Source organism: Gordonia sp. IEGM753 (assembly GCF_050321825.1).
Taxonomy (GTDB): domain Bacteria; phylum Pseudomonadota; class Gammaproteobacteria; order Pseudomonadales; family Pseudomonadaceae; genus Aquipseudomonas.
The window spans coordinates 237,984-293,174 of the sequence record NZ_JBNQGB010000005.1 but is presented as its reverse complement, the minus strand read 5'-3'; the positions used below and the strand labels follow the sequence as shown (position 1 = coordinate 293,174).

Sequence of the window (55,191 nt, the reverse complement as noted above, 5' to 3'; positions counted from 1 at the left end):
ATCCCAGCGGGTTTTCATTTCAGGCATTCCAGGCTCCCGTTGGCAAAGGCGCCGATTGTCCGCATAAATTACCGCGTACAGAAGAGCCGACGCCGATTAATCTTCATGCGACAATCGCCGATCGCCCGCGACCACCGCCAGGAGGCAGCCATGCCCTACCGTCCCAATCCACGCCGACCGTTGCCGGTTCGACTGAACGCGCTGCAACTGACCGGCAGTATTGCCTTGGGCATATGGCTTGGTTTTTTGGCGATTGCACTAACCCTCTGGCTGGCGTCGCGCCTGCTGTTCAGCGAGCAACTGGCACCTGTGGCCGCAGCCGTGGAGCAAATGGCCAAGCCACCGGTCATCGTGCAACCGGCGCCGGATATCCCGCCGCAGAGCCCGTTGTTCCAGCAGTACGAAGAGAACCTGCGCAAGAGCGAGCAGCAACAGCGACTTGATCAGGCTCGCAGCACCCGCCGTAACCTGGCTAATCCGAAATGCCAATTCTGGCTGCAACAGGACCAGACCGCGCCGAGCGAAAAAAGCCGCGCCAACGTTCTGCAATTCTGCGATTGATCATGAACAAGCAAACCGTCCACCAATTGATTATCGACAAGCTGCGGATCGATCTCGACATCGCCGAACGTGCTGCGCAAACCGCTTACGAAACCGCGACCCACGAAGAAAACATCGCCGAAAACAAGTACGACACGTTGGGGCTCGAAGCGTCATACCTGGCCGCAGGGCAAGCGAAACGCGTAGAGGAAATCAGACAGTCGTTAACGCTTTGCCAGAACCTGACGCTGCGTCCCTACGATGATCAACGCGGCATTGAAGTCGGCGCACTGTTGGGGCTCGAAGACCAGAACGGTCGCGAACAGTGGCTATTCCTGGCACCCGATGCGGCCGGATTGAAAATTGACGTGGTCGGGCAGCCGATCACCGTCATCACCCCGCGCTCGCCACTGGGCAAAAGCCTGTTGGGCAAGTTCGAAGGCGATGAGGTAGAGATTTCCGTGGCGGGCGCTCGGCAACAGTTTGCTGTTACCGAGGTGATCTGAAAACAATCAGTGGACCGGCAGTTCGACGCCGTCGAACAGGTCTTCGAGCTCCTGCTTGTTGTGGCACGCAATGGCTTTTGCCATTACTTCACGCGTCAGGTGTGGGGCGAACTTCTCGATGAAGTCGCACATGAAACCGCGCAGGAAGGTGCCGCGACGAAAGCCAATCTTGGTAACACTGGACTCGAACAAATCGCTGGCATCGAGCATTACCAGGTCACTGTCGAGTTTGGCGTCGACCGCCATTTTCGCCACGATGCCCACGCCCAGACCCAGGCGTACATACGTTTTGATCACGTCGGCATCGGCTGCGGTGAACACCACTTTTGGCGTCAGGCCGCGATGACTGAAGGCTTCATCGAGTTTGGAGCGACCGGTGAAACCGAACACGTAAGTCACGATCGGGTATTCGGCCAGCGCTTCGAGGGTCAGCTTCGATACCTTGGTCAGCGGGTGGCCCTGAGGCACGACTACGCAGCGGTTCCAGCGGTAGCACGGCATCATCACCAGATCACCGAACAGCTCCAGCGCTTCGGTGGCAATGGCGAAATCGACGGTGCCATCAGCGGCCATTTCGGCGATCTGCATCGGCGACCCTTGGTGCATGTGCAGGGCTACGTCGGGGTATTGCTTGATGAAATTGCTGATCACCGGCGGCAATGCATAACGCGCTTGCGTGTGGGTGGTGGCAATCGACAGGGTGCCTTTTTTCTCGTTGGAGAACTCCTGGGCAATCTGCTTGATGCTTTCAACTTTGCGCAGGATCTCGCCGGCGGTGGTGATGATGCGCTCGCCAGCCGGGGTGACGCGTGTCAGGTGCTTGCCGCTGCGAGCGAAAACCTCGACCCCCAATTCGTCTTCCAGCAGACGGATCTGCTTGCTGATGCCAGGTTGCGATGTGTAAAGACTTTGGGCTGTAGCGGAAACGTTGAGGTCGTGGTGCGCCACTTCCCAGATGTAGCGCAATTGTTGAAGCTTCATATGTATCCCTCAAAGCAGGTAGACGCCACGGGCATCAGCGACGGTATATAACTATATTAATGGTTTGAGCAATAAATCTAGAACTTTTTATCAAGATGCCAATATTCGTGTCCTAGCGGTCTCCCTGCCGGCGACGTTCAACCAAAGGCACCAGGTAAACCGGCACTGGTGACAACTGCAACACCCGTGAAGCAGTGCGACCCAAAGGCGTGTCAGCACCTACGCTGTGGCTGTGACTTCCTACGATCAGCAAATCCACCGAGAGTTTCTGCGCCTGGTCGAGAATCACTTGCGAAGGATCACCCTGAACCACCCGCACGGTTTTGATTCGCTCCAGGTCCTGCTGGCCCTCGTCCCCCAGTTCTTCACGAAAGCTATCGAGCACACGCTGCTCGATACTGGCAATCACCGTGTTCAGCCCTTGGCTGTGGAAATCGCTGAGTGCCTGTTCATCGAGGTAACTTTGAAGCACCGATTCAGCAAATAAGCCCATGGGCTCAACCGCGTGCACCACATACAGATCGGCATTGAACGTACGGGCCATCGCCAAGGCATGCTGCATCACCAAGGGTGCATACAGGCCGAGGTCAGTGGCATACAGCATCGAGCGAATCATGTGACCTCCTCGAATGCCAACATGGCGGAGATGGATTCAGCTTAGCAGTGCCTTGGCGAGTACGACGTTTGGTGTAACGCGTTGAACCGTGGGCTTAAACTTTTTGCTCGTTGCTTATGCCGTGCGGCACGTGACCGGTGGCGACCACCTCGCGCGCCAGTTCGCAATGTCCCGCCTGATCGTCGAAAAATACATCGGCGGCGAAGGCTTCGAGAAACGCCGATTTGGTCAATCCACCGAGGAACAACGATTCGTCCAGACGAATATCCCATTCGCGCAATGTGCGAATCACTCGCTCATGCGCCGGCGCCGAGCGTGCCGTCACCAGCGCGGTGCGGATCGGACACGCATCGTCGGGAAACTCGCGCTGCAACAGATTAAGCGCCGCAAGAAACCCCTTGAACGGACCGCCGCGCAGCGGTTCACGGGCCGACTCTCGTTCGCTTGCTTGAAACGCTTCCAGTCCACCGGACTGGTAAACGCGTTCTGATTCATCGGAAAACAACACCGCGTCACCATCGAAAGCGATGCGCAGTTCATCGCTGGCGGCACGGCTGGCACCGCCCGAGAGGATGGTCGCCGCCGCGAATCCGGCATCCAGCGCACTGCGCACATCTTCGGCATGGGTCGATAGAAACAGGTCACACCCGAAGGCTTTAAGGTAAGGATAAGGACTGCGCCCGCCGACAAACGCCGCGCGGGAAATCGCCAGGCCATAGTGATGGATCGAGTTGAACACCCGCAGCCCGGTGTCGGCACTGTTGCGTGACACCAGGATCACTTCGACCCGGGCTCGGCCGAGACTGGTATTAAGATTGAGGAGTTTTTGCACCAGCGGAAATGCATCGCCGGGCTCGAGAATTTCGTCCTCGTGCTCGATCTGATACTGCCGGTAAGCCTCGACCCCACTCGACAGGTAAACCTTGTGGCTTTCACTCAAATCGAACAGCGCACGCGATGAGATCGCCAGCACCAGTTTGTCGTCTATGTCCTTTGCCATGCGCTTTACCCCAACGGTTGATCGACTCAGGCATTGCGTCGATCAATAAAACTCAGACTGCGATACAAGGCTTCGATTCGCGGCAATTCGCATCCGGCTGCTTTGGCCGCCGCCAATGGCCGGGCATAAATCGCCGCCAGTTCCAGCGGTCGCTTGTGCAGAAAATCGTGGTACATGCTCGGCCAATAGTCAGGCGTCTTTTCGGTCATCAGGAACAACTGCTCGGCGTATCCGGCCGGGATTACCTGACCGCAGGCCGTAGCGCCCTGAACCACTTCGGCCATCAATGCCTTGATCAGTTCCCGGCTGTCGGCATCGGCCATCAATGGCGTGGTACTCGCGCCGAGTAATACCGAAAGGCCATTATAGGGAACATTCCAGACCAGTTTTTGCCAACGCGCCTGATGCAGGTTCGGCATGGATTGCGAGTCGATACCCGAGGCTCGAAACAGCGCGGCGCCCTGCTCTACAATCGCCGCGCGTTCGCTCGCCTCGGTTGCCGGACCGCTGTGGTAGCCCACATTTACCGCGCCAAGCGCTTGGTGGGTAATGACCCCAGGACTGGCGCGATGAACGCAGATGTAGCACAGGCCACCGAGCACGTGCAGCGAATCAGGAAGCAGTTCGCGCAGGCTGTCTTCGACGTCCAGGCCATTTTGCAGCAGCAACACTTTGGCACCTGGCGCCGCGGCTTGAATGATCGCTGGCGCGAGCGCCGCGTTACTGGTGGTCTTGGCGCCCACCAGCAGCCAGTCGCAGGGCGGCATGTCTTCAGCAGACGCGTAAGCCTGAACCGAATTCAGCGTGAGCACGCCGTGTGGTGCGCTCTCGACCCGCAGGCCATTGTCGACCACTGCTGAATATTCGCTTCGCAACAGAAAATGCACATCGAAGCCTGCTCGCGCCAGCATCACGCCGTAGAAACCACCGATGGCGCCGGTTCCGATAATGCCGATTGTTGGCTTGGCAACTGCTTGTGTCATGGCAACTCCTCTGCTGTCGTGGTCAACGCCTGACCGATGGCTGCATTGAGCTCGGTACGGGTCAGGCGCGATGCAAGTGCACCGAAGAACTCGCCGTCGCGCACTACAAACAGCGCCGGCAGATGAAAGACCTGATAACGCTCCACCAAACCGCCATTGTTACCGGCGTCGATCCAGCACAGACGATCAACCGCCAAGCCCAGCGCTGGCAATTGCGCACGGGCGTAACGGCAACTCGCACAGCCAACGCTTACGAAGATAACCAGCGACACGCCGTTCATCGCCAGCAGCCGTTGATCGGCGTCGAAATCGGTCAGCTCGGATTCGACCACTATACTGGGGGAAACACTGTCAGATGGCCGACACATGGAGTCCGTGTTCATGAGACGTTTTCTTCCTCATCCTGACGATGTGCCTGTTGAATTGACGTTGCTCAAGCACGAATGTATTTCACGGCAACGGCTGCACACTATCAGCCTCGGCGGCATGGCTTGCAATTACCACCGCGCCTGGCGCCACGGCACTGCGCTGGAGGTGCGCATCCCCACGCTCAACCCCGATTTGCGCTATCTGGGTTACGTGGCGTGGTGCCTGCGACGCAAGCGCGGGTATCTGGTGGGCATCGCGTTTGTTGACGAACAGATGCTGTTCAGCGCCCGGATGGGCGAGCAGGTATGCCAGATCGAACGTTACTGTCGCCTGCATGATGGGCAAAATGATTTGCAGGAAACCCAGGCACTGGCACTCGAATGGGTCCAGGAGCATGCCAGCGAGTTTTCTCACGACACGGTCCGCAAGGCATTTGCGCAGCCTGTGCTGGATTAAACCGCTGTCTGCCCATTGTCGAGCCACGGTGTAACGCGCTAAGGTTCCGCACCCCGACGCGCTTAAATTTGCTGTGCTCCGCCGCGCGGGTTCGCTGGCGGCCGGCACCCGTGACCTGACGAGTAAACGATGGCTGATTTACCGATCAACGACCTAAACGTCGCCTCCAACGAAACGCTGATCACTCCCGATCAGCTCAAGCGTGATATCCCTCTGAGCGACGCCGCCCTGCGCACCGTCACCAAGGGTCGCGAAGTTATCCGCAACATTCTTGATGGCACCGACCACCGTTTGTTTGTGGTAATCGGGCCTTGCTCGATCCATGACATCAAGGCTGCCCACGAATACGCCGAACGCCTGAAAACGCTCGCCGCTGAAGTGTCCGATACGCTGTATCTGGTCATGCGCGTGTATTTCGAGAAGCCACGCACCACCGTCGGCTGGAAAGGCTTGATCAACGATCCTTACCTGGACGACTCGTTCAAGATCCAGGATGGCCTGCACATCGGCCGTCAATTGCTGCTGGACCTGGCCGAAATGGGCCTGCCGACCGCAACTGAAGCCCTCGATCCGATTTCTCCGCAGTATTTGCAAGACCTGATCAGTTGGTCCGCCATTGGCGCGCGCACTACCGAATCGCAGACTCACCGTGAAATGGCTTCCGGCCTGTCTTCGGCGGTCGGTTTCAAGAACGGCACCGATGGCGGCCTGACCGTGGCGATCAACGCCCTGCAGTCGGTTTCCAGCCCGCACCGTTTCCTGGGCATCAACCAGGAAGGTGGCGTGTCGATCGTCACCACCAAGGGCAACGCCTACGGTCACGTGGTACTGCGCGGCGGTAACGGCAAGCCGAACTACGATTCGGTCAGCGTTGCACTGTGCGAGCAGGCGCTGAACAAGGCGAAGATCAAGCCGAACGTCATGGTCGATTGCAGCCACGCCAACTCCAACAAGGACCCGGCCCTGCAGCCGCTGGTGATGGAGAACGTTGCCAACCAGATCCTCGAAGGCAACCAGTCGATTATCGGCCTGATGGTTGAAAGCCATTTGAACTGGGGTTGCCAGGCGATTCCAAAAGACCTCGCCGACCTGCAATACGGCGTGTCGATCACCGATGCCTGCATCGATTGGTCTGCCACCGAAAACACCTTGCGCAGCATGCACGCCAAGCTCAAGGACGTGCTGCCAAAACGCGATCGTCACTGATCGCCGTTGGCTGCACACAAAAACGCCGGGCTAAGCCCGGCGTTTTTTTTATGCCTCATTTTCGCTCACAACTTGGCAGCGTGCCGCTGGTGACGCTCCATGTAGCGCTCCACGTAGGAGCACGACGGAATGACTGTGTAGCCCATTTCCTCGGCGTATTGCAGCGCCTGCTCGGTCAATGCCGCAGCAATTCCGCGACCACGCAGCGCGTTCGGCACGAACGTGCGATAGATATCCAGGGTCTGTTTCCCCAGATCCATATAGGTCAGGTAGGCACGATGACCGTCCACATTGGTCTCGAACTGATGACCAGCCTGGTCATGGTGGATGGACAACGCCTCGCTCATCACTACTCCTCGCGGGTCTTGGATTCTGACCCCTACCTTACCGATGTTTTTCCGGCGAAGGAACATCTACGCCACCCTGTGCCTGAATGGACACTGAACAAGTCGCACCCAATTTGGGCAACCGGGCACGTATCAAATAGTAGGCACCAATGGCACAAATGCTCAAGGTACGCTCGTCATGACGCCGGTTGGCGGGTGCAGCTGCGGGTTACGCAAAAATGCCTCGACCACAGATTTCATCGGGTCGAAGCCTGAACATTGCCGGATGTTGAGACTTAAGACGAGCGCCCTTTCTTAAAGTCACCTCAACTAGGCGAAAGATATGAGAGCTGTTGCTCAAATCGCGAACAAAAGTGTAGACGAGTCTATCTAGTCATACTTTAGTACAGACACGAAAAACAGCTATCACAGCAGGGAACTTTTTCGCTGCGGCTCGCTCAGGCTCGGGCCTCGTAGCTGAATATTTTTTAATCAGCTCAGTTAAAAGTTGCTCGAAAAAGAATCAACGCCTACAATTTTTTAGCATCTTGCTATACGTCAGTTTACTTACTACAAGTAATGGGTAGTATGTACGCCGGCTATTTCCTCACTCCGAGGAGACAGCTACTTAATAGAAAGTCCTTGAAGGGGAACACGATGAACAACGTTCTGAAATTCTCTGCTCTGGCTCTGGCCGCAGTTCTGGCTACCGGTTGCAGCAGCGCATCGAAAGAAACCGAAGCACGTCTGACTGCTACTGAAGACGCAGCAGCTCGCTCCCAGGCTCGTGCAGACGAAGCGTACCGTAAAGCTGATGAAGCTCTGGCTGCTGCTCAAAAAGCACAACAGACTGCTGACGAAGCTAACGAGCGCGCTCTGCGCATGCTCGACAAAGCTAGCCGCAAGTAATAGTCCTTCGGGGTTGTTATCAAGCCGATCCATTTTGGATCGGCTTTTTATTGCCTGAAGTTTTCTACAGGCAATAAAAAACCCGTCGACGCACCTGGCGTTGACGGGTTCTTTTCGCGCGTTACTGCTGCAAATCGATCGGCGTACTGCTGACCATGGGCGCAGAAGTATTGGGCACTGCAATCTCTACCGGCAAACCATCTTCAGCGGCTACCACGTCGCGCACCACATCCCAGTTCATGCGCAGGTTGTTAGTGATGTCCTCACGCTTGAGCATCGCGTTGATGACGGCGGTGTGCTTGTCGACGACTGAAGGGTTGCCATTGTCATCCAGCGGTGTGTGCGCTTCGAGGTACACCTTGCCGCCACTCATGCCGAACTTGTAGGGGTCGTTGATAATACGAACCGAGGTTCCAACCGGCACCATGCCGGCCATTTCCAGCACGTTATTGTTGAACATGCGGAAGCAGCCGTGGCTGGTGCGCATGCCAATACCGAACTTCTTGTTCGAACCATGAATAAGGTAACCCGGTGTGCCCAGGTTGAATTTGAACGGCCCCAACGGGTTGTCCGGGCCGGCCGGCACAACGTTCGGCAACGGGTCGCCATCGGCGGCATGCTCAGCCTTGATCGACGCTGGAGGGGTCCAGGTCGGGTTGGGCGTCTTGGCGGTGATGGTGGTGTGAGCGATAGGTGAACCCCAACCCTCGCGACCGATGCCCAGCGGGAAGGTGTACACCACGTTCCGGCCTTTCGGGTAGTAGTACAGGCGGTATTCAGCCAGGTTGATGACGATGCCTTCACGCGGGCCCGGCGGCAGGATGAATCGTGTTGGCAAAATGATTTCGGTCCCCGCACCCGGCAGCCAGGCATCGACGCCGGGGTTGGCCGCGACCATTTCCAGGTAGCCCAGATCGTAGGTGGTACCAAGGTCGGCGAAGGTATCTTCGTATTTGGCCTTGATCACTTGCACCTGGCCGATGATGTCTTCACCGGGAGGTGGCAGGGGCAGCTCCAATGCTGCGACGGGACCTGCAACGCAGAGGGCGGCAAGTGTCAGGCAGCGGGTGACGACAGGAAAGCGCGGCAACATCCGGAAAATCCTTCGCATGAACAGAGGGTATGAAAGGCGATTGTACACCGACGCCCGTAAATTCGGGGAGTTGGCCGATAGCTAGCTATCTTTAAGCGTTTACAGCTCGAACCGCAACTCTGGCCAGATCGGCGAGGTGCCGCGTTTTTGTGATTCCAGAATAGCCCGGCACAGCGAACACAGGCGTTGGTCCTGAAACACACGGCGGTCAACCGTCGACCAGCGAGGTTGTGCCGGCAGCAGGCTGCCGCACAACGTCCGGTCTGCCGAGCCGCCCAGTTCCAGCTGACGGGTCACCAGATGCACCCGCACTTCCTGGCAGGCGAACAGGTCCAGCTGTTCGTCAGGCTCGATCAGTTGATAGGCAAAAAGTGACCAGGCGGGACGCGGCATCGGGGGCTCCAAATCGGGGGCGCCACCTTAGCCGAAACATCGTCACTAGAAAAGCGTCAAAGCAGCGGTTTCAGTGTCGGCCAGACATTTTCCAGTAACTTGTCCTGAGCCCCGACGGCCGGGTGCAGACCGTCCGCCTGCATCAGTTCCGGATGGCCGCCCACACCGTCGAGAAAAAACGGTACCAGCGCGATCTTTTTCTCATCGGCAACGTTGCCGTAAACCTCGGCGAATGCCTTGGTGTAGCGGGCGCCATAATTGGGCGGCAATTGCATGCCCAGCAACAAGACCTTGGCGCCACTGGCGCGGGAGCTGTCGATCATCGCTGCAAGGTTTTGTTGCAATTGCGTTGGCAGCATTCCTCGCAGGCCATCGTTGCCGCCCAACTCAAGAATCACCAATTGCGGCTTATGCTCTGCAAGCAGCGCCGGTAGCCGCGCCTGGCCGCCTGCACTGGTGTCGCCACTGATGGATGCATTGACGACCTTATCGTCAAAACCTTCACGCTTGAGCCGCTGCTCAAGCAAAGACACCCACCCCAAACGGGTATCCAGGCCGAAACCCGCGCTGATACTATCGCCAACGATCAGGACTGTACCCGCCGCTGCGTTCTGGGCCATGCACATCAAGGCCAGGCCAGCACTCAAAAACCACACTCGCATCGGATTCTCCATGGGCGCAAGCATTCTCACCGCGAAGAACCTCAGCAAAGTGGTCCCCAGCGCGGAAGGTGAACTGACTATCCTGCACGAACTCAGCCTGGAACTGAACAAGGGTGATAGCCTGGCTATCGTCGGCGCCTCCGGTTCCGGAAAATCCACCCTCCTCGGCCTGCTCGCCGGCCTGGACCTGCCCAGCAGCGGCGAAGTAACCCTCGCCGGCCAAGCCTTGAGCAACCTCGACGAAGACCAGCGCGCTCGAATCCGCGCCGAACACGTCGGTTTTGTTTTCCAGTCCTTTCAACTGCTCGACAGTCTAAATGCTTTGGAAAACGTCATGTTGCCGCTCGAACTGGATGGCCGCAAAGACGCACGCGAGCGCGCAACCGAGCTGCTGCAACGCGTCGGCTTGGGACAACGCCTGACTCACTCGCCGCGCCAGCTTTCTGGTGGCGAACAGCAGCGTGTGGCCATTGCCCGAGCATTTGCCGCCGAACCCGATGTGCTGTTTGCCGACGAACCTACCGGCAACCTCGACAGCCATACTGGCGAGCGTATCAGCGACCTGCTGTTCGAACTGAACAAGGAACGCGGCACAACCCTGGTGCTGGTCACTCACGACGAACGCCTGGCACACCGTTGCCGGCGCATGATCCGCCTTGAAGCCGGCCTGTTGGTCGCCCCTCTGGAGCCTTGATGGCACGCTTGCCGCTATTGCGTCTGTTCAGTCTTGCCGTGCGCCAACTGATGCGCGACGCCCGCGCCGGTGAGCTGCGAGTGTTGTTCTTTGCCTTGGTGGTAGCCGTGGCTGCCAGCACTGCCATTGGTTATTTCGGCGCCCGCCTCAACGGCGCCATGATGCTGCGCGCCACAGAATTCCTTGGCGCAGATATGGTGCTCGAGGGCAGCTCTGCAACACGTCCCGAACAGATCAAGGTCGGTAAAGAGCTGGGCCTCGAACACGCTCAAGTAGTGGAGTTCTCGAGCGTCATTGCCACTGATAACGGCATTCAACTGTCGAGCATCAAGGCTGCCGACGACGTTTATCCATTGCGCGGCGAGCTGAAAAGCGCTCCGGCCCCATTCGCCGCCGAAGAATCCGGTGGCGGGCCCAAACCCGGCGAAGCGTGGGTCGAAGCGCGCCTGCTGCCGGCGCTCGATCTGAAGATGGGCGACAGCATCGACGTCGGCATGAAAACCTTGAAACTGACGCGAATTCTGACCTATGAACCGGACCGCGCGGGCAATTTCTACAGCCTGACGCCCCGCGTCCTGATCAACCTCAGCGACCTCGCAGCAACCGGTGTGGTGCAACCTGGCAGTCGGGTCAGCTACCGCGAGCTCTGGCGCGGCAAGCCGGAGGCGCTGGAAACGTATCGGCAGTTGATCAAGCCTGGCCTGGCCGCCAACCAACGCATACAGGATGCGCGCGACGGCAATCGGCAAATAGGCGGCGCGCTGGGTAAAGCCGAGCGTTACTTGAACATGGCCAGCCTGGTGGCCGTGCTGCTGGCAGGCGTGGCGGTGGCATTGTCGGCAACGCGCTTTGCCACCCGACGATTCGACGCCAGCGCCTTGTTGCGCTGCCTGGGATTATCGCGCCGGGAAACGATGCTGCTGTTCAGCGTGCAGTTGACGGTATTGGGCTTGCTGGCAAGTTTAAGCGGCGCACTCATCGGTTGGCTGGCACAGCTCGGCTTGTTCGCGCTGCTGCATGATCTGTTACCCAGCGATGTACCACCGGGTGGCCTGTTTCCGGCGTTCGCCGGGATCGGCACTGGCCTGGTCGCGCTGGCCGGATTTGCCTTGCCGCCGCTGGCAGCGCTGGGCCGGGTGCCGCCGTTGCGGGTATTGCGCCGCGACATGTTGCCGATTCCGTCCAGCACCTGGATGGTTTACGGCGCGGCGCTGGGCGCCCTCGGGCTGATCATGTGGCGCTTGAGCCTGGACCTGGTATTGACCTTTGCCCTGCTCGGCGGCGGCGTCGTTGCAGCGCTGATCCTCGGCGGTTTGTTATTGCTGCTGCTGAAGAGCCTGCGCCGGATGCTGGCGCGTGCATCGTTGCCTTGGCGTCTCGGGCTGGGCCAGTTGCTGCGTCATCCGCTGGCAGCCGCAGGGCAATCCCTGGCCTTTGGCCTGATTCTGTTGTCGATGGCACTGATCGCGTTGCTGCGGGGCGAATTGCTCGACACCTGGCAAAACCAGTTGCCGAAAAACGCACCCAACTATTTCGCCTTGAACATCCTGCCAGCAGACAAACAGGCTTTTACTGATCGCCTGATGGAGCTCTCGGCTCAAGCCGCGCCGTTGTATCCGGTGGTGCCCGGCCGTTTGATCAGCATCAACGGCGAGCCAGTCCAGGAAATCGTCAGCAAGGATTCGGCCGGCGACCGCGCCATCCAGCGCGACCTGAGCCTGACCTGGGCCGCCGATTTGCCACCGGGCAACACACTGACTTCCGGTTCCTGGTGGTCCGAACAAACGCCTGACGACATACCCGGCGTGTCGGTGGAGGGCAAAGTCGCCGAAAGCTTGAAGCTCAAGTTGGGTGATCACATGGTGTTTACCGTCGGCGGTGTTAACCGCGAAGCGAAAGTCACCAGCCTCAGGGACATCAACTGGGATAACTTCCAGCCCAACTTCTTCATGATCTTCCAGCCCGGCACTCTCAAGGATTTGCCCGCAACCTACCTGACCAGTTTCTATCTCGCGGCCGGCCATGACCAACAGATCGTTGACCTGTCGCGGGCCTTCCCGGCAGTGACCATCCTGCAAGTCGAAGCCTTGCTGGAGCAACTGCGCAGCATCCTCGCCCAGGTCACCCTGGCAGTGGAATACGTACTGTTGTTTGTGTTGGCGGCAGGGATGGCGGTGTTGTTTTCCGGCCTGCAAGCGACGCTCGATGAGCGCATCCGTCAAGGCGCACTGCTACGGGCGCTGGGAGCCGAACGGCAATTGCTGGTGAAGGCACGGCGGATCGAGTTCGGGTTGCTTGGCGCCGTCAGCGGTTTGCTGGCGGCACTGGGCTCGGAAGTGGTGAGCCTGGTGCTGTACCGCTACGCGTTCGACCTGCCGTGGCATCCGCACCCCTGGTTATTGGTGCTGCCATTGATCGGCGCTGTGCTGATCGGCGCCGCCGGGGTGTTCGGCACGCGTCGCGCGTTGAACGCCAGTCCGCTGACAGTGTTGCGCGAGGGTTGAATACCGGGATAAGCACACAATCTGTAGGAGCCAGCCGGCTCCTACAGCCAAGACTCACAGGCCAACAGGCCGCTTGTACGAAATGTCGTTGATCCACCACAGCACTTCTCCGCCCGGTGTTTGCACAACCGCCTCGTCGCCCACCTCTTTCTTCAAAAGCGCGCGCGCCATCGGCGAATCGATCGAAATGTAATCGTTACGACCGTAAATTTCGTCGTACCCCACCACCCTGAATTTCTTGATTTCACCCGCTTCGTTTTCGATCTCGACCCAAGCCCCGAAAAACACCCTGCCTTCCTGTTCCGGTGAGTACTCGACAACGCGCACATCCTCAAGTCGTTTGCGAAGGTATCGGACGCGACGATCAATTTCCCGCAACAGCTTCTTGTTGTACTGATAGTCAGCGTTTTCACTACGATCGCCCAGGGATGCCGCCCACGTAACCTTGCGAGTGGTGTCGGGACGTTTTTCTCGCCAAAGGAAATCAAGCTCTTGCTTCAGAGCCTCATGACCTTCCTTCGTGATGATATTGGTACTCAAGTCGGGCCTCTTCTTCCAGTGTTCAAGGTGGCAACGGTTCAGCATTCTTTACAAGCATTTGAGCGGTAGTCACGCAGCATTTCTCGGCTTTTTTGGAACTGAACGCTTTATGGTCCAGCGCCCATTCCAGCCAGAATCCGTCAATGAGTGCGGTGATGATCAATGCGGCACTCTTGGCGTCGATCTGCGTACCGTTTTCCTTGCCTATGGCCTTGAATACCGACTCCAGCTCCTGGCGGTAATCGGCGTACAGCTTTTTGTTCAGCGCCCGCAACTGGTCCGACGAGACCGCCGCGCCCCAGAAACCCAACCATGTGGTGAGGATGAACTCGTTGAATATCTGCCCGCGAAACGACGAGCGAATAATCGCCAACAGCCGGTCTTCGGGCGAACGACCCTGGACTTCCAGGTATTTGCGGGTTTCTTCACGTAGCTGGTCGGTCAACTCCTGATACGTCGACAGCATCAACTCTTCCTTGCTGGAAAAGTGGTGGCCAATCAGCCCGATTGACACGCCGGCCTGCGCGCAGATGCGCTCCAGGGTGCTGCCACTGTGACCGTAGCGAGTGATGCATTGCATCGTCGCTTCGATGATGGCCTTGCGGCGCATCTCGGGATCGATTCGCGTCCGGCGTTTCTTGACTTCCTGTACTTCAGACTCACTGCTCATGCATCAAACCTGTGTGTTACGAGACATAAATAGGCTATCCAGGCAGCGGATAAATAATCAGACGGCCGCCAGCACCAGCACAATCTGTTCAGGCTTTGCGCAGTCTTGATCAATGTGCAGCCGCGCCTTCAGGCGTACCTGGACAGGCGAATCGGTTTTACGGCGCAATTCAACGACCTGCTGATACACCTTCGAGGGCTCGGCCAGTATCGATGCCAGCAACGGCGCATCGGGCGCTAACAACGTTGCCACATTCAACTCGCTCAACTCTTCGGCGTCATAACCACTTAACCGGGTAAATGCCTGATTGACCGTCAGCCAATGACCGTCGAGATCGACGAAGGCCATTGCGTCGTTAGCCAGTTCGAACACCGTGCGCAGCCGCTCTTCGCTCTTGCGCATCGCGTTCTCGGCCGTTTTGCGAGCGGTGGTATCCATGCTGATCCCGATCATTTTCAATGCCCGTCCCGCATCATCCAACAGTGGCATGGCACGAGATGCAATCCAGCGAACGTCACCTTCGGGGGTCAACATTCGAAAGTCGGTATCGCAGGGCGTGCCGCTGCTGATCGAGTGGTTGAATACTGCTTGCAGGGCCGGGACTTCCTCCGGCGGAATGTGGCTCCAGAAGTCCTCATTTCGTTTAACCGGCCAGCCGTAGACTTTCTCGACGTTGCTCGAATAGGTGACCTCGTCGGTCAGCAGGTTCCACTCCCAGGTTACGATTCGCGCATTTTCCTGGGCCAGCTTCATGCGTGCTTCACTTTCCATGATTTGCGCAGTGTGCCTGCGGCGCACATCAGTCATGGGCAGCGCTTGCGGCGTGCCATCTTGCGCGTCTTGTCGCGCTTGTTCGCCGTAGCGCAACCAGATCCAGTTGACCCCTAGCAAAGTCGATAGCCGACGCAGCTTGTCATAGTCAATCTCACCGCCGCGCGTCCATTTGTGGACTGCAGTACGCGACACGCCAAGCACCTCGCCGACGGCTTGCAACGTTAACTTCTTGTGTTCCAGAAGCTCCTTGAGGCGAAACGCAAAATTGTCTTCACTCATTGAGCCATCCTAAAAATCCTTTCCCAGGCCTATATCAATACGTATGGCAAGAGCCGGGCTCTGAACGAGGCGTCAATTTAGCAACTTTTTGCAGAAGGAGTGGCAGGAAATCAGCGGGCGGGAAGTATCAAAAACGATGCTGGAGCGAGCGCAGCGAACGAACGCTACGGACTGAGGGCAGAACCCACCGCCCATTGCGGGCGGTGAGTGGATTTAAAGGGAGATCAATTGACTGGCAATGCGCTTTCCAGGTCCTTGTCCAGATCATCGATACGCGACAGTTCTTCCTCAATGTTCTGCGAGCGGCACAGCCACCAGTAAACCACTGCAGACACCACCAGGCCGACTAGCATGCTGACGTCTGCGCCATCGAGCAATGTGGTCACATAACCTGTGTAGAGGCCCGTACTGGAGAACGGCAGCATGGCAACGAAGCCTGCCACGTAGGCACCGATACCTCGCCAGTTCCAGCGACCATAGATGCCGTTAGGCTTGAAGATTTCGGTAATCGAGAACTTGCCATGCCGCACCTTGTAGAAGTCCACGAGGTTGATCGCGGTCCATGGCGTGAACAAGTACAGCAGGATCGCCAGGAAATCGCCGAAATCCTTCACGAAGTTATCGGACGCCGTCATGGCGATCGCTATGGCCGTGCCCCCGACCAACAACATCGAGACGATGCGCTTGAGCAAGGTGGAGGTCTGGCTTTTCACCGTATCGGCAATACTCAACAGCGTGATCGAGGCACCGTAAAAATTCTGCGCGGCACTGGTTACCAGGCTGAGTACGGCCAGGATAAGCAAAAACTCGCCGAAGCCGCTGAACAGCATGTTGCCCAGCATTACCAGGCCTTTGGCGAGGTTCTGTCCAGGGCTCATTGCGGCGGCCAAGGCCCCGATCAGCATCATCCAGACCCCACCGATCATTGCACCCAGGTAAGTCCACCAGAACGACGAACGCACGCTGACGTTGGCGGGCAAATAACGTGAATAATCGGAAACGTAAATCGCCCAGCTCAATTGATAGGCAGCGGCCACAAAGAACTGCGCCAGGAACGGCGTGGCCTTGAAACCGGAAACAGTCAGTTGCTCAGCCGGCAGCTTGACGAAGAAGAACAGCCCCACAGTGAAGACCAGCATCACCGCAATCAACACGAACGCAAGCACCCGTTGCACCTTGTGGAAGGTGTTGTAACCGGCAATCGCCATGATGATCGCCAGTAATGAGAACGCGATCGCCGAACCGTTTTCCGGTGCATTGAACAACTCGTGCAGCGTTTGCCCGACCAACAACTGGTTGAACGCGTTGTACCCGACATAGGTAGCGATCGCCACCACATACACCAGCAGCGCGCCCAGGTAGCCGAACTGCGGGCGGGACTGGATCAGTTGCGGCAACCCCATTTGCGGGCCTTGCGTCGAGTGCCCGGCCATGAACAGCGTACCGAAGGCACAGCCGAGGAAAATCGCCACAGCTGACCAGAACAGGTTGGCACCCATGCCGACCCCGATGATGCCGACTGCCAGCGTGGTCAGGTGCGCCTCCCCGCAAAACCAGATGGGCCACAAGTGCCAGGCCTTGCCGTGACGCTCGGCCAGCGGGACGTAATCGATGGAGCGTGTTTCGAGATTCAGGCGTCCCTTGGACGCCGTTTGGCTGGAGACAGACATGGCAGTTGCACCTTTTTTTATTGGTTTGGTTGCACGGCAAAACGTTGGGTGGTGAATCAAGCCATCAGTCGCGGGCGTGATTGATGGCCTCAGTCAGCAATTCCTCGAGTTGCTCAAGGGTGCTGTCCCGAGGGTTGGTCAGGCGTGCGGGATCGCCCATGGACTTGCGGGCTACCACGCCGACATCGGACTGCATGACACCGATGGCTGACAGGGACTTGGGAATATTCAAGCGATCAAGCAAGTCGCACACGGCGTTGTAGAAGGTCTGAAAGCTTGCGTCCGGCAAGTCCAGCGCTTGCGCAACCGGCCTCAGCCGCGGGGTTATATCCGCCTCGTTGAACCGCAATACCACCGGCAAAATGATCGCATTGGTCAAACCGTGGTGGGTGTTGTAGGTCGCACCCACCATGTGGCTGAGCGCGTGTACCAACCCAAGGCCTTTGAGGAAAGCCACCCCAGCCAGGCACGAACCGATGAGCATCTTGCCTCGCGCCTCAAGGTCCTGGCCTTGATGCACAGCGGTGTCAATGGAGGTCCAGAGAAGCGTCATGGCCTGCAGGGCTGCTGCGTCGCTGAGCGGGTTGAAGCTCGGTACGAAATAGGCCTCCAGCGCATGAATAATTGCATCGCAGCCGGTCCAGGCAGTCAGGTTGGCCGGCAGGCTTTGCGTCAGCTCGGGATCAAGAATCACCGCTGACGGCCGGGCTTTGGGGTGCCAGACACAACCTTTGATACCGCGTTCGCTGTCGGTGAGCATCGCCGTGCTTTCGGTTTCGGCACCGGTCCCTGCGGTGGTCGGCACGGTGATGACCGGAGGAAAGTCCGCCGCATCGAAACCCGTCGGCACCGGTTTGTCGAAGTCGAATTCCCACAGGTCGCAACGCTGCTGCCGGGCAATCAAGGCCACGGCCTTGCCCCCGTCCAGACCACTGCCGCCGCCCAAGGCAATAATGCCGTCAGCCTCCCACGCCTGATACGCAGCGGCGCCAGCCTTCACCGAAACATCAGTCGGATTGGGCTCGATTTCGCCGTACAACCCACAGGCCAGGCCTGCTTCATTCAAGCTGCGCTGGATTTCGCCAACAAACGGCAGCCTCAGCGAGCCCTGATCCGTGATGATCATCGGCCGGAAAATGCTGAACTCCCGGCACAATCCGGCGAGTTGATTACGCACGCCAGGACCGTATTCGATCGGCAGCGGCACGGTCCACTTTTGAGGCTTTAATGCTGAAAGATTGTTTTCCACGGGACTCACCTTAACCGCAACGCATGATGGTTGATTTCAACTCGGTGTATTTGCTCAAGGCATGCACCGAGTTGTCCCGGCCGTTGCCGGATTCCTTGAACCCGCCAAATGGAAAGTTCATGTCCACCAGTTCGTCGTAACAATTGACCCAGACCGTTCCGGCCCTGAGCTGCTGGGTGGCGGTGCGGATAGTCTTGAGGTCGGATGACCACACCGCTGCTGCCAATCCGTATTCGGTTTGATTGGCGATGGTGATGGCTTCCTCAAGGGTGTCGAACCCAATGATCACCAGTACCGGACCGAAAATTTCTTCGTTGGCGATGCGTGCCGATGAGTCGCGGGCAAGAAAAATTGTCGGCTCCAGATAAGCCCCGGACCCCACCAGCGACAGTGGCTGGCCGCCCCTGAGCAATTGCGCCTCCTGTTTGCCGATGTCGATGTAGTGGCAGACACGCTCCAATTGCACACCATCAATAATCGCGCCGGTGACGCTGTCAGGATCCAGTGGGTGCCCCGGTTGAAACTCGTCGGTGGCGACGAGCAATTCACGAATCAACGGCTCGAGGATCGAACGCTGAACCAGAAGGCGCGATCCGGCACTGCAGACTTGGCCCATGTTGGCGAAAATCGCAGCAGCAGCCGAGCGCGCGGCTTGAGCGAGATCAGGGCAATCGGCCATGACGATGTTTGCCGACTTGCCACCCAACTCCAGCCAGACACGCTTGAGGTTGGAAACTGCGGCATTCTGCGCGATTTCCCGCCCGACTTTGCCGGAGCCGGTGAAGGCGATGCAGTCAACATCAGCGTGCAGGCTCAGGTCGCGGCCGGCCGCGCCCTCGCCGCTCACCACGTTGAAAACGCCCGCAGGAATGCCCGCCTCCAATGCCAGGCCGGCAATGCGCAAGGCACTGAGCGGGGTTTTTTCAGAAGGCTTGAGAACTACGCTATTGCCAGCTGCCAGAGCCGGGGCAAATTTCCAAGCGGCCATCAACAACGGATAGTTCCACGGCACCACCGCCGCCACCACACCCAACGGTTGATGAGTAACGGTGCCAAAAAACTGTGGGTCGATTGCAGGGACTTCGCCGTGGACCTTGTCGATCAATTCAGCAAACCAGCGTAGGCAATAGATCGTTCCTGGAAGGTCGCCGCCCGTGGTGTCAGCGATCGGTTTTCCACTGTCCAGGGACTCCAGCAACGCCAGTTCATCGGTGTGCTTTTCCAGTAATGCCGCCCACTTCAATAACACGCTCTTGCGCTCGCGGGCCGCCAAGCCTGACCAGACACCGGCATCGAAGCTACGACGGGCGGCGGCCACGGCCAGATCTACATCGATCCCGGCGCACAACGCCACAACCGCCAGCGGCGCGCCATCAATCGGACTGTATGAACAGAAGGTCGCGGCGTTCCGTGCATCGACATATTGCCCATCTATGAACGCCCGGCCCTCAATGTGGAGCTCCTGCGCTTTCTCAAGCCAATAGGCTTTGTCTTTCAACTCTGGCACTGCACACCTCGTATTGTTCTTTTCAGGCTGCGGCCAATCCTAGGCAATACTGAAAACATTTTCAATAAGAAGAAGCACCACTACTGAAATTTTATTCAATAAAAATGCCCGCATTGGCGGGCATTGATGCTGTTCCATGAGTGTCTGGTTTCAGAGATCGAGAACCAGTGACGCTCCTTTTGCACGTGACACGCAAATCATCATGGTTTTTTGCGCAGCCTTTTCATCATCGTTCAGGTATTGATCCAGATGCTCAGCTTCACCTTGGAGAATTGACGTTTCACACGTACCGCAGACACCCTCTCGACACAGGCATTCAACGACTGCAGCCTTGGCATTTTCGATGGCTTTGAGGATGCTCATGCCCTCCTCCACCCACAATTCTCGGCCGGAACGCGCCAGGGTCACACTGAACCCGCCCTGACCGCTGGCGGGAGTGGCGGCAAATTGCTCCCAATGCACACGATACTCATCAATGCCCAGCTGTCGCGCTGCGTCGATAACTGCATCGATCAACCGCCGTGGGCCGCACACATACACATGCGCGGTGTCATCCAGCCCGGCGACCAAACCCTTTACATCGAGCACCCGGCCTTCGCCGGTGATGTACAGCTGCGTGCGCGCGGCATGTGGGCCGTCCATCAACTGCGTGCAAAACGCACCATGCTCCGGGCTGCGAAAGGCGTAATGAAGCTCATACTCTGCAGTACCAACGCGCAACTCATTCAACTGCGCCAGAAACGGCGTAATACCAATTCCACCCGCAATCAACACATGACGCGACGCCGCGCGATCAAGCGCGAACAGGTTGTTGGGTGTGGAAACAGTCAGCACACTGCCCACTTGCACCTGGTGGTGCATAAACGCAGAGCCGCCCTTTGACTGATCCTCCAGGCGCACACCAATCTGATACTGCCCGGTGTCTGACGGATCCCCCATCAACGAATAGGCGTTGCTGAATCGGCTACCGTCGGCCTCTTGCATTTGCACAATGATGTGACTGCCCCCGGTAAACGCCGGCAAGGCCTGACCGTCCTCTCGTACCAAGGTAAAGCGCTTGATCAACGGCGTCTCTTGCTCTACGCCGACAACCTTCACCGCAAACATTTCGTACTTGCTCACCATCTCCGGCCTCCAGGTCAATCGCTGTTGTGAACACGAGCGATGATGTTGTGGAAATGCGCAATGCCATGTTCGCTGAGTCCGCTGCGAGACTTGTCGGTCATGATCCGCCCTTGTCCGCGGTACCCACGAGACTTCAAACCACGCTGCACACTCTCGACCAGGCGCAGGTCTTCCGGACGGAATACATCGCGATACCACTCGATCAGCGCTTGCTGCTCTGGAGTGATGTCCGTGTTCAGGAAATAGATGTCGTAATGCTGGAGCGTGGTGTTGGCATCCACCGGAAATTCGTAGATCACCGTCATGAAGTTACCGCCCGGTGGCATGTTGAACATGCTGCACGGCCAGGCCCAATAGCCAGCATATTGGGCGCCGTCGCCCGACTCATCGAACTTGAAGGAGTTCTCGGAGGACTTGGCCCGACCAAACTGCAACGACCAGTTTTCGAACAATGAGTGGCTGTATTGGCTGACATCTACGGAATCGGAAAACCCCGGATGCGCCGGCGCACAGTGGTAGCACTCCTGGTAGTTGTCGACGATGGACTTCCAGTTCGCACCGGTATCACTGACGAACCGCGCCGCCAGTTGCAGCTTGTCTATCACCGGACACGCTTCGCGCATACTGGCTTCCAGACCTGGTAATTGCTCTTCTACTGTTCCGGCGTCGTTGTCCATGTTGACGAAAATGAACCCGGCGTACTCTTCGACTCGCAGTTGCACCAGGCTCGAATTATCCTTGTCAAAATCGGCGACGTTCTCGCAGTTTCGCGCGTGGGCCAGTTCACCGTCGAGCTTGAACGCCCAGGCGTGATACGGGCAGGTGATGACATTTTTGGCCTTGCCACTGCCGGTGAGTAATTGATGGCCTCGGTGCGGGCACACGTTATAGAACGCCCGCAAAACAGCGTCACGACCACGCACGACGATGATGCTTTCACCAACGATGTCGCGAGTGATGTAGGCATTGCTGTCGGCCACTTCACTGCGGTGCGCGATACAAATCCAGCTCTTGGCGAAAATCGCCTCTTTCTCATACTCAAACACCTGCGCCTGCGTGTAGTACGACGCGGGAATGGTGTGAGCATGTTCGATGTTCGCGCAAAAATCGGCAGGCAATTTCAGGATGTTTGTCACGGCGGCGTCTCTGTTGGATTATTTTTGTTAACCTTTAGTTAACATATAACTTTTGGTTAACAAAATAATCGAACAAATCCACACGGAATGCAATCCTGTGATCGGCGCTTTACTGAAATTTATTTCATTAGTGAATTAGCAAGGCGCTGGACGCCGAAAATCGGGTCCAGACACAAGAGAGATGAAAGGAGGGCTCGCGTAGATCGACGCTCGTTGAGCGTCAGCGACGTGTAATCAAACCCTGCCGCGCAACGCGGATCAGTTGTTTGATCACGTCGGCGGCGTCTTCAGTGGTGGGCGATTGAATCACTGCCAGGTCGAAGCTATCGCTGGCAAAACGGGCGAGCGATTCGCCCTCTTCGACAAACTGGATCAGGAACGCTGCGGGTCCGCCGGTGCGACGTGGCCAGCCATCCAGGTAACGCAGGAGCGTCGGCTGATGTTTGCCGCCAAGCAGGATTTTTGGGTTGCGCTGGGTGAGATGTGCCGTGATCGGCGCGGGACGTACAACGGGGCTTAATGCATTCATCGTGTCGTGTCTCTGCCTCAAAAGTCTGCATGGCAGGTGAGAGGCAACACCGAACCAGCGCTTTAGCGGTATTTCGAAGCCTGTTTCAAGCTTCTATCGGCAACTGATCGAGTTGCCTGGCGCCCCGCAAGTAGCTGTTTAAATCGGCGCATGAGCAACATCCTAGAGAAGCTGACACGACAGTGTCAAGAATCGCGCACACAAAAAAGGCCCGCGCAATGCGGGCCTCCAGGGTGTGCCACGGCAGTCAGCCGGCGATGGCGCGGTCTGCCGACAGCTTGCCGGCACCTTCGATCATGACGGCGATGCTGCCACCCAACAATGCCAGGGCGAATTCGTAACCGTTATTGGCCATGAACAAACCGTTGTGGATGTGCACCGAGAAAATCGCCACCAGCGACAGGAAGGTCAAACCCAGCGCCGCTGGACGTACCAGCAAGCCGATGATCAAGGCCAGGCCGGCGAAAAATTCAGTCCCGCCCGCCAGCGTTGCCATCACATAACCCGGAGTAAGCCCGAGGCTTTCCATGTATTGCGCGGTAGCGGTGAGGCCATAGCCACCGAAAAGTCCGAACAATTTCTGCGATCCGTGGGCAGCGAAGATGATGCCGACGAAGATCCGCAATACCGTCAGGCCGTAACCTGCGCGTGTAAACAGAACCTTGTTGATCAGAGTGCTCATGCTGTGTCATCCATTTGAGTTTGTGTGTTGGTTGGCCGCTATATTAATCAGTAAATATAATGTTAAAAGTGCAAAAAACGCTTAATAATAATCAGTTTAGTTGATCATTTGCGTGAAGCAACTTTTTGTCCTTGAGGCTCCAACGACTCCCGCTCCCGATCAAACGCCAAGTAATACTTGTTGACGCTATTAACATAGCTGACGGGGCCCATACCGACCTGTTCCATGGCGATACGTTCGACCTGGAAGAACCATTGGTTGGGGTTCAAACCACGCCGACGTGCCTCGGCGCGCATGCCTTGGACCCGCTCCGGCCCAATGTTGTAAGCCGCCAACACGAACGCCATGCGCTCGCGTTCGTTGAGCTTGGGACTGGCAAAGAATTTACGACGAATCATCGCCAGGTACTTGGCCCCGGCCTGCACGTTGGCATCGAGTTCCTGAATATTGTTGACCCCGACCCGCTGAGCGGCAGACGGCGTGATCTGCATCAGGCCAGTGGGGCCACCGCCGCCACGAGCGCTGGGTTGCAGCGCTGATTCCTTGAAAGCCAACGCTGCCAGATTCAGCCAATCCATGCCCTGAGCATCGGCGTGTTTCTGCAACACCGGACGCAGTTTTTCCAGGCGCTGGCGATCAGCCTTGGCCAATGGGTAATGCACTTGGTACAAGCGTCGGTAAATGCGCAGGAATGCTACATCCTGATCCGAGGGCTTTTTGTAACTCATCAGAAAGCGATCAATGCTCGCCCGCAACATCGAAGCGTCACGCCGCACAAACCAGAACTCTTCGCCCGGATCGCTGATCAGCACCTGGCGATCAAACCGCAGTTTGGGCAAGATCTTGCCCCAGCGTTCGGCAATCGGTTGCTCGACAATGGTCAGGTGAAAGATCCCGCCTTGAACCATTTCCAGCACATCCTCGACCGCCAGGCTCGGGTCGACCCATTCGATTTTTACCGGCGACAGTTTATGCAGAGCGAGTTTCTGGTTGATTTGACTGATGGCATCCCCCGCAGCACTGCCGGTGGGCAGTGCCAGGGTTTTGCCGGAAAGTTGTTCGAGGCGGGTGTAACGCTTTTCACCTTTGATGCCGACCAACACCAACGGGATATTGCTGGCAATGGGCTCACTGGTACTGATGGAGTGGCCGGGTTGCAGATCCAGCAGCTCGCCAGGCGCAACCAGATCACCCTCCCCGCGCTGCAACGCGCCGAGCAGTTGATCCTTGGCTTTGGGAATGATCTTGAGGGTAATTTCCTGACCGTCGCGGGCATGACCGTTGAGGTATTGCTCGAACGCACGCAAGCGATGATATTCGACGCCGATGGCCTGGCCTTGGACTTCACCGGAGCTGTTGCGACTTTGATTGACCAGAACCCGCAATACGCGACTGCTGCGGATTTCCGTCAGGTCACGCACCTTTGATGCCGGCACGGCTTGCAGCGGGCCGGCCAAACGCGCTTGTGCCGGCACGGGCACAAGCAGCATCGAGCAACACAGCAGTAGCAAAACCTGGGGACGTGTCATCCACTCTCCGGAAAGAATACTGGTGCCGACTTCAAATACTTCATGAAATCGAACGACAGAAACAGAGCGCCTTGAGCGCTGGCAACGTGCGAAAGACCGGTGCAGTAATGGCTTCACAGCCACCCCGACCTATCTCGCGGCATCAAAAGACAGCTTTAACTCGTTGTAGTTCTTGGCTTTTCTTATAAATCTACAGCTCTGATATGCTTTCCGGCCCTTGGTCCGAGGTAGCACCATGCAACTCATCGATATCGGCGTCAACCTCACCAACTCAGCTTTTGCTGACAAACACCAGGCTGTACTTGATCGCGCCTATGCGGCTGGCGTCTGTCAATTGGTGCTCACCGGCACCAGCGTTGAAGGCAGCGAGCAGGCGCTGGAGCTGTGCCACCAGTTGGATGAAAGCGCATTGCGGCTGTTTTCGACCGCAGGCATTCACCCGCATTCGGCCAGCGACTGGAACGCGGACAGCGCCCAGCGCCTGCGGAGTTTGCTTAAAGAGCCGAACGTGGTGGCGGTAGGCGAATGCGGTCTGGATTTCAATCGCGATTTCTCGCCACGTCCGCAACAGGAGAAGGTCCTGGAAGAACATCTGGCGATGGCAGTCGAATTGCAGTTGCCAGTGTTCCTCCACGAACGCGATGCCAACCAGCGATTACTGGAAATACTGCGTGACTACCGCGACCAGTTGCCAGCGGCGGTGGTGCACTGCTTCACCGGGGAAAAGAAAGCGCTGTTCAGCTACCTTGATCTGGACCTGCACATCGGCATCACTGGCTGGATTTGTGATGAACGCCGAGGCACACATCTGCATCCGTTGGTGAAAGAGATAAAACGTGGACGGCTGATGCTGGAAAGCGACGCGCCCTATCTGTTACCGCGCACATTGCGGCCCAAACCGAAAAATGGCCGTAATGAACCCGCCTATCTGACAGAAGTACTGCGTGAGGTGGCGCTGCATCGCGGGGAAAGCGAGGAGGATCTTGCAGCCCATAGCAGCGCCTGCGCGCGGGCGTTTTTTGGGCTGCCAACGGTCGACTGACAGTGCAGGAGCGAGCACGCTCGCTCCTGCAACGGTTCACTGACGCATCATTTCCTTGGGCACATATTTACCGATCTCGAACTTGCCGATCGCCGCGCGATGCACTTCATCCGGGCCGTCGGCCAAGCGCAGCGTGCGCTGCATTGCGTACATGTAGGCCAGCGGGAAATCGTTGGAAACCCCGGCACCGCCATGAATCTGGATCGCCCGATCAATAACCCGCAGGGCCACGTTCGGCGCGACAACCTTGATTTGCGCAATTTCACTCTTGGCGACTTTATTGCCAACGGTGTCCATCATGTACGCCGCTTTCAAGGTCAGCAGGCGCGCCATGTCTATTTCCATCCGCGAATCCGCAATCTTGTCGATATTGCCGCCCAGGCGTGCCAGCGGCTTACCGAACGCAGTACGACTTACCGCACGCTTGCACATCAGTTCCAGTGCGCGCTCGGCCATGCCAATCGAACGCATGCAGTGGTGAATACGACCCGGGCCGAGACGACCTTGGGCAATTTCGAAGCCACGTCCTTCGCCCAACAGGACATTTTCGTACGGCACCCGGACGTTTTCGAACAGCACTTCGGCGTGACCATGCGGCGCGTCGTCGTAACCGAATACCGGCAGCGGACGAACGATCTTCACCCCAGGTGTATCCACCGGCACCAGAATCATTGAGTGCTGCGCGTGACGCGGCGCATCGGGATTGCTCAGGCCCATGAAGATCAGAATCTTGCAGCGCGGATCGCACGCACCCGAGGTCCACCATTTCTTGCCATTGATGACCCACTCATCACCGTCGCGCACAGCACGGGCAGACATATTGGTGGCGTCGGAGGAAGCCACGTCGGGTTCGGTCATCGCGAACGCCGAACGGATCTCCCCGCGCAGCAGTGGCTCAAGCCAGCGCTGCTTCTGCTCTTCGTTGGCGTAACGCACCAGTACTTCCATATTTCCGGTGTCAGGAGCGGAGCAGTTGAACGGCTCCGGTCCCAGCAAGGACCGGCCCATGATCTCGGCCAGCGGGGCATATTCCAGGTTGCTCAGACCGGCGCCGAGTTCGGACTCGGGCAGAAACAAATTCCACAGTCCCTCGGCCTTGGCCTTCAGTTTCAGTTCTTCCATGATCGCGGTCGGCTGCCAACGATCGCCCTCAGCGACTTGACGCTCGAACACGGCTTCAGCGGGATAAACGTAGGTGTCCATGAACGCGGTCACGCGCTCACGCAGTTCTTGCACCTTGGTCGAATAAGCGAAATCCATGGGCAGCTACCTTTCTTTAACGAGGTTGTTCAGGGCATGAAATCGATGCTAGAACAGCTACGAAAATTTACCTAGCCTATTCTCGGCGTGTATTAACATTCATCACCGATATATGATCGGCTGATTGCCAAGGCCCTCGGCCTCCCTCAAACGCCCCCACAATAAGAGTGCAGCGCAATGAATCTGAGCAAGGTCGACCTCAACCTTTTCATCGTCTTCGACGCGATCTACACCGAAGCCAACCTGACTCGCGCCGGGCAAATTGTCGGCATTACCCAGCCTGCAGTCTCGAACGCACTGGCGCGTTTGCGGGAAACCTTCAACGACCCTCTATTTGTACGCACCGCCCAAGGCATGGTGCCGACGCCCATGGCGCAAAACATCATCGGCCCGGTGCGCAACGCGCTTTCGTTGCTGCGCGTGTCGGTTCAGGAAAGTCGAATTTTCAATCCGCTGCAAGCGGTCAAAACCTACCGCATCAGCATGACCGACCTTACCGAAGCGGTAATCCTGCCGCCGCTGTTTCAGCGCCTGCGACGCCTGGCACCCGCGGTGATCATCGAGAGCTTCCTGTCAAAACGCCGCGAGACGACCAAAGAGCTGGCTGCCGGCAGGCTCGACTTCGCGGTCGATGCGCCACTGAACACCGACCCCCAGGTTCGGCACGTCAAGTTGATGGAGGACCGTTACGTGTGCGCCATGCGCAAAGGGCATCCGCTGGCGGCCAAAGAAAAATTCACTCTCGACGATTACCTGTCGCTGACCCATATCCATATCTCCAGTCGCCGCAGTGGTCTGGGCCATGTCGACCTCGCGCTGGGCAAAATGGGCATTCAGCGCAAGATTGCCCTGCGCTCGCAGCATTACTTGATGGCGTCACAAGTGCTGCAACAGACCGACATGGTGATGACCGTGCCGGAACGTTTTGCGAGACGTAACGATTTGCACGCCTTCAGCTTGCCGGTCAACGACGTGCCGCCGGTGGAAACCCACCTGTATTGGCACGAGAGCACTGACCAGGATCCGGCTAACCGCTGGATGCGCGAACAGATGATCGAGTTGTGCCAGCAGGTCACTGCGCATGAGAAGAAACTCGACAAGGTGTAGGACGTTGCAGCGCGTTTGCGTTATTCGTCGCAGCGCCGCCCGGAGCAAGCCCCGCCCACATTTGATCTGTGTCATGCACAATTTTGTATTCACGGCACACCCAAAGTGGAACGAGCTTGCTCGCGTAGAGGCCAGCAAAGCCACCGAAAATCCACAGGCCTTGACGTAAACGTCAACCTGACATTAGCTTAGCGCCATGACCTCATTCGAGCGCGCCCATGAGCAGCCTTACTTACAGCATTTCCGACCTCGCCCGCGAGCTGGACATCACCACGCGGGCGATCCGTTTTTATGAAGAGCAAGGTTTGCTCAGCCCGGAGCGCCGAGGCCAGGAACGCATCTACTCCCCGCGCGACAAGGTCAGCCTGAAGTTGATTCTGCGCGGCAAACGCATTGGTTTTTCATTGGCCGAATGCCGAGAACTGATCGAACTCTATGATCCTGCCGGGGGCAATCAGAAGCAGTTGCAGACCATGCTTAACAAGATCACCGAACGCCGTGAACAGTTGGAGCAACAGATGCTCGACATCGAACAGATGAAGCTGGAACTCGACACGGCGCAGGAGCGCTGCATTCAGGCGCTGGAACAGACAATCAAAAACCAGCAAGTGATTCTGTAGATTTCCCACAGCGATTTTTCAACATTCCGACAACCACAACAGGTCGATTCCCATGTCCCTTCCCGCCCACGTACGCCTGGTCGAAGTTGGCCCGCGCGACGGTCTGCAAAACGAAGCCCAACCGATCAGCGTTGCCGACAAGGTGCAACTGGTCGACGCCTTAACCGCCGCGGGTCTCGGCTATATAGAAGTCGGCAGTTTCGTTTCACCCAAGTGGGTACCGCAGATGGCCGGTTCCGCTGAGGTTTTTGCGCAAATCCAGCGCAAACCGGGGGTGACCTATGCTGCACTCGCGCCCAATCTGCGCGGATTCGAAGATGCAGTCGCCGCCGGGGTCAAGGAGGTTGCGGTATTCGCCGCAGCCTCCGAATCGTTTTCCCAGCGCAATATCAATTGCTCGATCAGCGAAAGCCTGCAGCGTTTCGTACCGATAATGGAGGCCGCCCGGCAACAGGGAGTGGCCGTGCGCGGTTACGTTTCCTGTGTATTGGGCTGCCCTTACGAAGGCAATGTCGAGCCCGCCCAGGTCGCGCTGGTTGCCCGTGAACTCTACGCCATGGGCTGCTATGAAGTGTCGCTGGGCGACACCATCGGCACCGGCACCGCGGGCGCAACCCGCACGATGTTCGACGTGGTGTCTGCGGAGGTACCGCGAGAAAAACTGGCCGGACACTTCCATGACACCTACGGCCAGGCAATGGCCAACATCTATGCCAGCCTGCTGGAAGGTATTTCGGTGTTTGACAGCTCCATCGCAGGCCTTGGTGGCTGCCCTTACGCCAAGGGTGCAAGCGGTAACGTTGCGACCGAAGACGTGGTGTACCTGCTGAATGGGCTGGGAATCGACACCGGAATCGACCTGGATGCGTTGATTCTGGCGGGCCAGCAAATTTGTTCAGTGCTGGGACGGCCAACCGGTTCGCGCGTGGCCAAGGCTCGAAGTGCTCAGTGAGACCACGGATGTGACCGGGTGTTACCGCAAATCGTGAAACGTGGGCGCAAACGAGTAACACGGAAACATAAAGTTGGGTTTTGCTGACAAGGGAAAACCCAACAAAATACTAAACTATTGATTTTAAAGGCTTTTAAAAAGTTGGCACGCGTTCTGCTATCTCTATGGCATAACAAGAATAAAAAGCAGCAATCCTAATAAAAATAAGACGTAACGACTCTGACATAACAAGAACAACACGGCAGAGACGCAGCTAACAGATTTTTTTGGAGAGGATGTACTTTTCAGGGTGCTTTTCGAAGTAACCCGCAACCGGGCAGAGAACAATAAAACTACCTTCAGGTAGCTCCCGAACTGGTTGGATCGCATAGCGAAAAAGTAGATCAGCGCTCAAAAAAATACGTTTGCTCTTGATCCCGGATGGGGATCGACAAAAACAGCGGTAAAGGGTCACGGTCACTAAAAACAACAACAGACCGCCCCTCAATAATAAAAAAAGAGCATGCGCAACGACAAATTAAAGGGGAGCTTCGGCTCCCCTTTGTGCTTTCTGCAATTCGTGTTTTCGCGCAACGGTTTCGTCGGTGTCTGGCTTGCCGGTGATGGCGATTCCGAAAACGCCATCGCTGGCAAGCCAGCCTCCTACAGATACGTGGTGAATGCCGCCATTCAGGGTTTCAACGCAAACCCGTAGGAAACCGACTTGCCGGTGATGTCGATTCCGAAGACGCCATCGCTGGCAAGCCAGCCTCCTACAGATACGTGGTGAATGCCGCCATTCAGGGTTTCAACGCAAACCCGTAGGAAACCGGCTTGCCGGTGATGGCGATTCCGAAGACGCCATCGCCAGCAAGCCAGCCTCCTACAGATACATGGTGAATGCCGCCATTCATGGTTTCAACGTAACCCCGTAGGAAACCGGCTTGCCGGTGATCGCGATTCCGAAAACGCCATCGCTGGCAAGCCAGCCTCCTACAGATACGTGGTGAATGCCGCCATTCATGGTTTCAACGCAAACCCGTAGGAAACCGGCTTGCCGGTGATGGCGATTCCGAAAACGCCATCGCCAGCAAGCCAGCCTCCTACAAATTTGGGCCGGCACTCGAAATCCTGTATCAATCCTTGCCGAGGCGCAGCTCTTCGATGCTGATCTCGCGCATCCGGAATTTCTGGATCTTGCCGGTGACCGTCATCGGAAACTCTTCAACGAACTTGAAGTAACGTGGCGTCTTGAAGTGAGCGATGCGCTCCTTGCACCACGCTTGCAGCTCCAGTTCGTTGGCGTTGTGGCCGGGATGAAACTTGATCCAGGCCACAATCTCCTCGCCATAACGCGCACAAGGCACCCCGATCACTTGCACGTCCGCCACTGCTGGATGGGTGAAAAAGAACTCCTCCAGCTCCCTCGGGTAAACGTTCTCACCGCCGCGAATGATCATGTCCTTGTTGCGTCCGGCAATACACACGTAGCCCTCCTCGTTCATGCTTGCCAGGTCGCCCGTGTGCATCCAGCCCGCCTGATCGATGGCTTCCAACGTACCTTCAGGATTGTTCCAGTAGCCGAGCATCACACTGTAACCGCGCGTACAGAGTTCGCCGATGGTGCCGCGCGGCACCAGGTTGCCCTCCTCGTCGATTATCTTGCTTTCCAGTTGAGGCTGGGTACGACCGACGGTGGTAACACGCAACTCCAGTTCATCTGATGGCCCGGTTTGTAACGACACCGGGCTTGTCTCGGTCATGCCGTAGGCAATTTGCACTTCGCTCATGTGCATTTCACTGATCACACGCCGCATCACCTCGATCGGGCATGTCGCCCCCGCCATGATCCCGGTGCGCAGCGTCGACAAATCGAACGTCGAGCGTTGCGGTTGATCGAGCATCGCAATGAACATGGTCGGCACACCATAGAGTCCGGTGGCCTTTTCTTCGGCCACGGTGGTCAGTGTGATAAGCGGATCGAAAGCATCGTTGGGGTAAATCATGGTGGTGCCATGGGTAATGCAACCGAGATTGCCCATGACCATGCCGAAACAGTGATACAGCGGCACCGGAATCACCAGACGGTCACCAGCCGTGAGGCCAAGACTTTCACCCACCATGTAACCGTTGTTGAGAATGTTGTAGTGGCTGAGGGTCGCGCCTTTCGGGAATCCGGTCGTGCCGGAGGTGTACTGGATGTTCACCGCTTGATCGAAGTGCAGGCTGTCCTGGCGCTCGTTCAACTGCGCAGCCGTGACACTGCCCGCCAGGTCGGCCAGCTGCGACCATGGCAGGAAACCCGATGGCGGACGTGCATCAAGACTGATCACCCCGCGCAGGTCCGGTACTCGTTCACAGCGCAATTGCCCGATCGACTGCTCTGCCAACTCCGGCGCCAGCCCTTGCAACATCGCGTGATAATCAGAGGTTTTAAAGGCACCGGCGCAGACCAGCCATTTACAGCCCGATTGCTTCAACACGTATTCAAGTTCAGAACTGCGGTAGGCGGGATTGATGTTCACCAGGATCACGCCGATTTTCGCGCTGGCGAACTGGCTGATGCACCATTGCGCGCAGTTTGGTGCCCAGATGCCGAGGCGATCGCCCGTTTGCAGGCCTAGCGCCAGTAGCGCTCTTGCATGCACATCGACAGCCTGCGCCAACTGTTGCCAGGAATAGCGCAACTGTTGATGGCGCACCACCAGCGCCTCGCCGGTCGGGTATGTCGACACCGTGTTATCGAAAGCCTGACCGACAGTCATCGCCAGCAAAGCCTTGTCCTGAGAACCACGTGTATAGCTGCGCTGCGGGCTTGCACTGGGTTGATCCATGACGACCCCTATTGTGTTTTTTTAGTGGGTTGATACAGAAAAATCTGCCCCTACTCTCGCTCAAGTTGACGTTAACGTAAAGGGTCATTGACAGCCATTCGTCACAGGCTTACGTTAACGTAAAGGTGAGAGTCCAATCACGGCTCTCCGCGCCCAACAAAAAAGCCAAAAGGTGACCCATGAGCTACCCATCCCTGAACTTCGCCCTCGGTGAAACCATCGACATGCTGCGCGATCAGGTTCAGTCCTTTGTCGCCAAAGAGATCGCCCCGCGCGCGGCTCAAATTGACATCGACAACCTGTTCCCTGCCGACCTGTGGCGCAAATTCGGTGACATGGGCCTGCTCGGTGTCACCGTGCCGGAAGAGTACGGCGGCGCTGGCCTGGGCTATCTGGCGCATGTCGTCATCATGGAAGAAATCAGCCGCGGTTCGGCCTCGGTCGCGCTGTCTTACGGCGCCCACTCCAACCTCTGCGTCAACCAGATCAACCGCAACGGCAATCACGCACAGAAGACCAAATACCTGCCAAAGCTGATCAGCGGCGAGCACATCGGCGCCCTGGCCATGAGCGAACCCAATGCCGGCTCGGATGTGGTTTCGATGAAATTGCGCGCGGACAAGCGTGGCGATCATTACGTGCTCAATGGCAGCAAAACCTGGATCACCAACGGCCCTGACGCCAATACCTACGTGATCTACGCCAAGACCGATCTGGAAAAAGGCGCGCACGGGATCACCGCGTTCATCGTCGAGCGGGACTCCAAAGGCTTCAGCCGCAGCAACAAATTCGACAAGCTCGGGATGCGCGGTTCTAACACCTGCGAGCTGTTCTTCGACGACGTTGAAGTGCCGGAAGAAAACATTCTTGGCGTGCTGAATGGCGGCGTGAAGGTGTTGATGAGCGGCCTCGATTACGAACGCGTTGTGCTGTCGGGCGGGCCAACCGGGATCATGCAGTCGTGCATGGACCTGATCGTTCCGTACATTCACGACCGTAAGCAATTCGGCCAGAGCATCGGCGAGTTTCAGTTGATCCAGGGCAAAGTTGCCGACATGTACACCCAACTCAACGCCAGCCGCGCTTATCTGTACGCGGTGGCCCAGGCGTGCGAACGCGGCGAAACCACACGCAAGGACGCCGCCGGGGTGATCCTTTACAGCGCCGAACGCGCCACGCAAATGGCACTCGACGCGATCCAGATATTGGGCGGTAACGGCTACATCAACGAATTCCCGGCAGGTCGCCTGTTGCGCGACGCCAAGCTGTACGAGATCGGCGCGGGCACCAGCGAAATCCGGCGCATGCTGATCGGTCGCGAACTGTTCAACGAAACCCGCTAAACGGAGCTGTCCATGGCTATTTTGCATACCCAGCTCAACCCTCGTTCAGCGGAGTTCGCTGCCAACAGCGAAGCGATGCTCAAACAGGTCGATGCCCTGCACACGCTGCTTGCCAACGTGCAACAAGGTGGCGGCCCAAAGGCGCAGGAACGTCACACCTCGCGCGGTAAATTGCTGCCGCGCGAGCGAATCAACCGCTTGCTGGACCCCGGATCGCCGTTCCTGGAGATCAGTCAGTTGGCGGCTTACGAGGTTTACGGTGAAGACGTTCCCGCTGCGGGCGTAATTGCCGGCATCGGCCGCGTGGAAGGCGTCGAATGCATGATTGTCGCCAACGACGCCACCGTTAAGGGCGGTTCGTATTATCCGCTGACGGTAAAAAAACACCTGCGGGCCCAGACCATTGCGCAGCAGAACCGCTTGCCGTGCATTTATCTTGTGGACTCCGGCGGCGCCAATTTGCCGCGCCAGGATGAAGTTTTTCCGGACCGCGAACACTTTGGCCGGATCTTCTTTAACCAGGCCAACATGAGCGCCATGGGCATCCCGCAAATCGCGGTGGTCATGGGATCGTGCACCGCTGGCGGCGCTTATGTGCCCGCCATGGCTGACGAAGCGATCATGGTGCGCAACCAGGCGACGATTTTCCTCGCCGGCCCGCCGTTGGTAAAAGCCGCCACTGGCGAAGTGGTGAGTGCGCAAGACCTCGGTGGTGCCGACGTGCACTGCAAGGTTTCCGGGGTTGCCGACCACTATGCCGAGAGCGATGAACATGCGCTCGCCATCGCCCGACGCAGCATCGCCAACCTCAATTGGCGCAAGCTCGGTGAGGTGCAACAGCGCACGCCCATCGCGCCGTTGTACAACAGCGATGAGCTGTATGGCGTGGTCTCAGCCGATGCCAAGCAACCGTTCGATGTGCGTGAAGTGATTGCGCGCCTGGTGGATGGTTCGGTGTTCGATGAATTCAAGGCACTGTTCGGCACGACGCTGGTGTGCGGTTTCGCCTACTTGCACGGTTACCCGATCGCGATCCTTGCCAATAACGGCATCCTGTTCGCTGAAGCGGCACAGAAAGGCGCGCACTTTATCGAGCTGGCCTGTCAGCGCGGCATACCGCTGCTGTTTCTGCAAAACATCACCGGGTTCATGGTCGGCCAGAAGTACGAGGCCGGCGGCATCGCCAAGCACGGCGCCAAACTGGTGACGGCAGTCGCGTGCGCCAAGGTGCCAAAATTCACCGTGATCATTGGCGGCAGTTTCGGCGCCGGTAACTACGGCATGTGCGGCCGAGCCTACGACCCGCGTTTCCTGTGGATGTGGCCCAACGCCCGCATTGGCGTGATGGGTGCCGAGCAAGCGGCGGGCGTATTGGTGCAGGTCAAGCGTGAGCAAGCCGAACGCAGTGGCCAACCGTTCAGCGCCGAGCAGGAAGCCGAGATCAAGCAACCTATCCTCGATCAGTACGAAGAACAGGGTCATCCCTACTATTCCAGTGCTCGCTTGTGGGACGACGGTGTCATCGACCCCGCTCAAACCCGCGATATATTGGCCCTGGCCTTGTCGGCGTCGTTGAACGCGCCTGTCGAACAGAGCCGCTTCGGCGTGTTCCGGATGTGATCGGGAGAAAACAATGAGCGACTTCAATACCCTCGAACTGCTGAGCGACCCAAGGGGTTTCGCCACCCTGTGGCTCAGCCGCGAAGACAAAAACAACGCGTTCAACGCCGAAATGATCCGCGAGCTGATCCTGGCGCTGGATAAGATTGCGACCGATCCCAACCTGCGTTTTCTGCTGGTGCGCGGTCGCGGCAAGCATTTCAGTGCCGGCGCCGATTTGGCGTGGATGCAACAATCGGCCGAACTCGACTACCAGACCAACCTCGACGATGCCCGCGAACTGGCAGAGCTGATGTACAACCTGGCGAAACTGAAAGTGCCGACGCTGGCCGTGGTTCAAGGCGCGGCTTTTGGTGGAGCCTTGGGTTTGATCAGTTGCTGTGACATGGCCATCGGTGCCGATGAAGCGCAATTCTGCCTGTCGGAAGTACGCATCGGCCTCGCCCCTGCGGTCATCAGCCCGTTCGTGGTGCAAGCCATTGGCGAGCGTGCAGCACGCCGGTATGCACTGACCGCCGAGCGATTCGGTGGGCAACGCGCGCAAGAAATCGGCCTGTTGTCGGAAAGTTATCCGGCCGCCGAGCTGGAACAGAGCGTCGAGCAATGGATCGACAATTTGCTGCTCAACAGCCCGGCCGCCATGCGTGTCAGCAAAGATTTGCTGCGCGAAGTGGGTAACGGCGCGTTGACCCCGGCGCTACGACGCTACACCGAAAATGCAATCGCTCGAATCCGCGTCAGCCCCGAAGGCCAGGAAGGCTTGCGTGCCTTTCTGCAAAAGCGTCCGCCGAACTGGCAAGCATCCATCACCAAGGAGCCGCGTTGATGAGCGCCCCTGTAATTACCTCTCTGTTGGTAGCCAATCGTGGCGAAATCGCTTGCCGGGTGATGCGTACCGCCAAGGCGCTGGGCCTCACAACCGTGGCCGTGCACAGCGCCACCGACCGTGAAGCAAGGCACAGCCGCGAGGCTGATATACGCGTTGACCTGGGGGGCAGTAAAGCCGCCGACAGCTACCTGCAAATTGACAAATTGATTGCTGCCGCCAAGGCCAGCGGCGCACAAGCGATTCACCCGGGTTACGGTTTTCTTTCGGAAAACGCAGGCTTCGCTCGCGCCATCGAAAACGCCGGCCTGATCTTTCTCGGCCCGCCCGCCTCGGCCATTGATGCCATGGGCAGCAAATCCGCAGCCAAAGCGCTGATGGAAACCGCTGGCGTGCCATTGGTTCCGGGTTATCACGGCGAAGCTCAAGACCTCGAAACCTTTCGCGATGCCTGCGAACGTATCGGCTATCCGGTGCTGTTGAAGGCCACGGCCGGCGGCGGCGGCAAGGGCATGAAAGTGGTCGAGGACGTCAGCCAGTTGTCCGAGGCATTGGCCTCAGCCCAGCGTGAAGCGAAATCCTCGTTCGGCGACTCGCGGATGTTGGTTGAAAAATACCTGCTGAAACCGCGTCACGTGGAAATCCAGGTGTTCGCCGACCAACACGGCAATTGCCTTTACCTCAACGAACGTGACTGCTCGATTCAGCGTCGACACCAGAAAGTCGTCGAAGAAGCGCCAGCACCGGGGCTGAGCCCACAGTTGCGTCGCGCCATGGGCGAAGCCGCCGTTCGTTCGGCACAAGCGATCGGTTACGTCGGCGCCGGCACGGTGGAGTTCTTGCTCGATTCTCGCGGCGAGTTCTTCTTCATGGAAATGAACACGCGTCTGCAAGTCGAACACCCGGTAACAGAAGCCATTACCGGCCTGGACCTGGTGGCCTGGCAAATACGCGTGGCACGTGGCGAAGCGTTGCCAATGACCCAAGCCGACGTGCCATTGATCGGTCACGCGATTGAAGTGCGCCTTTACGCCGAAGACCCGGGCAACGATTTCCTACCGGCCACCGGACGCCTGGCGCTGTATCGCGAATCCGCGCCAGGCCCGGGACGCAGGGTCGACAGCGGTGTCGAAGAAGGCGACGAGATTTCACCGTTCTACGACCCGATGCTCGGCAAATTGATTGCCTGGGGTGAAGACCGTGAACAGGCACGCCTGCGCTTGCTGAGCATGCTCGATGAGTTTGCGATTGGCGGGCTGAAGACCAACATCAACTTCCTGCGCCGGATCATCGGCCATCCAGCGTTTGCCGCGGCGGAACTGGATACCGGTTTCATTCCGCGTTATCAGGAACAATTGCTGCCCCAGCCCTCAGACCTCAGTGATGAGTTCTGGCAGGCTGCCGCTCAGGCGTTCACCCAGAGCCAGGCCAGCACACCGCGCGTTGATGACCCAAGTTCACCTTGGGCTCGCAGTAATGGTTTCCGGGCAGGGCTGCCGACAGAAACCACGCTGCATCTGAGCTGCGAAGGACAGGACCGTGCGCTGACTTTGGGTGCCAATGGCACTGCACAACTCAAAGGCGAGCAACTGCTGACCGACATTGATGGTGTACGCCGCCAACACCGGGTCATTCGTTGTGACGATGTTGTCTACCTGCAGTGGGAAGGTGAGTTGCGTCGTATCGAGACTTACGACCCGATCAGCGCTGTCGAAGCCAGCAACAGCCATCAGGGCGGACTGACCGCGCCAATGAACGGCAGTATCGTGCGAGTGTTGGTGGAAGCAGGCCAGACAGTTGAAGCCGGTGCGCAACTGGTGGTACTGGAAGCGATGAAAATGGAGCACAGCATTCGTGCGCCACATGCCGGTGTGATCAAGGCGCTGTATTGCCAGGAAGGCGAGATGGTCAGCGAGGGAAGCGCCCTGGTCGAATTGGAAGAGGCTTGAAACCAAGAACGGTCCTGCGCATTGCGAGGACCGATCTGACTAGAACTTGACTGTGGCCTGAACCACTACGCCGATAATTCGACACTCGTCGGTGTAGAGGGCTTTGGGATACGTCGGATTGAGCGGGACCAGATAACGCTGCCCGCCCTCTTCGATCAGCTTGCGAAACGTCGCTTCGGCGCTGCCTGACCTTTGGGCTATGACCAGTGTGCCGGGCAGCGCTTCAATGGCCGGGTCCACCAGAATCAACATGTCCGCTGCAACGCTGACACCGCTGGGCGCGGTCATTGCATCGCCCTCCACGTTCAGCCAGAAAGCAGCACCCCGGGCGTGGTAGTCGGACAGTTCAAAACGCTGCGAGCCATACACCGGCTGATCGCCATCGCGCAGCTCTCCCGTCTCTCTCCAATCGCTGACCGGGTAACGAAAGTACGGGTTGTACTTTTTTGTCAGGCAGATTTCGTCATCCGCTGCGGTACTGGGCTCGCGAATCACCATCGCTACTTCCAGATACTCCATGCCCAACGCCTGCAAGACACGGTTCATGTCCTCAATGCTGGGCTGGCGCCGCTTTTTCAACCAATGACCCACACCGCCCTGGGACATGCCCAGACGGTCAGCGAGTATGTCTTGAGTGATTTTGAGTTCACTCATTTTGGCCTTGACCAACTCAATCCATTTATCCATGTGCGGCACGATACGTGTGCGCCTCCGACCATCAAAACACAATTCGTATTATTTAAATTCTCGTCACAAATACAGTACGTACTAGGATGAGCTCATGGACTTGAATCTAACACGGAGCTTGTTATCACCATGACACTACCCAGCAATGAACTGCCAGACGTGCAAATCGACACCTCGCTAACCTCTACCAAGGGTTATGCGGCTGCGCAGCGAGCACTGGATTATTACTTGAAACCAACTGTTTCAGAGGTCGATGTCGAGGAACGCTTCTTTGATGTGAACCGAAATATCAGCAGTGAAGAGGCGCTGGTCCATGCTTCAGACCTAATGCGCTGTGCTGGCGCCATTGCTTACGAATCAGCCAACAATCTGCAGGGCGCGCATCGCGACCTGGCGATCTCGGCGGTGCACATGATCGACATGGCAAAAGCGATGGTTGATCGCTCGCTGGAAGGCAATCAAAACGAATAGGAAGACAGCCGCTCGGGAAGGACCGGAAAGAATTTTCCAATCGCGCAGATAAAATAGTTTGACTTGCAAACGAGAATGATTATTATTGCATGCAGCTGGTCGCGAGATCAGTCGATTGTCCAAGTGACCTTAGGTCGGTCTCCTGGACTATCTCCTCATCAGGCTAATCACGGTTTTTGACCCGGCTTTTTGCCGGGTCTTTTTTTGCCAGTTATTCTGGCTATGGCTTCAGGCTAATGAAGTCTTTAGGTGTTGCGAATTCGATGGCGCGGATGATATCAAAAGAATATCTAATGGCAACAGATGCCCGTCTATATTGGTCCAAACTAATCAAAAAATAGCACTTGAGAATCAATCGCACAGTCTCTAAGCTGCGTCGGCGTCAAGGACGACGCCCCCCATACATCCCGTATTTTCTGCCAGTTTTTCCCTCCCCAACGTGTAAAGTAGCAGCCATAAAATCATATTCAGGAATCGACTATGACCGTGGCCAAATCCTCTTTCGACATCAGCGCGAACTTTGACAGCGGCAACATTGAAGTGCTGGACATCAGCAATCCATTGCAAGCCCTGCTGGCCATCCGGCCAGACACTCGCAGCCAGCACTTCCAATGGTTCCACTTCAAGGCCAGCGGCCTTCATGTCGGTCAAGAGCACTGGTTTCGCCTGAATAACGCCAGCAAGTCTTCCTACAACAAAGCCTGGGACGGTTATCAAGCCGTTGCCTCCTATGACCATGTGAACTGGTTCCGGGTGCCGACTATCTTCGAAGGCGATTGCTTGCGCTTCAGCCTGGAAGCCACCGCTACTCACGCCTGGTTTGCCTACTTCGAACCCTACAGCCGTGGCCGGCATGACTGGCTCATCGAACAAGCATTGTCCAAGGCCGGGACCCAATTGCTGGCCACAGGTAAAAGCGCCGAGGGCCGTGACATCCAGTTATTGCGTAAAGGCACCGGCGCCGAGGGCCAGCGCAAAATCTGGATGATCGCCCAACAACACCCGGGCGAGCACATGGCCGAATGGTTCATGGAAGGCGTTATTGAACGTCTGGAAAAGCACGATGACCCGGTATTGAATGCACTGCTGGCCAGTGCAGACCTATACTTGATACCCAACATGAATCCGGACGGCGCGTTCCATGGCCACCTGCGGACCAATGCGATGGGGCAGGATTTGAACCGCGCCTGGCAGAGCGCCAGCCAGGACATGAGCCCGGAAGTGCTGTTCGCCCAGCAGCAGATGGAAAAGTACGGCGTCGATTTGTTCCTGGACATCCATGGCGATGAAGAAATCCCCTACGTGTTCACCGCCGGGTGCGAAGGCAATCCGGGCTATACGCCGCGGATCGAAAAACTCGAAACCCGCTTCCGCGATCACCTGAAGCACCTGACCAAAGACTTCCAGACCAAACACGGCTATACCCGTGACAAACCAGGCCAGGCCAACATGACCCTGGCCTGCAATAGCGTCGGCGCAAAATTCGATTGCCTGGCGTTGACCCTGGAAATGCCCTTCAAGGACAACAATGACGCGCCAGATCCGCTGACCGGTTGGTCGGGCAAACGCTCCAAGCAGTTGGGCAAGGATGTACTGACCACCATCGCCGACATGGTCGGCACCTTGCGCTGATCGACGCACACGGCTGCATGCCCGGCATGCAGCCATGAATCACTGTGCCGACAGCCGCTCGCAATCTTCTGGGCCGAGCAAACGACCATCCGCGGCACGCAGCTCCAGCGGTTGAATTGGCTGCCCTTTGGCGCGATCGACAACGCGCGAATGAGCTTCACCCGGCTCATAGAAGTAGGTTTCCCCCCACTGCCGTAACCCGATGATCAACGGAAACAGGCCTTTCCCCTTCTCGGTCAGCACATATTCCTGATAGGCGCTGCCATCCGACGCCGGTACCAAATCAAAAATTCCGTGCGTTACCAGGGTGCGCAATCGCGCCGCCAGGATGTTCTTCGCCATGCCTAAATTGCGCTGAAACGCGCCGAACCGGCGAATGCCGTCGAACGCATCGCGCACGATCAGCAACGACCACCAATCGCCAATGGCGTCCAGCGAGCGAGCGACCGGGCAGTCGGCGCCTTCCATGCTTGTACGTTTGACCATGATCACGCTCACCGAAACAAATATGGTTGCAATATAAAACCACTCTCCTTACCGTACAACTGGTTTTATATTGAAACCAATTAGGAGAGCAACATGAAAACGGATCAACCATTAAGTGGCGCAGTGATCCTGCTGTTTGCTGTCGCCTGCGGGCTGGCTGTCGGTAACGTGTATTACGCGCAGCCCTTGCTGGACGCCATGGCTGAGGCGTTCGCCATGGACCCGGCAACCATAGGCATCATCGTCACCCTGACCCAGGTTGGATATGGCATCGGCCTGATATTGCTGGTGCCGCTGGGGGATCTGCTCAATCGCCGGCGCCTGATCGTGACGCAAACACTGCTCGCCGCCGCCGCGTTGTTGATGATCGCGCTGGCGTCGAACAGCACGTGGTTATTGATCGGGATGACACTCACCGGATTGCTGGCAGTCGTGACGCAGGTTCTGGTGGCTTATGCGGCGACACTCGCGGACCCCGAACAACGCGGACGCGTAGTGGGCGTGGTCACCAGCGGCATCGTCGTCGGTATTTTGCTAGCCCGAACGCTGGCCGGTGGCATGGCGGACCTCGCCGGTTGGCGCTCGATTTATCTGTTGTCAGCCGGGCTGACGCTGGTGATGGCGCTACTATTGTTTCGCGTATTGCCCAAACAGGAAGCGGCGCAACCGGTCAGCTCATACGGGGCGTTGATACGTTCGGTGTTCACCTTGTTCAGGGAAGAACCGGTGTTGCGTCATCGCTCAGTTCTGGCGCTCCTGACGTTCGCCAGCGCCATGGTGCTCTGGACGCCGATGGTGCTGCCGTTAAGCGCCCCGCCGCTGTCGTTGTCGCACACACACATCGGATTATTCGGCCTGGCAGGTGCGGCAGGTGCACTGGCGGCGGCACGCGCAGGGCAATTGGCAGACCGTGGTTGGGGGCAATGGACCAGTGGCTTGTCGTTGCTGCTGATGCTGGTTTCATGGCTGCCCATCGCCATGACGCAATCCTCGTTGTGGGCGCTGTTGCTGGGCGTGGTCACGCTGGATCTGGGGTTGCAAGCGGTGCACGTCACCAGCCAAAGCATGATTTACAGCGTACGCCCCGAGGCGCAAAGCCGACTCACTGCCGGCTATATGCTGTTCTATTCGATCGGCAGCGCCTTGGGTTCAATCGGCTCAACGGCTATGTATTCCGCTGCCGGATGGCTGGGTGTCTGCCTGCTGGGTGCCGCCATCAATGCGTTTGCGCTGGGTTACTGGTGGCTGACAACAAAGAGTGGCGCATCGGCAACATGCGCCACCCAGGCCGGTTAGTGCCGATCCTTGCCGCGCAACATGCTGTCCAGGACATCGTCACGGCGTACCCAGCCATGGAACAACGCGGCCGCCAAATGCAGCAATACCGTGAGAAACAACAGATAAGCCAAGTAGCCATGCGCTTTGCGCAGGAACGCAAACACCTGCGCATTGGCAGGCAGGATTGACGGCAACTGCAGCGACTCACTGAGCATCACCGGGTCGCCAGCCGCCGAAATCATTGCCCAACCCAACAACGGCAGAATCAACATCAAGGCGTACAGCAACACATGCGAGGCCTTCGCCGCCAGCACTTGCCAACCCGGAAGGTCTGCTGGCAGCGGTGGCTGGCGGGTCGAAAACCGTACGCCCAGACGCACAATCACCAGCAATAGAATCGCGATGCCCAACGGTTTGTGCAGATGAATAAGCCATTCATGACGTTCGGAGACCGACGCTGCCATGCCGGCGCCGATAAACAACATGGCAATGATCATCAGGGCCATCAGCCAGTGCAGCAGTCGCGCCAACGGAGCGAAATGGTTCGGTTGAGTGCTCATTGGCGAGCCTCCTGGTTAGCGGCTGGCAACTGATTGACTTCGCTGGTGCGGCGCAGGTAAGAAGTGGCGTAACCGGCGGAGCGCGCGGCCAGCAGCGGGTCGTCGGAGCCCTCGATACCGGTGGGTAATATCAGCGGGTCATAGTTGATATCACGGCACTCGCCATTGAGTTGCGGCTGGGTACTTTCAAGCACCAACGTGCCGGCATTCAGGACTTTGCGCCCATCGGGCCAGGCCTTGCTGGCATCATTGACCGGGTCAGCGGGGTCGGCGAGGGTAATATTCAACTGCCAACGCAACGGGCCTGCCGCCATGCGCTGCACCAGGTCTTTCTCCAGAAAATCGCCGCCCTCAGGCGCGGTAGCCCCCGCCGCATCCTTGACCAGCGGCACCATGCTCCAACGCACTGCCTGGCGCCGGCCTGCCGCATTCACCAGGTAAAAGGCGTTAACGCTGTTGTAAGTTTCCGTCACGTAGCTGGCCGAGGGTTTGGCGGTTTTTACCCACGTCAGGAACGGCACTGTTTCGGGGTGCGCGGCGAAGAACGCCGGCACCGCCGCAGGATTCGGTTTACCGGTGGCCGGATCGGGCGATTGTGCTTGCTGCAATTGATAGAACGCTTCAGGCGTGCCCACTGGGAACACCGGCATGCTGTTCATCCCGGTGCGCCACTGTTGACCGTTTGCCTGGGTAAAACGCAACGCCATGCTACGAATCGGCACACTGTTGTCAGGCGCATAGGGATTACCGGCCGGCAGCGCAAAGCGCCCAACCACCGGGGTTCGCGCTTCATTGAACACCTGCGCGCTGGAATAATTGCGCGCCTCGCTGCTGCTTTCGAAGTGACCGATCACGCACACACCTTTCGAGTGGTTACGCCGAAACCCCGGGTGCACGCCGTTGTTTTTTTCCAGCACATTGATCAGCGCTTTTGGCGTCAAACGGTGTGGGTCAAGTGTGCCGTTGACGTAGGCAAAAGCCCCGGCAGCTGCGGCAACCACCACGGCGATGGCCGCCAGGCGCAACGCCAGGCTTACCCCACTGAGCGGTGGCCGCGCGGGCGGTGATGAGCGATCTACCATGAATGACTCCAGGGCCATCGGCCACAAGTGAGAAGGATCAAGCAGACGTACACCGGAACGGTTTATTCCATTGCACGGTATTTATTTTTTCAGGCGTGGAATAACCTCGTGCGTCGGGCGTCTTCCTAGTCCACAGCGTAGTGACTAGTCGGAACTTCATGAACGATATCGACGAACAACTGAGTGAAATCATTCCCAGACTCCGACGTTTCGCCGTGTCGTTGACGCGCAATCCCAGCAGCGCCGACGACCTGGTGCAGTCGTGCCTGGAGCGAGCGCTGTCGAGTTGGGGCAGTAAACGTGCCGAGGGCGATTTACGTGCCTGGCTGTTTTCGATTCTTTATCGACAGTTTCTCGACGCCCACCGACGCTCCCGACGGTATGCGCGGATGCTCGAATTCTTCACCGGCCGCGACGATACACAGCCTTCGGTCGAGCGCACCGTGATCGCCCAATCGACGCTGCAAGCGTTCGATCAGCTCACCACCGAACAGCGTGCGTTGCTGCTTTGGGTCTCGGTCGAAGGCTTGAGTTACAAAGAGGTCGCCGACATTCTGGACGTTCCCCTCGGCACCGTCATGTCGCGCTTGTCGCGTGCGCGCCTGGCCTTGCGCCAACTCAGCGACGGCGAAATCACCCGCCCTTCCCTGCGGAGACTCAAATGATCAGCATGCCCCCAAGCGAGCGCGACCTGCACGCCTATGTCGACCACCAACTGAGCGATGCCGACCGACATCGGGTAGACGCTTTTCTGGCGAGCAATCCACCCATTGCCGCACAGGTGCGCGCCTGGCAACAGGACGCCCAGCAATTGCGTGCGGCACTCGGCGGTGCGTTGCAGCAACCCGTCAACCCGGACCTGAATCCAGCACTGATTCGCCAACGCCTGAAACGCCAATCACGCCGCCACCTGGCCAGCGCCGCTGCCTTGCTGATTGCCATCAGTGTGGGCGGTATCAGCGGTTGGCAGGCACGGGAGATGACCTTCGCCGGCGCGACCCTGCCGATGACCGATGCCATGCAGGCCTATCGGTTGTTTGCCCAGCAAGGCGTAATGCCAGCCGACTACAAGGTGGGCGAGGACGGCGATATGCAGAACTGGCTGGACCGCTACTTCAACCAGGCCAATCGTTTGCCGAATCTTGCGAGTGCCGGTTTTCAACCGGTGAGCGGGCGCTTGCTGAGTACCGAACAGGGACCAGCAGCGATGGTGGTTTACCAGAATCAAAGCGGACAAAAAATCAGCTTCTATGTCCGCCCGCCCGGCCCCAAAAACTACCTGCTGCCGCGTGGCAGTCGCAGCGATGGCGAGTTACAGGCAGAGTACTGGTCCGGCGCTGGCTACAACTACGCGATGGTCAGCCCGGCGGATACACCGGCCGCACAGTTGCTCAAGCAAACCATGCAGTTTTAGACGATTAAAAGCCTACGTCGAGAATCACACTGTCAACGTAAGTGCCCGCGGGCGGAGTGGTCTGATCGGTGTAGATTTTCGCGTTGTAATTGAAGATCTGGCTGCCAGTGCCCAAGCCTTTGCCGGGGTTGACCTCCGCATCCGTACTGGCTCGTCGGGCAGTGCCCACACTGCCCCAACGCGTGGTACCCGCGCTTTTGAAAATGTCGTATGCCAGATAGTTGCCGCCCGCCATCATCCGCCGCCGACCGCCGACGCTGACCGCATACAGGCCATCGTCCAGCCCTACGGTGTAGGCGCTGCCCTTGGTGCACGCCAGGTTGATGGTCTGGCCAGTCACAGCGGTGAAGGCGCTGATGACCGGCGCACTGCCGAAGCTGATGTTCGGCGCGGTGATGGTGCAGTCGTTGGCGACGGTCAGATTGACCGTCAGTGTTGTGTTGCCGCTGTTGATGTCGCGCCCCAGGCAAATGCTGCCAACACCGATGCCTGAACAGTAATTCCAGTTCCAGAAGATGCTCAGGGTTTCGGTGTAAACCCCCGCTGCCACATTGCTGCCAATGGTTGTGCCCAGGTAGAGCGGAACGGTTTTGGGTACCACACTGCCCAGCAACCCGAGTGCATCAATAATCCCGTTTTTTGCGAAGTCGTATGCCACGCCCCGGGTTATCGGGTAACTGGTGCTGTTGTTGGCATACAGCGTGTAATTGATGATGTCGCCCGTAGGGCCGAGCAACCCGGTTTGAGTGGAGGTGAAGGTGGCGTAGAAGTGATCGGTGCTCGTCAGTAACGAGACTAATGAGCCGGTGCAACTCAACCCACCATTCAACGTTGAGCTCGATTGCGAGGTGGTTCGCAGTGCAATCGAGCTTAATGAGCCAAAGGCTACCGGCGAGGTAGCCACCGCCGAGCACAATGCCCACGCCGAACCCGGCAACCCAAGCACCAGCAGCACTAAAACCCTGAAACAGCTCATCGGCACACCAACGGCCCGATCAACGGGATCTGATCCTGTTTCAAGTCCATGGCGAACTGCACCTGACAGGTTTTTCCATCCGCCAACGTCACCCGCAAACTGTTGTTTGACTGCAGGTTCTCCAGGTACACCAGACCGTCCCAACCGACCACCGTTTGCGTGCCGCTTTGCTCGTGCAGCACGCCACTGCCCAATGGCAAATTCTGCTGCTGTGCATCCACCAGCACGATGCTCGCGGCAATCACCCGACTCAACGGAAACTCCAGCAAATAGCCGCTGCCCCGGCGTACGGCTATGCGTTGTTCAACATTCTGGCTGCGCACGTTGGCCGGCAGGTTAAGCGGGTCGATTTCATACTTGCCACGGTAATAAGCACTGCTCCAGGGCACCAGCAAATGACCGTTACTGTCGGTCTGGCCGACCCGTTGATTTTCGTAACGCACTGGAATGTCGGCGTAACCGTCAGTGGTGACCACTACGAAAGCATCATCGATACGGTTGGCGGCGAACACCTGTCGGTCCATCCAGACCAGCGAACCACTGGCATCGGCCCAACGGGTCTGGGCGTCGCTGTTGCCATAGACGCCAGCCTGCAATTGCACCGACTGCAAACGCCAAGTCACGTCAGCCTGACGATAATCGGGGGCATCGCCCTGCGCGTACCCGAGGTTGAAGCCCACTCCACCTTCAGTCGGCACCGCCCTGCTGTAATTGACGCGCTGCTGGGTTTGCCCGGTTTTGCTGCGTTCGCTGCTGATTGCCAGGCTGCCGCGCAGGTCGAACGGGATCACCAGTTGTGCCTGCACCGCCCAATTGCTGTCGCCAATCTCACGGTTGGCCGACAGGTAAAAACTGGTGTTGCGCCACAATGGCTTGCTCCAGGTCAGGTTAAGCAACCGCGTGCGCGAATCATCCGTCGCGCGCACATCGAAATACCCGGCGCCCAGACTGCCCCACTCGCCCAGGCTCAGGCTCAAGGTTGCCTGTTCACTGCGTTTGCTGAGCGTGGTGTACGGACTGTCGATCACGCTCAGGTCGGCGTATTGATCGCGGCGTTGCAGGCGCTGATAGGAAAAACTGTAGCGCTGGCTGCTGTATTGATAACCGAGGCTCATCTGCTGACCGCTTTCGCCGTCGAATCGACTCTGGCTGAGCGCGGTGTTCAGGACCCCGAAATTGCCCAGTCGCAGGTTCCCGCCGAGGCCGCCGAGCGTTAGCGAATCCGAGGCCTCGGCATGGGTTTCAAGGGTGAAGTTGTCGCTCAACCCGTAGCGCAAGCTGCCGGAGCCGAGACCGGGGCCGTAGCCGAAATCGCGAATGCCGTAGTCACGCCGCAAGGAACCGGCGGCCACCGAAAAATCGCTCAAGCCTTTTTGCAGCAGGTTGCTGGTGACGTAGAAAGGCACCGTGGTCGAGACTTGTCGGCCCAGCGCATCGGTGGTGACCACTACCGCCTCGCCTGCGCCATTGATAAATGGAATGTTGGTGAGTGTGTAAGGCCCAGGCTGCAGTTCGGCACTGGCGGATTTGTAGCCGTTGATGAACAGGTCCACCGAGGACGGCACCGCAGCCTCACCGGCAAACTGCGGCAACGGGTACGTCACCAGGTCCGGGCGCACACCAAAATCACGCGACAATTGCACGCCACCCAATCGCACCGAACTGGTCCAGGGCAACGCGCCGCTGACGACGTCGCCCGCCTCATAGGTCAGCAGTCGCTCCTCATCCGAATAGCGCCATGTGGTGTCGTAACGCAGGTAACCATTATTCAATGCGCTGACCGCGTCACCCGACAAGGTGCGCCGGTATTGCCCGGTGTTGGACAGCGTGCCCCACGTGTCGAACAGGCGCACTTCGTTCCATGCTGCAAGGTAGGTGCCGGCATCATCGGTGTCGTTGAGGTACAGGTCGTAATTGAGCAACGCACCGAAACTGCTCAGCGCCGGTGTGCGCGGATAGGCTTGGCGATTGCCCACAAACTGTTCCGGTAGCCAGTCAGCGGGCACATCAAGCAGCAACCTTTGGCCCACAGTGTCGTACTCGCTGTGCAGCCCTTGCAGGCTATCGAGATCAACTTCGGCACTGATGTTTTCCGGCAATTTCATCCCGGTATCTCGCAGCGCTGTGGCCGGAACAAAGAGCCGGCCGCCACGTTGCTCGACCGCAATGACACGTCCTGTATCCATCTGGTTGACCACCAGTTCCAAAAACAACTGTGCATCGGCCACTGCCTCCATACCGCTCGGTGGCGGCGGTAAAGCACCGGCCCCCGATGCGGACGCGAACACCGTGCAGCACACACAGCTGAATGCCCACAACGGACGCTGGAAACTGCGAGCCCAACCCGGGCTCCTTACCGCTTTACGTCCTTCAATGGACCTCCAAATTCCCTTTTCACCAGCCCATCAGTCTTGGGACTGGTTTCAACGCGCCGGCGTAAGACTCTGAACCTGCGACGCGCCGTTCACCCTCACCTGTAACGCCGGATCGCCAGCCATCGGCCCCGGTGCCGGCCAACGCATGGTTGCGCCCGGCAATACGTAACCGAGTAGTCCTTCCACTAGGGGTTTGGTCTGGCTGCCCTGTTTCAGCGCCACGTCCGTCAGCCGAGCATGCACTGCGCCCTGATTGCGCACTTCCACGTAAGGGCGGCCGTCAACCGTCACGCCGCGCCAGCTCAGGTCCGGTAACCCCACACCTTTGGGGTCACGTTTGCGGGTGGTGTCTTCCTTGCTCCAAAGGCCCGAGCCATAGGCAAACAACGGCACCGAATAACGCATCTGAAACCGAATGGCGGCTTCAGTCTTGCCCTCTTCAACCACGGGCGGTTTGGCCGACGGAATTTCGTCGATGATGATCCGGTAGGCCAGTTCCTGGCCCGGCGGCACATCCTTCGTCCGGGTCAGTCGCACCAGTTGTTTCTGGCCAGGCTCGATTTTCGCCACCGGCGGGCTGCCGATCACGTCGCGCTGGTTCTGGTAGTGGTCGTCGAAACCGCTCTGGTTCCAGGCAAACACCCGGATCTGCAAATTGGCCGTCTCGCTACCGCGGTTTTCCAGCCACAAGGCGCTGGCCTGTTGATCGGCCTCAAGCACCGGATCAATCGGCCAGATCAGCACCGAACTGGCGGCCTGAACCTTCGTCGCCCCAAGAATCGCCATCGCCAATACCGTACAACGCAAAACCGCTGACCACATATGCCTGCTCCCTGTTGAAAACGCCGCATTACCACGACAATTGCACTTGCAGCACATCGCTGTAGGTCCCGCCAGGTTGATTGCCCGGCAGTAGCACCTGTCCGTAAATAGGCAGGCTGATGTTGTTTGCATCGGAGTAGGCCACCGCCACGCTTTGCCCCACGCCAAGACTCTGGCTGAACGCCGCGTCGCGAAACAGTTGATACGCCACCTGATTAGTCCCGGTGGTGAGCTGCATGTGCCTGCCGCTGCTGTTGTACTTGCCGCCATCGACGGTCATGTTCAGCGTCACACCCGGCGTGCATTGCAACTGCACTCCGCCGGTCAACGCCGCTTGCACCGTGCCGGTGGCTAATGCCGAGCGGCTGCCGAAATTCAAGCTGCCGTAATTCGACACACCGCCCCCCACCAGGCATCCAGAGGTAATCGTGGCACTCACCTGAAAGCTCTGGCTGGTCACCGCCGCCAGCGGTAAAGGTACGCCGCACGCGCCCAGCAAGAGCAGCGCCGCACAGCCATGACGGGCCATTGCACTAGAAGGTCAGTTGTACGGAAACGGTGTCGGTGTAAGTCCCCGCCGGCAGACCCGCCTTACCCACCGCTTTGCCATAGATGTTCACCGCTTGCGTCTGGCCAGTACTCGCGGTCAGGTTGATCACGCCGTTGATGGCCAGCAGTTGCGAGTGCGCCGCGTCGGTATAGAAGTCGTACGGCACATAATTGGCGACACCGTCATACATCGCCCGGGTGCCACCGGAAGATTGCGCGTCGTGGGCGCCGGCCCCCACGGTGATGGTGGGCGTGGTGCCACTGGAGCACTGCACCGACAGCGCCCCGCCGCCACCGCCCAGCACCTGGCCATCGGCTTCGGTGAACAAACTGGTGGTGGTGCCAAAGTTCACCGTACCGAAGTTCAAACCAGTGGTGCCGGCCGTGCCGTTGACCAGGCAACTGCTGGTCAGGATCAGCGTGGAGCTGATCTGCCCGGTGACGGTGGTGGCTGCCGTGACACTGGTCGCCAGCGTCAGGCCGAGCAATGACAAACCTATCCTTGAAACGAGCATGTGCATGGTGTCCGTCCTCTACGGGTTTACCAATCGAGCGTCACCGTCAGGGTGTCGGTATAGACACCGGCCGGTACTGCGCGGGTATTCGCCACCACCGAGCCAAATACCGGAATCGGTACCTGGGCCCCGCTGGTCACAGCGAAATTGTGTTGTTGGCCGATGCTGTAGCTCTGGTTTCCAGAGGCATCGAGGAACAACTGATACGGGATGGTCTGATTGCCGTTGCTCAAACGGCGGGTCGTGCCGTCGCCATGGGCACCGCCATCGATGGTGACGGTAAACCCGGTCACCGAAGGGTTGCAGGCAACGTTCAGTTTGCCGCTGCCTTCATCGCTGAGACTGGCCTTGATCGGAGTGGTCCAGGTCGGGCCCTGCTGGCCGAAATCAAGCGTACCGAAATCACTGACCGGGCTACCGGCGCTCGCGCCGTTGGTCACCTCGCAACCGGCAATAATGATCAGCCGCGCATGAATTTGCCCGCTGATCGCCGCATGAGCGTCGTCGGCCATCAGTGTCAGGGCACTGACCACCAAAACCTTCCAGTGCTTGCTCGTCATAACGCCATTCCCGATTCCTTCAGGATTAACCACTCGAACGCCTACCAGGTGACCGTCACCTTCACCAGGTCTGAATAACGACTGACACGCGGGATCTCCGCCAGCCGATCTATGCGGCCATACAACGGCAAATCAACGGAGCCGGTGTCCGGCACACGGCCACTCATCGGGACATTCACCGCCAGCGGGATAAGCCGGGCGGGGTCCTGATACAGCCGATAAGGGATAGGTTTGCTGTCGGCGGAGCCCGCCAGGTAACGCACGTCACCGACGCCACCGTGCAGGCCACCGTCGACGCGTAATTGATAGGGAGTATCGGGATTGCATTCCAGACGTGGCAGACGCTGGTTGGTCAACGCGGCGCCCAACGGTCCGGTGGGGTCATCCAGGCGTGCGGTGCTGCCGAAGTCCAGCACGCCCAGTTGTTCGACGCCCGCGCTGCGCTGTACTCCAACCAATTGACAGCCGCGCTGCACCTCGACCCGCACTTCGACCTGAAGTTCTGCGGCCAAAACTTGCGCACTGAGCATCACGCTCAAGACTGCCAACACCACATATCCATTCATGGCCCCATTCCTTTAAGGGCAGGCTTCAACGGTTCAGATTAGCAACACAGCGCGAATACGCCAGTGAACCCACGGCATTGGATCCATTTTATCGGCACCGGTGGCAGTAAAACTCCCCGTTTGGTTACACTACGCTGCCGCAGCTCGGGGAGCCGGCCAAAAGATTACGGGGTGACACCACAGTGGCCGTACGGATGCCCAACCGTTCACGATTCGCACGACGCTGGTCCGCATTGCGGCGTATTTTCGACACAACCACAGCAGCCGCCGGTCACAGCACCGCGAGTCGTGAAGTGCACGATTACTTTCGCCATAAAGCACATGCCCAGGGTTACACCCTCAGCCACAGCCAACAGCGCGTAATCGACTGGATGGCCCAGCACGCCAATGCGCTGCTGGGTGAATCGGCAAAAACACTGCCCGGCCTTTATCTGCACGGCGCAGTGGGGCGCGGCAAGAGCTGGTTGCTCGACGGATTTTTCCAGGCAATACCGATTGCCGAGAAGCAGCGCCTGCACTTTCATGAGTTTTTTGCGCGCCTGCACAGCGGCATGTTCAGCCATCGCGATCAACCCGATGCCTTGGCCACGACGCTGGATGAGCTGCTGCAGGATTGTCGGGTGCTGTGTTTCGACGAGTTTCATGTGCATGACATCGGCGACGCAATGCTCATCACACGGCTGTTCAAAGCCTTGTTCGCCCGCGGCATCCTGCTACTGGTCACCTCCAACTACCCGCCCGAAGGCCTGCTGCCGAATCCGCTGTATCACGCGCGCTTCAAACCGGTGATCGACCTGATCAACGCACGCATGCAGGTGATGGAAGTCGGCGGTCCGCATGACTACCGCAGCCAGGCGCGAACGCATGCACAGCAAGTATTTACCCAGGGCCACTACATCTGGCCCGCCACCGAGGCACAGCGCAAGGCGTTGAATTTGCCCGAGCACGAAGCGCCGGCCATGACACTGCCCGTCGGCAACCGTGACCTTACTGCTCGGTACAGCGCAGGACGAACGGTCGGTTTTACCTTTGCCGACCTGTGTGACCAGCCCACCGCGGTCATGGATTACCTTGAGCTTTGCCGACGTTTCGATCACTGGATCATCGACCGACTGCCCAATCTTGCCGAGTGCTCGATTGCCGCCCAGCAGCGCTTTATCAACCTGATCGACGTGCTTTACGACCAGGACAAACAGCTGGTTTTGCTTGGGCAGCGGTCATTACGTGAAAGCCTGGCGGGCGATGCGATTGATCTGGCCCGCACGCGCAGCCGTTTGGGGCAATTAATGGAAGTGCGCGGCGCCTGACTCAAAAGATCGCAAGCGGTGGTGCCGAGTCGTTATCATGTCGCCCGCGTCACTCTCCCTCGATCAATAGCGAATCTGTTCATGCATACCCTTGCACAACTGCGCGCCGGCACGTTGAAAGGCATCACACGCCTGGACCTCTCCTGCAACCTGACGCAATTCCCCCAGGAAATTTTTGACCTGGCAGACTCACTGGAAGTGCTCAACCTCAGCGGCAACGCCTTGAGCAGCCTGCCGGATGATTTACATCGCCTGAGCCGTTTGCGGGTGTTGTTCTGCTCGGACAATCTGTTTACCGAGTTACCTGCCTGCCTTGGCCAATGTGCCACGCTGACCATGATCGGTTTCAAGGCCAATCGCATTGAACACGTGCCAGCGGCTGCGCTGCCGCCCCTGTTGCGCTGGCTGATCCTGACCGACAACTGCATCAGCGAGTTGCCGGCCGAACTGGGCCGGCGCCCACATCTGCAAAAACTGATGCTGGCAGGTAACCGCTTGCAGCGCTTGCCTGAAAGCCTCAGCCAATGCCATCGACTTGAGCTGATACGAATCGCTGCCAACCAATTGACCGAGCTTCCCGAATGGCTGCTGGCCCTGCCGAGCCTGACCTGGCTGGCCTACGCGGGTAATCCGCTGGAAACCGAGGCCAGCGCCGTTGCACTGCAAGCGACCCCGACCATTGCATGGTCCGCGCTGCAGTTGGAGCAACAACTGGGCGAAGGCGCATCGGGCATTATTTACCGGGCGCAATGGCAACGGCCGGAGCAACCGCCATTGCCAGTGGCGATCAAACTGTACAAAGGCGAAATGACCAGCGATGGCTCGCCGCTGCATGAAATGAATGCCTGCATCACTGCCGGGCTCCACCCCAATCTGATCCGGGTTGAAGGCCGGGTTGTCGAGCACCCGCAAGCACAGGCCGGTTTGGTGATGGAGCTGATCGACCCGAGCTACCGCAACCTGGCAGCCCTGCCGAGCCTGGCGTCCTGCAGCCGTGACATCTACGACAACGACACGCGCTTCACGGCCGATGTGGCACTGCGCATCGCCCGCGGCATCGCCTCGGTTGCCGAGCATTTACATCAGCAGGGCATCACCCACGGCGACCTCTATGGCCACAATATTATGTGGAACGAGCACGGTGACTGCTTGTTGGGAGACTTCGGTGCCGCATCGTTTCATGCCACGTCGGACAGCGAAGAAAGTCGCGCCTTGCAGCGAATCGAAGTGCGGGCGTTCGGCGTGTTGCTGGGGGAGTTGCTCGAGCGCATCGTCAGCGGGTTAAGCGACGAACGTCGCGCGCAACTTGAGGATGTGCAGCAACGCTGCTGTCAGCCGCACGTACTGGCGCGGCCGGGGTTCGGTGAGGTTGTCGAGATACTGCACACCCATTAGCCAACAATCGTGGCGAGGGGGTTTATCCCCGATGGGTTGCGCAGCGACCCCAAGAA

At 58.1% G+C, this 55,191-nt stretch carries 57 protein-coding genes (1 of these 57 cut by a window edge); 23 read left to right on the top strand and 34 right to left on the bottom strand.

Features of this window, described 5'->3' with window-relative positions:
* Window positions 1–27 carry the start of an elongation factor P maturation arginine rhamnosyltransferase EarP gene (gene earP / locus ACQR3R_RS23725; protein ID WP_428275944.1) on the bottom strand. 1,116 nt of this gene lie to the left of the window's left edge, so the window shows 27 of its 1,143 coding nt (coding positions 1–27); the start codon lies at window positions 25–27; its stop codon lies off the left edge, out of view.
* A 123-nt stretch (window positions 28–150) separates the two neighbouring features.
* Between earP and ACQR3R_RS23720 the strand changes: the two genes are divergently transcribed.
* Both ACQR3R_RS23720 and ACQR3R_RS23715 read left to right on the top strand, forming a co-directional pair.
* Window positions 151–561 carry a hypothetical protein gene (locus tag ACQR3R_RS23720; protein ID WP_428275942.1) on the top strand — a complete coding sequence of 137 codons (411 nt, stop codon included), beginning with the start codon at window positions 151–153 and terminating at the stop codon, window positions 559–561.
* A 2-nt stretch (window positions 562–563) separates the two neighbouring features.
* The gene (locus ACQR3R_RS23715; protein WP_428275940.1) at window positions 564–1,046 is read left to right on the top strand and encodes a GreA/GreB family elongation factor; all 483 of its coding nucleotides are present in this window, start codon (window positions 564–566) and stop codon (window positions 1,044–1,046) included.
* A gap of 6 nt (window positions 1,047–1,052) precedes the next feature.
* Here the strand turns inward: ACQR3R_RS23715 and cysB are convergent, their stop codons facing one another.
* The 5 genes from cysB to ACQR3R_RS23690 form a co-directional block, all read right to left on the bottom strand.
* Window positions 1,053–2,027 (bottom strand): HTH-type transcriptional regulator CysB, encoded by a 975-nt coding sequence (gene cysB / locus ACQR3R_RS23710; RefSeq protein WP_428275938.1) that lies wholly within the window; start codon window positions 2,025–2,027, stop codon window positions 1,053–1,055.
* Between the two features lie 112 nt (window positions 2,028–2,139).
* The gene (locus ACQR3R_RS23705; protein ID WP_428275936.1) at window positions 2,140–2,643 is read right to left on the bottom strand and encodes a universal stress protein; all 504 of its coding nucleotides are present in this window, start codon (window positions 2,641–2,643) and stop codon (window positions 2,140–2,142) included.
* Between the two features lie 94 nt (window positions 2,644–2,737).
* Window positions 2,738–3,643 (bottom strand): 5'-nucleotidase, encoded by a 906-nt coding sequence (locus ACQR3R_RS23700; RefSeq protein WP_428275934.1) that lies wholly within the window; start codon window positions 3,641–3,643, stop codon window positions 2,738–2,740.
* A 26-nt stretch (window positions 3,644–3,669) separates the two neighbouring features.
* Window positions 3,670–4,626, bottom strand: a complete 957-nt coding sequence (locus ACQR3R_RS23695) for a putative 2-dehydropantoate 2-reductase (protein ID WP_428275932.1) — start codon at window positions 4,624–4,626, stop codon at window positions 3,670–3,672.
* Entirely contained in the window at window positions 4,623–5,009 is a 387-nt protein-coding gene (locus ACQR3R_RS23690) for a thioredoxin family protein (RefSeq protein ID WP_428275930.1), read from the bottom strand. Before ACQR3R_RS23690 ends, ACQR3R_RS23695 begins: the two co-directional genes overlap by 4 nt.
* On the opposite strand from ACQR3R_RS23690, the gene ACQR3R_RS23685 reads away from it, so the two are divergent.
* Window positions 5,008–5,451, top strand: coding sequence for a PilZ domain-containing protein (locus ACQR3R_RS23685; protein WP_428275928.1), 444 nt, complete (start codon window positions 5,008–5,010; stop codon window positions 5,449–5,451). The genes ACQR3R_RS23690 and ACQR3R_RS23685 overlap by 2 nt on opposite strands.
* A gap of 129 nt (window positions 5,452–5,580) precedes the next feature.
* A complete protein-coding gene (locus ACQR3R_RS23680; protein WP_428275926.1) occupies window positions 5,581–6,657 on the top strand; it encodes a 3-deoxy-7-phosphoheptulonate synthase in 1,077 nt (358 codons plus the stop codon).
* 65 nt (window positions 6,658–6,722) lie between these two features.
* Here ACQR3R_RS23680 and ACQR3R_RS23675 read toward each other — a convergent pair whose 3' ends face one another.
* Window positions 6,723–7,004, bottom strand: coding sequence for a GNAT family N-acetyltransferase (locus tag ACQR3R_RS23675; RefSeq protein WP_019692933.1), 282 nt, complete (start codon window positions 7,002–7,004; stop codon window positions 6,723–6,725).
* A 636-nt stretch (window positions 7,005–7,640) separates the two neighbouring features.
* Between ACQR3R_RS23675 and oprI the strand changes: the two genes are divergently transcribed.
* Window positions 7,641–7,892 carry an outer membrane lipoprotei OprI gene (gene oprI, locus ACQR3R_RS23670; protein WP_003199355.1) on the top strand — a complete coding sequence of 84 codons (252 nt, stop codon included), beginning with the start codon at window positions 7,641–7,643 and terminating at the stop codon, window positions 7,890–7,892.
* Window positions 7,893–8,013: 121 nt separating this feature from the next.
* Here oprI and ACQR3R_RS23665 read toward each other — a convergent pair whose 3' ends face one another.
* The 3 genes from ACQR3R_RS23665 to ACQR3R_RS23655 form a co-directional block, all read right to left on the bottom strand.
* Window positions 8,014–8,985 carry a L,D-transpeptidase family protein gene (locus ACQR3R_RS23665; protein WP_428275922.1) on the bottom strand — a complete coding sequence of 324 codons (972 nt, stop codon included), beginning with the start codon at window positions 8,983–8,985 and terminating at the stop codon, window positions 8,014–8,016.
* A gap of 99 nt (window positions 8,986–9,084) precedes the next feature.
* Window positions 9,085–9,378 carry a hypothetical protein gene (locus ACQR3R_RS23660; RefSeq protein WP_028619979.1) on the bottom strand — a complete coding sequence of 98 codons (294 nt, stop codon included), beginning with the start codon at window positions 9,376–9,378 and terminating at the stop codon, window positions 9,085–9,087.
* A gap of 56 nt (window positions 9,379–9,434) precedes the next feature.
* On the bottom strand, window positions 9,435–10,040 hold the full coding sequence (locus ACQR3R_RS23655) for a GDSL-type esterase/lipase family protein (RefSeq protein WP_428275920.1): 606 nt from the start codon (window positions 10,038–10,040) through the stop codon (window positions 9,435–9,437).
* 10 nt (window positions 10,041–10,050) lie between these two features.
* On the opposite strand from ACQR3R_RS23655, the gene ACQR3R_RS23650 reads away from it, so the two are divergent.
* The gene (locus tag ACQR3R_RS23650; protein ID WP_428275918.1) at window positions 10,051–10,734 is read left to right on the top strand and encodes an ATP-binding cassette domain-containing protein; all 684 of its coding nucleotides are present in this window, start codon (window positions 10,051–10,053) and stop codon (window positions 10,732–10,734) included.
* Window positions 10,734–13,238, top strand: coding sequence for an FtsX-like permease family protein (locus ACQR3R_RS23645; RefSeq protein WP_428275916.1), 2,505 nt, complete (start codon window positions 10,734–10,736; stop codon window positions 13,236–13,238). The genes ACQR3R_RS23650 and ACQR3R_RS23645 overlap by 1 nt, the downstream gene beginning before the upstream one ends.
* 54 nt (window positions 13,239–13,292) lie before the next feature.
* Here the strand turns inward: ACQR3R_RS23645 and greB are convergent, their stop codons facing one another.
* The 11 genes from greB to ACQR3R_RS23590 form a co-directional block, all read right to left on the bottom strand.
* Window positions 13,293–13,778: a transcription elongation factor GreB gene (greB, locus tag ACQR3R_RS23640; protein ID WP_428275914.1), complete on the bottom strand. Its 486-nt coding sequence runs from the start codon at window positions 13,776–13,778 to the stop codon at window positions 13,293–13,295.
* Between the two features lie 22 nt (window positions 13,779–13,800).
* Window positions 13,801–14,448, bottom strand: coding sequence for a transcriptional regulator BetI (betI, locus tag ACQR3R_RS23635; protein ID WP_428275912.1), 648 nt, complete (start codon window positions 14,446–14,448; stop codon window positions 13,801–13,803).
* A 57-nt stretch (window positions 14,449–14,505) separates the two neighbouring features.
* Window positions 14,506–15,501 (bottom strand): PAS domain S-box protein, encoded by a 996-nt coding sequence (locus ACQR3R_RS23630; protein ID WP_428275910.1) that lies wholly within the window; start codon window positions 15,499–15,501, stop codon window positions 14,506–14,508.
* A 224-nt stretch (window positions 15,502–15,725) separates the two neighbouring features.
* Window positions 15,726–17,171: a cytosine permease gene (locus ACQR3R_RS23625; RefSeq protein WP_428275908.1), complete on the bottom strand. Its 1,446-nt coding sequence runs from the start codon at window positions 17,169–17,171 to the stop codon at window positions 15,726–15,728.
* A 64-nt stretch (window positions 17,172–17,235) separates the two neighbouring features.
* Window positions 17,236–18,420, bottom strand: a complete 1,185-nt coding sequence (locus ACQR3R_RS23620; RefSeq protein WP_428275906.1) for an iron-containing alcohol dehydrogenase — start codon at window positions 18,418–18,420, stop codon at window positions 17,236–17,238.
* Between the two features lie 10 nt (window positions 18,421–18,430).
* Window positions 18,431–19,927, bottom strand: a complete 1,497-nt coding sequence (locus tag ACQR3R_RS23615; protein WP_428275904.1) for an aldehyde dehydrogenase family protein — start codon at window positions 19,925–19,927, stop codon at window positions 18,431–18,433.
* Between the two features lie 150 nt (window positions 19,928–20,077).
* Window positions 20,078–21,052, bottom strand: a complete 975-nt coding sequence (locus ACQR3R_RS23610; RefSeq protein WP_428275902.1) for a 2Fe-2S iron-sulfur cluster-binding protein — start codon at window positions 21,050–21,052, stop codon at window positions 20,078–20,080.
* Between the two features lie 14 nt (window positions 21,053–21,066).
* Window positions 21,067–22,188, bottom strand: coding sequence for an SRPBCC family protein (locus ACQR3R_RS23605; protein WP_428275900.1), 1,122 nt, complete (start codon window positions 22,186–22,188; stop codon window positions 21,067–21,069).
* A 220-nt stretch (window positions 22,189–22,408) separates the two neighbouring features.
* Entirely contained in the window at window positions 22,409–22,717 is a 309-nt protein-coding gene (locus tag ACQR3R_RS23600) for a hypothetical protein (RefSeq protein ID WP_428275898.1), read from the bottom strand.
* Between the two features lie 247 nt (window positions 22,718–22,964).
* Window positions 22,965–23,399: a DoxX family membrane protein gene (locus ACQR3R_RS23595; RefSeq protein WP_428275896.1), complete on the bottom strand. Its 435-nt coding sequence runs from the start codon at window positions 23,397–23,399 to the stop codon at window positions 22,965–22,967.
* A gap of 104 nt (window positions 23,400–23,503) precedes the next feature.
* Complete coding sequence (locus ACQR3R_RS23590) at window positions 23,504–24,928, bottom strand: transglycosylase SLT domain-containing protein (RefSeq protein WP_428275894.1); 1,425 nt, start codon at window positions 24,926–24,928, stop codon at window positions 23,504–23,506.
* Between the two features lie 235 nt (window positions 24,929–25,163).
* On the opposite strand from ACQR3R_RS23590, the gene ACQR3R_RS23585 reads away from it, so the two are divergent.
* Window positions 25,164–25,970 (top strand): TatD family hydrolase, encoded by an 807-nt coding sequence (locus tag ACQR3R_RS23585; RefSeq protein WP_428275892.1) that lies wholly within the window; start codon window positions 25,164–25,166, stop codon window positions 25,968–25,970.
* Between the two features lie 36 nt (window positions 25,971–26,006).
* On the opposite strand, the gene ACQR3R_RS23580 is transcribed toward ACQR3R_RS23585, so the two are convergent.
* The gene (locus ACQR3R_RS23580) at window positions 26,007–27,230 is read right to left on the bottom strand and encodes an acyl-CoA dehydrogenase family protein (RefSeq protein ID WP_428275890.1); all 1,224 of its coding nucleotides are present in this window, start codon (window positions 27,228–27,230) and stop codon (window positions 26,007–26,009) included.
* A 177-nt stretch (window positions 27,231–27,407) separates the two neighbouring features.
* On the opposite strand from ACQR3R_RS23580, the gene ACQR3R_RS23575 reads away from it, so the two are divergent.
* From ACQR3R_RS23575 to ACQR3R_RS23560, 4 genes are all read left to right on the top strand, one after another.
* Window positions 27,408–28,337: a LysR substrate-binding domain-containing protein gene (locus tag ACQR3R_RS23575; protein ID WP_428275888.1), complete on the top strand. Its 930-nt coding sequence runs from the start codon at window positions 27,408–27,410 to the stop codon at window positions 28,335–28,337.
* A 218-nt stretch (window positions 28,338–28,555) separates the two neighbouring features.
* Complete coding sequence (locus tag ACQR3R_RS23570; protein WP_428275886.1) at window positions 28,556–28,957, top strand: MerR family transcriptional regulator; 402 nt, start codon at window positions 28,556–28,558, stop codon at window positions 28,955–28,957.
* 52 nt (window positions 28,958–29,009) lie between these two features.
* Window positions 29,010–29,909 carry a hydroxymethylglutaryl-CoA lyase gene (locus ACQR3R_RS23565; protein WP_428275884.1) on the top strand — a complete coding sequence of 300 codons (900 nt, stop codon included), beginning with the start codon at window positions 29,010–29,012 and terminating at the stop codon, window positions 29,907–29,909.
* A 502-nt stretch (window positions 29,910–30,411) separates the two neighbouring features.
* Window positions 30,412–30,603, top strand: a complete 192-nt coding sequence (locus ACQR3R_RS23560) for a hypothetical protein (protein ID WP_428275882.1) — start codon at window positions 30,412–30,414, stop codon at window positions 30,601–30,603.
* A 421-nt stretch (window positions 30,604–31,024) separates the two neighbouring features.
* On the opposite strand, the gene ACQR3R_RS23555 is transcribed toward ACQR3R_RS23560, so the two are convergent.
* Window positions 31,025–32,722 (bottom strand): fatty acid CoA ligase family protein, encoded by a 1,698-nt coding sequence (locus ACQR3R_RS23555; protein ID WP_428275880.1) that lies wholly within the window; start codon window positions 32,720–32,722, stop codon window positions 31,025–31,027.
* A 179-nt stretch (window positions 32,723–32,901) separates the two neighbouring features.
* On the opposite strand from ACQR3R_RS23555, the gene ACQR3R_RS23550 reads away from it, so the two are divergent.
* From ACQR3R_RS23550 to ACQR3R_RS23535, 4 genes are read left to right on the top strand one after another with little or no spacing between them, the layout of a single operon-like run.
* A complete protein-coding gene (locus ACQR3R_RS23550) occupies window positions 32,902–34,065 on the top strand; it encodes an acyl-CoA dehydrogenase family protein (protein WP_428275878.1) in 1,164 nt (387 codons plus the stop codon).
* Between the two features lie 12 nt (window positions 34,066–34,077).
* Window positions 34,078–35,685, top strand: a complete 1,608-nt coding sequence (locus ACQR3R_RS23545; RefSeq protein ID WP_428275876.1) for a carboxyl transferase domain-containing protein — start codon at window positions 34,078–34,080, stop codon at window positions 35,683–35,685.
* Window positions 35,686–35,698: 13 nt separating this feature from the next.
* Window positions 35,699–36,511: a gamma-carboxygeranoyl-CoA hydratase gene (locus ACQR3R_RS23540; protein ID WP_428275874.1), complete on the top strand. Its 813-nt coding sequence runs from the start codon at window positions 35,699–35,701 to the stop codon at window positions 36,509–36,511.
* On the top strand, window positions 36,511–38,460 hold the full coding sequence (locus ACQR3R_RS23535) for an ATP-binding protein (protein ID WP_428275872.1): 1,950 nt from the start codon (window positions 36,511–36,513) through the stop codon (window positions 38,458–38,460). Before ACQR3R_RS23540 ends, ACQR3R_RS23535 begins: the two co-directional genes overlap by 1 nt.
* A 39-nt stretch (window positions 38,461–38,499) precedes the next feature.
* Here the strand turns inward: ACQR3R_RS23535 and ACQR3R_RS23530 are convergent, their stop codons facing one another.
* Window positions 38,500–39,147, bottom strand: coding sequence for a S24 family peptidase (locus ACQR3R_RS23530; RefSeq protein WP_428275870.1), 648 nt, complete (start codon window positions 39,145–39,147; stop codon window positions 38,500–38,502).
* 159 nt (window positions 39,148–39,306) lie between these two features.
* On the opposite strand from ACQR3R_RS23530, the gene ACQR3R_RS23525 reads away from it, so the two are divergent.
* Together ACQR3R_RS23525 and ACQR3R_RS23520 are read left to right on the top strand one after the other, a co-directional pair.
* The gene (locus ACQR3R_RS23525; RefSeq protein WP_428275868.1) at window positions 39,307–39,618 is read left to right on the top strand and encodes a DUF6124 family protein; all 312 of its coding nucleotides are present in this window, start codon (window positions 39,307–39,309) and stop codon (window positions 39,616–39,618) included.
* Window positions 39,619–40,098: 480 nt separating this feature from the next.
* The gene (locus ACQR3R_RS23520) at window positions 40,099–41,250 is read left to right on the top strand and encodes a M14-type cytosolic carboxypeptidase (RefSeq protein WP_428275866.1); all 1,152 of its coding nucleotides are present in this window, start codon (window positions 40,099–40,101) and stop codon (window positions 41,248–41,250) included.
* Between the two features lie 39 nt (window positions 41,251–41,289).
* On the opposite strand, the gene ACQR3R_RS23515 is transcribed toward ACQR3R_RS23520, so the two are convergent.
* Window positions 41,290–41,736, bottom strand: a complete 447-nt coding sequence (locus ACQR3R_RS23515; protein ID WP_428275864.1) for a winged helix-turn-helix transcriptional regulator — start codon at window positions 41,734–41,736, stop codon at window positions 41,290–41,292.
* A 93-nt stretch (window positions 41,737–41,829) separates the two neighbouring features.
* Here ACQR3R_RS23515 and ACQR3R_RS23510 point away from each other — a divergent pair, with 93 nt between their 5' ends.
* A complete protein-coding gene (locus ACQR3R_RS23510) occupies window positions 41,830–43,032 on the top strand; it encodes an MFS transporter (RefSeq protein WP_428275862.1) in 1,203 nt (400 codons plus the stop codon).
* On the opposite strand, the gene ACQR3R_RS23505 is transcribed toward ACQR3R_RS23510, so the two are convergent.
* Together ACQR3R_RS23505 and ACQR3R_RS23500 are read right to left on the bottom strand one after the other, a co-directional pair.
* The gene (locus ACQR3R_RS23505) at window positions 43,029–43,574 is read right to left on the bottom strand and encodes a cytochrome b/b6 domain-containing protein (RefSeq protein WP_428275860.1); all 546 of its coding nucleotides are present in this window, start codon (window positions 43,572–43,574) and stop codon (window positions 43,029–43,031) included. The genes ACQR3R_RS23510 and ACQR3R_RS23505 overlap by 4 nt on opposite strands.
* Window positions 43,571–44,656, bottom strand: coding sequence for a catalase (locus ACQR3R_RS23500; protein WP_428275858.1), 1,086 nt, complete (start codon window positions 44,654–44,656; stop codon window positions 43,571–43,573). The genes ACQR3R_RS23505 and ACQR3R_RS23500 overlap by 4 nt, the downstream gene beginning before the upstream one ends.
* Window positions 44,657–44,814: 158 nt before the next feature.
* Here ACQR3R_RS23500 and ACQR3R_RS23495 point away from each other — a divergent pair, with 158 nt between their 5' ends.
* Window positions 44,815–45,321, top strand: a complete 507-nt coding sequence (locus ACQR3R_RS23495) for a sigma-70 family RNA polymerase sigma factor (protein WP_428275856.1) — start codon at window positions 44,815–44,817, stop codon at window positions 45,319–45,321.
* Complete coding sequence (locus ACQR3R_RS23490) at window positions 45,318–46,070, top strand: anti-sigma factor family protein (RefSeq protein ID WP_428275854.1); 753 nt, start codon at window positions 45,318–45,320, stop codon at window positions 46,068–46,070. The genes ACQR3R_RS23495 and ACQR3R_RS23490 overlap by 4 nt, the downstream gene beginning before the upstream one ends.
* 4 nt (window positions 46,071–46,074) lie before the next feature.
* Here the strand turns inward: ACQR3R_RS23490 and ACQR3R_RS23485 are convergent, their stop codons facing one another.
* The 7 genes from ACQR3R_RS23485 to ACQR3R_RS23455 all read right to left on the bottom strand — a co-directional run bounded on the left by ACQR3R_RS23485 (window position 46,075) and on the right by ACQR3R_RS23455 (window position 52,433).
* The gene (locus tag ACQR3R_RS23485) at window positions 46,075–47,046 is read right to left on the bottom strand and encodes a spore coat protein U domain-containing protein (protein ID WP_428275852.1); all 972 of its coding nucleotides are present in this window, start codon (window positions 47,044–47,046) and stop codon (window positions 46,075–46,077) included.
* Window positions 47,043–49,334, bottom strand: coding sequence for a fimbria/pilus outer membrane usher protein (locus tag ACQR3R_RS23480; RefSeq protein WP_428275850.1), 2,292 nt, complete (start codon window positions 49,332–49,334; stop codon window positions 47,043–47,045). Before ACQR3R_RS23480 ends, ACQR3R_RS23485 begins: the two co-directional genes overlap by 4 nt.
* Window positions 49,335–49,469: 135 nt before the next feature.
* A complete protein-coding gene (locus ACQR3R_RS23475; RefSeq protein WP_428275848.1) occupies window positions 49,470–50,243 on the bottom strand; it encodes a fimbria/pilus periplasmic chaperone in 774 nt (257 codons plus the stop codon).
* A gap of 28 nt (window positions 50,244–50,271) precedes the next feature.
* Entirely contained in the window at window positions 50,272–50,772 is a 501-nt protein-coding gene (locus ACQR3R_RS23470; protein ID WP_428275846.1) for a spore coat protein U domain-containing protein, read from the bottom strand.
* A gap of 4 nt (window positions 50,773–50,776) precedes the next feature.
* Window positions 50,777–51,313 (bottom strand): spore coat protein U domain-containing protein, encoded by a 537-nt coding sequence (locus tag ACQR3R_RS23465; protein ID WP_428275844.1) that lies wholly within the window; start codon window positions 51,311–51,313, stop codon window positions 50,777–50,779.
* 20 nt (window positions 51,314–51,333) lie between these two features.
* Entirely contained in the window at window positions 51,334–51,867 is a 534-nt protein-coding gene (locus ACQR3R_RS23460; RefSeq protein ID WP_428275842.1) for a spore coat protein U domain-containing protein, read from the bottom strand.
* A gap of 41 nt (window positions 51,868–51,908) precedes the next feature.
* Window positions 51,909–52,433, bottom strand: a complete 525-nt coding sequence (locus tag ACQR3R_RS23455) for a spore coat protein U domain-containing protein (RefSeq protein ID WP_428275840.1) — start codon at window positions 52,431–52,433, stop codon at window positions 51,909–51,911.
* Between the two features lie 194 nt (window positions 52,434–52,627).
* Here ACQR3R_RS23455 and zapE point away from each other — a divergent pair, with 194 nt between their 5' ends.
* Window positions 52,628–53,740, top strand: a complete 1,113-nt coding sequence (gene zapE / locus ACQR3R_RS23450; RefSeq protein WP_428275838.1) for a cell division protein ZapE — start codon at window positions 52,628–52,630, stop codon at window positions 53,738–53,740.
* Between the two features lie 81 nt (window positions 53,741–53,821).
* Window positions 53,822–55,135, top strand: a complete 1,314-nt coding sequence (locus ACQR3R_RS23445; RefSeq protein WP_428275836.1) for a protein kinase — start codon at window positions 53,822–53,824, stop codon at window positions 55,133–55,135.
* Window positions 55,136–55,191: the final 56 nt, after the last annotated feature.

Bases quoted from the DNA above. Each gene is read 5' to 3' on its own strand.
- ACQR3R_RS23720 (WP_428275942.1), top strand. From the start codon at position 151: ATGCCCTACCGTCCCAATCCACGCCGACCGTTGCCGGTTCGACTGAAC.
- ACQR3R_RS23715 (WP_428275940.1), top strand. From the start codon at position 564: ATGAACAAGCAAACCGTCCACCAATTGATTATCGACAAGCTGCGGATC.
- cysB (WP_428275938.1), bottom strand. From the start codon at position 2,027: ATGAAGCTTCAACAATTGCGCTACATCTGGGAAGTGGCGCACCACGAC.
- ACQR3R_RS23705 (WP_428275936.1), bottom strand. From the start codon at position 2,643: ATGATTCGCTCGATGCTGTATGCCACTGACCTCGGCCTGTATGCACCC.
- ACQR3R_RS23700 (WP_428275934.1), bottom strand. From the start codon at position 3,643: ATGGCAAAGGACATAGACGACAAACTGGTGCTGGCGATCTCATCGCGT.
- ACQR3R_RS23695 (WP_428275932.1), bottom strand. From the start codon at position 4,626: ATGACACAAGCAGTTGCCAAGCCAACAATCGGCATTATCGGAACCGGC.
- ACQR3R_RS23685 (WP_428275928.1), top strand. From the start codon at position 5,008: ATGAGACGTTTTCTTCCTCATCCTGACGATGTGCCTGTTGAATTGACG.
- ACQR3R_RS23690 (WP_428275930.1), bottom strand. From the start codon at position 5,009: ATGAACACGGACTCCATGTGTCGGCCATCTGACAGTGTTTCCCCCAGT.
- ACQR3R_RS23680 (WP_428275926.1), top strand. From the start codon at position 5,581: ATGGCTGATTTACCGATCAACGACCTAAACGTCGCCTCCAACGAAACG.
- ACQR3R_RS23675 (WP_019692933.1), bottom strand. From the start codon at position 7,004: ATGAGCGAGGCGTTGTCCATCCACCATGACCAGGCTGGTCATCAGTTC.
- oprI (WP_003199355.1), top strand. From the start codon at position 7,641: ATGAACAACGTTCTGAAATTCTCTGCTCTGGCTCTGGCCGCAGTTCTG.
- ACQR3R_RS23665 (WP_428275922.1), bottom strand. From the start codon at position 8,985: ATGTTGCCGCGCTTTCCTGTCGTCACCCGCTGCCTGACACTTGCCGCC.
- ACQR3R_RS23660 (WP_028619979.1), bottom strand. From the start codon at position 9,378: ATGCCGCGTCCCGCCTGGTCACTTTTTGCCTATCAACTGATCGAGCCT.
- ACQR3R_RS23655 (WP_428275920.1), bottom strand. From the start codon at position 10,040: ATGCGAGTGTGGTTTTTGAGTGCTGGCCTGGCCTTGATGTGCATGGCC.
- ACQR3R_RS23650 (WP_428275918.1), top strand. From the start codon at position 10,051: ATGGGCGCAAGCATTCTCACCGCGAAGAACCTCAGCAAAGTGGTCCCC.
- ACQR3R_RS23645 (WP_428275916.1), top strand. From the start codon at position 10,734: ATGGCACGCTTGCCGCTATTGCGTCTGTTCAGTCTTGCCGTGCGCCAA.
- betI (WP_428275912.1), bottom strand. From the start codon at position 14,448: ATGAGCAGTGAGTCTGAAGTACAGGAAGTCAAGAAACGCCGGACGCGA.
- ACQR3R_RS23630 (WP_428275910.1), bottom strand. From the start codon at position 15,501: ATGAGTGAAGACAATTTTGCGTTTCGCCTCAAGGAGCTTCTGGAACAC.
- ACQR3R_RS23625 (WP_428275908.1), bottom strand. From the start codon at position 17,171: ATGTCTGTCTCCAGCCAAACGGCGTCCAAGGGACGCCTGAATCTCGAA.
- ACQR3R_RS23610 (WP_428275902.1), bottom strand. From the start codon at position 21,052: ATGGTGAGCAAGTACGAAATGTTTGCGGTGAAGGTTGTCGGCGTAGAG.
- ACQR3R_RS23600 (WP_428275898.1), bottom strand. From the start codon at position 22,717: ATGAATGCATTAAGCCCCGTTGTACGTCCCGCGCCGATCACGGCACAT.
- ACQR3R_RS23595 (WP_428275896.1), bottom strand. From the start codon at position 23,399: ATGAGCACTCTGATCAACAAGGTTCTGTTTACACGCGCAGGTTACGGC.
- ACQR3R_RS23590 (WP_428275894.1), bottom strand. From the start codon at position 24,928: ATGACACGTCCCCAGGTTTTGCTACTGCTGTGTTGCTCGATGCTGCTT.
- ACQR3R_RS23585 (WP_428275892.1), top strand. From the start codon at position 25,164: ATGCAACTCATCGATATCGGCGTCAACCTCACCAACTCAGCTTTTGCT.
- ACQR3R_RS23580 (WP_428275890.1), bottom strand. From the start codon at position 27,230: ATGGATTTCGCTTATTCGACCAAGGTGCAAGAACTGCGTGAGCGCGTG.
- ACQR3R_RS23575 (WP_428275888.1), top strand. From the start codon at position 27,408: ATGAATCTGAGCAAGGTCGACCTCAACCTTTTCATCGTCTTCGACGCG.
- ACQR3R_RS23570 (WP_428275886.1), top strand. From the start codon at position 28,556: ATGAGCAGCCTTACTTACAGCATTTCCGACCTCGCCCGCGAGCTGGAC.
- ACQR3R_RS23565 (WP_428275884.1), top strand. From the start codon at position 29,010: ATGTCCCTTCCCGCCCACGTACGCCTGGTCGAAGTTGGCCCGCGCGAC.
- ACQR3R_RS23560 (WP_428275882.1), top strand. From the start codon at position 30,412: ATGCGCAACGACAAATTAAAGGGGAGCTTCGGCTCCCCTTTGTGCTTT.
- ACQR3R_RS23555 (WP_428275880.1), bottom strand. From the start codon at position 32,722: ATGGATCAACCCAGTGCAAGCCCGCAGCGCAGCTATACACGTGGTTCT.
- ACQR3R_RS23550 (WP_428275878.1), top strand. From the start codon at position 32,902: ATGAGCTACCCATCCCTGAACTTCGCCCTCGGTGAAACCATCGACATG.
- ACQR3R_RS23545 (WP_428275876.1), top strand. From the start codon at position 34,078: ATGGCTATTTTGCATACCCAGCTCAACCCTCGTTCAGCGGAGTTCGCT.
- ACQR3R_RS23540 (WP_428275874.1), top strand. From the start codon at position 35,699: ATGAGCGACTTCAATACCCTCGAACTGCTGAGCGACCCAAGGGGTTTC.
- ACQR3R_RS23535 (WP_428275872.1), top strand. From the start codon at position 36,511: ATGAGCGCCCCTGTAATTACCTCTCTGTTGGTAGCCAATCGTGGCGAA.
- ACQR3R_RS23530 (WP_428275870.1), bottom strand. From the start codon at position 39,147: ATGGATAAATGGATTGAGTTGGTCAAGGCCAAAATGAGTGAACTCAAA.
- ACQR3R_RS23520 (WP_428275866.1), top strand. From the start codon at position 40,099: ATGACCGTGGCCAAATCCTCTTTCGACATCAGCGCGAACTTTGACAGC.
- ACQR3R_RS23515 (WP_428275864.1), bottom strand. From the start codon at position 41,736: ATGGTCAAACGTACAAGCATGGAAGGCGCCGACTGCCCGGTCGCTCGC.
- ACQR3R_RS23510 (WP_428275862.1), top strand. From the start codon at position 41,830: ATGAAAACGGATCAACCATTAAGTGGCGCAGTGATCCTGCTGTTTGCT.
- ACQR3R_RS23505 (WP_428275860.1), bottom strand. From the start codon at position 43,574: ATGAGCACTCAACCGAACCATTTCGCTCCGTTGGCGCGACTGCTGCAC.
- ACQR3R_RS23500 (WP_428275858.1), bottom strand. From the start codon at position 44,656: ATGGTAGATCGCTCATCACCGCCCGCGCGGCCACCGCTCAGTGGGGTA.
- ACQR3R_RS23495 (WP_428275856.1), top strand. From the start codon at position 44,815: ATGAACGATATCGACGAACAACTGAGTGAAATCATTCCCAGACTCCGA.
- ACQR3R_RS23490 (WP_428275854.1), top strand. From the start codon at position 45,318: ATGATCAGCATGCCCCCAAGCGAGCGCGACCTGCACGCCTATGTCGAC.
- ACQR3R_RS23485 (WP_428275852.1), bottom strand. From the start codon at position 47,046: ATGAGCTGTTTCAGGGTTTTAGTGCTGCTGGTGCTTGGGTTGCCGGGT.
- ACQR3R_RS23475 (WP_428275848.1), bottom strand. From the start codon at position 50,243: ATGTGGTCAGCGGTTTTGCGTTGTACGGTATTGGCGATGGCGATTCTT.
- ACQR3R_RS23470 (WP_428275846.1), bottom strand. From the start codon at position 50,772: ATGGCCCGTCATGGCTGTGCGGCGCTGCTCTTGCTGGGCGCGTGCGGC.
- ACQR3R_RS23465 (WP_428275844.1), bottom strand. From the start codon at position 51,313: ATGCACATGCTCGTTTCAAGGATAGGTTTGTCATTGCTCGGCCTGACG.
- ACQR3R_RS23460 (WP_428275842.1), bottom strand. From the start codon at position 51,867: ATGACGAGCAAGCACTGGAAGGTTTTGGTGGTCAGTGCCCTGACACTG.
- ACQR3R_RS23455 (WP_428275840.1), bottom strand. From the start codon at position 52,433: ATGAATGGATATGTGGTGTTGGCAGTCTTGAGCGTGATGCTCAGTGCG.
- zapE (WP_428275838.1), top strand. From the start codon at position 52,628: ATGCCCAACCGTTCACGATTCGCACGACGCTGGTCCGCATTGCGGCGT.
- ACQR3R_RS23445 (WP_428275836.1), top strand. From the start codon at position 53,822: ATGCATACCCTTGCACAACTGCGCGCCGGCACGTTGAAAGGCATCACA.